Source organism: Diplocloster hominis, assembly GCF_032380655.1.
GTDB lineage: Bacteria > Bacillota > Clostridia > Lachnospirales > Lachnospiraceae > Diplocloster > Diplocloster hominis.
The window spans coordinates 1-52,210 of the sequence record NZ_JAWDIY010000032.1 but is presented as its reverse complement, the minus strand read 5'-3'; the positions used below and the strand labels follow the sequence as shown (position 1 = coordinate 52,210).

Sequence of the window (52,210 nt, the reverse complement as noted above, 5' to 3'; positions counted from 1 at the left end):
TAAAAATAATTTCGAAATAAGAATACCATACAACATTTCATAATCAAAAAAAGAGAAGAATCCCCAGTGTTTATGCGGGTTTTCTTCTCTTTTCTCTTTTTCAAGTGTCGAAAACGGGACTATAATAAGAAAAATAAGGAAAACTGTCAATAATCTGAGAATAATATCTTTTTATTTGCTATTTTTCCCGGAACATACTACGGGCACAGCGGCTTATGGTAAATTGTGGGAGGGCCGGTATATGAAAATGCCTGTCACCGGTAGTTGACTCAAACAAGCCGACATCCGGGGACAGGCACCTTTCTCCCTTAGTATCTTACCGTTTTGCTATTCTGCCGAAAGGAGCCAGTCCCCTCGCAGTTACTGAGGCATATGTACTTTCTGCCCGAAAGAATTCTTCACGATAGCCCGGCCTTCTTCCAGTGATGAAATATAGCCCAGAGCCTTTAACTGCATAACCACGTTGCCCAAAACGGAACCTTCCGTAGGTCCGGCCACGACTTTTTTGCCGGTCTGCTTCGCAGTCAGTTCACACAGCAGCTGATCCTGGATACCGCCGCCCACCATATTGATGCAGGAGATGGTTTTTCCGGTTAAGAGCTCCAGATCTTCGATGGTCTTCTTATATTCATAGGTCAGGCCGTTATAGATAGCCATAGCGATCTCCCCTAAGCCCTCGGGTGTTCCCTGTCCATGGTCTTCACAGTATCCGATTACTTCCTTCATCATATTGTAAGGAGCGTTGAATCTGGGATCATTGGGGTTGATATGGAAATCCTGGCGTTTGGCAGCTTTGGCGGCCGCGATGATGTCGGGGAAAGATACCTCTCCTTCGAACTCGCACCAGTTCCTGCGCAGGTTCTGCATTACCCACAAACCGTTGATGTTTTTCAGGTAACGGATCTTGCCTTCCACACCGCCTTCGTTGGTGTAGTTATATTCGTAGGATTCTTTTGTCAGAATAGGCTCATCCAGCTCCATCCCCAGCAAAGACCAGGTCCCGCAGCTTAAGAATGCGGCGTTTCTGTCCTCAAAAGGCGTTCCGGCTACCGCGGACGCTGTATCATGACTGCCGACCGCTATCATTTTCACACCGGATATACCGGTTTCATCTACCACCTGTTCGCTCAGGTCTCCGATGATGGTACCAGGAGCTACCATCTCACAGAATAATTCCGGCCGGATTCCCACTTTTTTCAGCAGATCCACGTCCAGTGTTCTGTTCTTGGCATCCAGCACCTGGCCGGTGCTGAGCTCTGTATATTCGTTATATTTCTTTCCGGTAAGGAAATAGCCGAACATATCCGGCATCAGCAGGATTTTGTCCGCTTTTTCGTATATGTCGGGTCTCATCTGCATATCCGCATACAGCTGGAATATCGTGTTGAAATTCATGAACTGAATTCCCGTAGTGCCATATAATTCTTCCAGGGGAACGATCTTGCCCACCTCTTCTATGGCGTGTTCCGTGCGGTCGTCCCTGTAGTGGATCGGATTACCGATCACATTTCCTTCCTTGTCCAACAGGCAATAGTCTACGCCCCAGGTATCGATTCCCATACTCTTTATCGGAATTTTTCTGGCTGCGGCTTTTTTCAGTCCTGTCTTCAGTTCGTGGTACATACGGAAGGTATCCCAATAGAAAACATTTCCTACCCATACCGGCTCATTGTAGAAACGGTGTAATTCCTCCAGTTCAATTTTTCCATCCTGGAATTTGCTTAAAATCATTCTCCCGCTGGAAGCTCCAAAATCAAATGCCAAATTGTAAATAGGTTCGCTCATTGTACATATCTCTCCTTTTCTTTATTTCAGCCGTGCGTTTGTTTCTACAGTAAGTAGGTAGTGATAGCTGCACAGCTAATGGCCTGTATGGTTTTATTCCTCTCCACAAGTGACCAGCCGGATACCTTTGTCAGTCAGGATACGTCTCCATTCCTCATCCAGCTTGTCGGTGACCAGTGTGTCACCGGATTTTAAGTCTGTCGTACGGACAAAGGATGCCCGGTTGAACTTACTGCTGTCCATTGCCAAAAAGGTCTGTGTGGCGCAGCGGCGCATGGCCCGTTTGATCTCCGCCTCTTCTTCGTTGGACTCTGTCACACCCCGTTTCAGATCCAATCCTTTACAGGAAATGATGGCGATATCGGCATTGTAATTTTCCAATGTGCGTTCCGCGCTTTTTCCCACCAAAGACAGGGACGCGTCCCTTAAGACCCCTCCCGTAGAAATTACTTTGATTCCTTCCTGACCGGATAATTCAATCAGGACTTCGACTGCGTTGGTGATAACCGTCAGCTTTTTTAATTTTTTTAACTTCTTGGCAATCATCAGGGAGGTGGAAGAGGCATCTAACATCAGGCTGTCCCCTTCTTCGATCATATCGGCCACTCTCGATGCGATCTTTTCCTTTTCTTCCTGATTATTCTTTTCCCGGATGCGAAGCGGCAAATCCAGATTCGTGTTAGAGTTCAACACCGCACCACCATACGTCTTTTTTACAAACCCTTCCTTTTCCAGTTTCTCCAGATCCCGGCGGATGGTCTCTTCTGTAACGTTATAGCGCTGGCTTAATTCAGTCACCAGAACCCTTTGCTCTTTTTGCAGGGTTGCCAATATTTCGTTTTTCCGTTCGATGGCAAGCATTTGCGGCCCTCCCCTTTTTTGTTCTTGTTGTATTTTATGGTATTATAACATATTTCCACTGATATTTATAGTGCTTTTTTGTTATTTTCTTTATTTTTTCCTGTTTCTTTCTGACTGTTTTCTGTTGAAAATATGGGCCGGCCCGATTAACAGCAGTAAGAAAACGCATCCTTGATCAGCTTCATCTGTTCCCCGCAGATGCAAACCACATCAAACCGGCATGGCAGATCCTCCGGCACTTTTCTGACCATCCGGTAATAATCCGCGGTCCTGCAGATGCGGTATATCTTCCGCTGGTCCACGGCCTCCTCCGGTAATCCCCGGCTCTCGTCCAACCGGTATTTTACCTCTATAAAGACCAAATACCTTCCGTCCCGGCCGATTATATCGATCTCTCCCGCCCGGCAGCGAAAATTCCGGCAGAGAATCCGATAGCCGGTACTTTTCAGATACGCTTCGGCCTGGTCTTCATAATCGCTCCCCTTTTGTCGAAGATTCATTGTGGATTCCCCTCCTAATCCGGCAATAATTCCAGAAAAGCTGCCAGGTTCCCGCGTTTTCCATTTGTCGCCCGGTGTGAGAACAGCCACTCCTTCTGGCAGCAGGTACAGATCCTGGCTGTGAACAGATGGCCGCTTAGGATTCCCGCTTCCCTTATGATGATCTGGTTCGCCTTCCACAGATCCAACAGATATTTTCCATTCTCCTTTTGCACCGCAAGTGCAGACATCTGTGCCTCCGTGAATTCTTCACGAAAGGCATCCACCACATCTTTACTCACCTCATAGCATTCCTGTCCGATCGAAGGACCGATCGCAGCCAGGATGTCTGACGGATCGCTCCCGAAATGTTCCCGCATCATACGAACTGCCCCGGCTCCGATTTTTCCAACCGTTCCCCGCCATCCGGAATGTACCAGGGCGATCACACGTTTTACAGGATCTGTGAAAAAAAGAGGGACACAGTCTGCGTAAAACGTAGTCAGTACCAGATTCGGTATATTCGTGATCAGGCCATCCACATCTGTATAAGGGATGGGCCTGGAATAACCGGCGCCTCTGTCTTCCTCTGTGACTATACGGATATTGGCCGTATGTGTCTGTTTGGAAAATACCAGATTCTCCACCGAAAAGCCAATGGAAGAGGCGATCCGGCGGTAATTCTCCCGCACAGCCTCCGGGTCGTCCCCGCGCTCAAAACTCAGATTCATCGAAGCACAGACCCCCTGGCTGACCCCTCCCAGCTTCGTGGAGAATCCGTGCCGGATGATTCCTGTGTCCGAGAGCGCCGGAAATTTCAGATAGGGCGCCGGCCCTTCCGTACATAACTCCATACCGCCGCATTGCTTTTTCGTATCTGAATCTTTCTTAACTATATCTTTCTTAACTATATCTTTCTTATCTGCAACTTTCATTTCTGCATAGCCTGTATCCTGCTCCGCCATATTATATTCTGTCATAGTCCACTCCTTCATTTCTTTCGAAACCTATCGTCCTTGCATCTTACTGTATGATACTTATTTATACTATCTTCTTTTTATTAATTTATAATTTAGGTTAAAATTAATTATACTATAATTCTAATCCCTAATCCACCTTACAGCTATTTTAAATTTATGTTTAAGTTTATGATATGAATGAGAGTTTCGCTTGCGAAACTTTTGCCTGCGGCGGGAAGCGTAAACGGCATCTTCCTGTCCGCCGCAGTGCGATCCCGCGGAACGTTTTTTATTTCATAGGAGCACTTTCATATGAAAAAAACTGTTACCACTGCGGTTTTGTCCGTAATCTTTCCACGGAAAAACCCACAGGGCAACAGTTTTTTTAAAAATTTAATTACTTGATGCATTTATTTATAGAGAGCAAAAATTTTTTCAGCCTTCAATCATCTTCAAAAATTCCCGGGCCTTCTCTTCCACTTTTGACAAGTCGCTGTCTGAGGGCTTGAACACACAGGTAACGGCTTCCTCAAACACTTTATATTTCAAAACGGTCAGAAGTTCCGTCAATTGTTTTGCCGCCTCTCCGCTCCATCCATAGGAGCCGAACACCAGCACCGGTTTATTGATGTTGTTTACCACGTCACTGCTGGAGATCAGATCCATAATGGGTTTGAGAGCCTGCTTGTTAATCGTGGGGGAACCGAAGAGAACCGCGCCAGCCTCATTCATCACTGCCGCCAGCTCTGCCTGCGGATGCTCTATGGCATTATAAAGTTCTGTCTTGATTCCTGCCGCCTCGAAAACTTCCGCAAATTTCTTAGCCATGATTTCGGTATAACCATAAGCAGTTACATAGAAGATGGCTATCTTCTTCTCAAGCGGCTGTTCCGTAGACCAGGCGCGGTACAGCTCCATGGTTTCTTTTAATCTTTCCTGAAGGACCGGGCCATGACTGGTGCAGGCTGTCTCGATCTCAAGTCCTTTTAATTTATCCATTCCCGCGATTACAAACTTCTTGAACGGGGAGAAAATACAGGTGTAATAATTCAGCCGCTCACTGGCATAAGCCGCAGGATACTTGATATACCGGTCCAATACCGAGGGCTCGCAGAAATGGGAGCCAAAGACATCACAGCTGAACAGAACCTTGTCCGCCTTCAGATACGTAAACATCGAATCCGGCCAATGCAGCATAGGAGCCACGATGAAATCCAGTACGACACCGCCGCCCAGATCCAGCTGTTCTCCTGTCACCTGCTTGACCGCCCGGCTCTTGAACTCCATGTTGGTGATATTCGCCAGATTACGGATCGCCGCGGTTGTTCCGATGACTTCCACCTGAGGATTCGCCGCCACGATCTTGCACAGGCTGCCGGAGTGATCAGGTTCTGTATGATTTAAAATGACATAGTCTATGGCGGCCACATCAATATAATTTTCGATGTTATGGAAAAACTCTTCTGAGAATGCATCATGTACGGTTTCAATCAGGGCACATTTTTCACCCTGCACGAGATAGCTGTTGTAGCTGGTACCATAGTTGGTAGTCATAATTATGTCAAATACACGCATAGAAGGATTCTGCACACCAACATAAGAAACATGTTCCGTAATTTTCATTATTTACCTCCAGTGGCGCGTTTACCGCGCCTTGATTTCTACAGAAAAAGGTACACTGTACCTTTTTTCGCATGCTACGCGAAGGGATGGGCGAATGTATTTCGTTCGGCCTTACCTTACATTTTCATTCTAAACATTTTCATTCTGTTAAAAAGAAACAGGCGGGGAAGTTGAAACTTATTCCCCGCCCCTTATATACTATTCTGCCAATTTTACCAGATGAGCATACTTCTCTTTTGCAGATTTTTCTGCTTTTGCGAAAAGATCTTTGGCTCTTTCCGGATTCTGGCGCATCAGTGCGCTGTAACGTACCTCGCTCTGAATGAATTCCTGATAGTCAGCCTTCGGCTCTTTGCTATCTAACTGGAACGGATTCTTGCCTTCTTCTGTACGTCTCGGATCGAAGCGGAAGTTATGCCAGTAACCTGCTTCCACTGCTCTCTTCTCTTCTGCCTGAGCGTTCTTTAAGCCGCCCTTGACACCGTGATTGATACAAGGTGCGTAAGCAATGATCAGGGAAGGTCCGTTGTAGCTTTCTGCTTCTACGAATGCCTTGATACACTGATTCATATCGGAACCCATGGCGATCTGCGCTACATATACATAGCCGTAGCTCATAGCGATAGCTGCCAGGTCTTTCTTCTTCACATCTTTACCGCCTGCCGCGAACTGAGCGGTCGCGCCGGTAGGTGTGGATTTGGAGGACTGTCCGCCGGTGTTGGAGTAAACTTCGGTATCGAATACCAGTACATTTACATCCTGTCCGCAAGCCAGTACATGATCCAGTCCGCCGAAGCCGATGTCATATGCCCATCCGTCTCCGCCGAGAATCCACTGGGATTTCTTGGAGAGATACTGTTTTCCTTTCAGGATCTCTTTGGCTGCGTCACATCCGCAGGCTTCCAGAGCGCCAACCAGATCTGTGGTAGCTTTGCCGTTGGCAGCGCCGCTGTTGTAGGTCTCCACATAGTTTGCAACTGCTTCTTTCACTTCTGCCTTGTCCGTGCTCTCAGCCAGAGCTTCCAGTTTACCTTTTAAGCGGTCACGTAAGGTTTTCTGTCCTAAGAACATACCATAACCAAACTCGGCGTTATCTTCGAACAGGGAGTTCGCCCATGCGGGTCCGTGTCCTTTTTTGTTTACCGTGTAAGGCGTGGAAGGTTCGGAACCACCCCAGATCGAGGAACAACCGGTCGCATTGGAGATATACATTCTGTCACCGAACAGCTGGGTAGCCAGTTTTGCGTAAGGTGTCTCACCACAGCCTGCGCAGGCTCCGGAGAACTCAAGCAGCGGCTGTTTGAACTGGCTTCCTTTTACCGTGTGCTCTTTGAACTTCTCTGCAACTGCGGGCTTGGTATCCAGTTCCCTTGCATAATCGTAAACTTCCTGCTCTTTGAGCTGGCTGTCCAAAGGCTTCATCACTAATGCTTTCTCGCCCTTCTTGCCAGGACATACATTCGCGCAGGCGCCGCATCCGGTACAGTCCAGTACGGTAACAGTCATAGCAAACTTCATATCCGCCACGCCGGTCATCGCAAGGGTCTTGGTTCCTTCCGGTGCATTCGCAGCTTCTTCTTCGGTCATGGCTACCGGACGGATGACTGCGTGCGGGCAGACATAAGAACAGAAGTTACACTGGATACAATTTTCCGGATTCCATTCCGGAACATCTACCGCGATACCACGTTTTTCGTAAGCAGCGGTTCCCTGAGGGAAGGTACCGTCAGCCATATCCACGAATGCGGATACAGGCAGATTGTTTCCTTCCTGAGCATTTACGGGGATCTGGATATTATTTACAAAATCAACAACATCTTTTAAGCCCTTGGTAGCCTTCATGCCCAGATATTCGTCTTCGCAGTCTTTCCACTCCGGTTTTACCGGAACTTCCACCACGTCCATAATACCTCTGTCGATGGCGTCATGGTTCATCTTAACGATGGCCTCGCCTTTTCTTCCATAGGTAGCGGTAGCGGCATCTTTCATATATTTTACAGCGTCGTCAACCGGGATAATGTTCGCCAGTTTGAAGAATGCTGCCTGAAGTACGGTATTGATTCTTCCGCCGAGGCCGATCTCTTTACCAATCTTGATACCGTCGATGGTATACATTTTGATATTGTGCTCTGCCATATAGCGTTTTGCCTGTCCGGGCAGGTGCTGCTCGATCTCTTCCGGAGTCCAGCTGCAGTTTAACAGGAAGCTTCCGCCGTCCTTTAACTCCTGAACCATGTTGTATTTTCTTACATAGGAAGGGTTGTGGCAGGCTACAAAGTCTGCCTGATGGATTAAGTAGGTGGACTTAATCGGTTTCTTACCGAAACGCAGGTGGGACATGGTTACGCCGCCGGATTTCTTGGAGTCATAGTCAAAGTATGCCTGCGCATACATATCCGTGTGGTCACCGATGATCTTGATGGAGTTCTTGTTCGCTCCAACCGTACCGTCCGCTCCCAGACCCCAGAACTTACAGTTCACAGTTCCTTCCGGAGTGGTAACCGGGTTCTCGGTGCGCTCTAAGGACAGATGTGTTACATCATCGTTGATACCAACGGTAAATCTGTCTTTGTCTTTGTTGTTAAATACTGCGATGATATCGCCAGGGGTCGTATCTTTGGAACCAAGTCCGTAACGTCCGCCTACTACCTTAACACCGTCAAACTTCGTGCCTTTTAATGCGGCTACAACGTCCAGGTACAGAGGCTCGCCAAGTGCTCCGGGCTCTTTGGTTCTGTCTAATACGCTGATGAATTTAACGGTTTCAGGAAGAGCATCGATGAAATGGCTTACGCTGAAAGGTCTGTACAGACGTACCTTTAACACACCAACTTTTTCACCCTTGCTTACCAGGTAATCAATCGTCTCTTCAATGGTATCATTGACAGATCCCATGGAAATAATCACATGCTCTGCATCGGCAGCTCCATGGTAGTTGAACAGTTTGTAATCTGTTCCGATCTTTTCGTTTACCTTATCCATGTATTTCTCTACGATGGCAGGCATCTTGTCATAATATTCATTGCAGGCTTCTCTTGCCTGGAAGAAGATGTCAGGGTTCTGAGCGGAACCACGCAGTACCGGATGTTCCGGATTCAGCGCGCGCGCACGGTATGCGTCAACGGCATCCATGTCCACCATTTCCTTCAGATCTTCATAATCCCACATCTCGATCTTCTGGATCTCATGAGAAGTTCTGAAACCGTCGAAGAAATGGATAAAAGGAACCCGTCCTTCGATGGAAGCCAGATGAGCAACCGCGCCCAGGTCCATAACTTCCTGAACGGAGCTGGAGCAAAGCATCGCGAAACCGGTCTGGCGGCATGCGTATACGTCAGAATGGTCACCGAAGATGGATAATGCATGGCTTGCCAATGCTCTGGCGGATACATGGAAGACACAGGGCAGTAATTCACCGGCGATCTTGTACATGTTCGGGATCATTAAAAGCAAACCTTGAGAAGCTGTATATGTAGTCGTCAATGCGCCTGCCTGAAGAGATCCGTGTACGGCACCTGCAGCGCCTCCTTCAGACTGCATCTCTGCAACTTTTACTTCTTGTCCGAAGATGTTCTTTCTTCCCTGTACTGCCCATTCATCCGTATGTTCTGCCATGGGCGAGGACGGGGTGATGGGGTAGATGGCTGCAACGTCGGTAAACGCATAAGAGACATGTGCTGCGGCAGTGTTGCCATCCATGGTTTTCATTTTTCTTCCCATTGTTGTAAATCCTCCTTATGGTTTTTCTTTCTATTGTACATATAATTTGTCTCCGTTCCTATTTTAAATCAGAAGTACCGCAATGTAAAGGGTTAACGGGGGGATTCCCATTGTTTTTTTTGTTGTACAATCTTTGATACAGGACTGTTTTTACTCCTGCTATTTGTTTCTTTCCTCCGCTAACCGTCCATCTTCAATAACTAACGTTTTATCTTTGAACCCTATGATCCATCTGCATGGGTCATCCTCTGTACCTAACTTTTCCTCCCACTCCATTTTATTTGCTTTATCTCCAAAGATTTTTGCAACCGATAAAACCTTCAAGTGAGTTTCACCATTCAGAGAGGTTATATACTTATCTAAATACTCACATCCAATTATAATTACGCTATATACTCTGTCTAATTTCCGCATTCAATGCTGATCTCATTAAACAGCTTAAGTATCTCATCGACCTGCGTATAACCTTTTTCCGTACCGCTTTTATCCAGCACGCACTCCCCCTGATGCATCATCAGCAGCCGGTTGCCGTAGTCCACGGCAAATCTTAAGTTATGGGTCACCATAATGGTAGTCAGTTTCTTTTCCTTGACGATCTTGTCGGTCAGCTCCATAATCGTGTCGGCGGTCTTAGGATCCAGGGCGGCCGTGTGTTCGTCGAGGATCAGAAACTCGATGGGCGTCATGGTGGACATCAGCAGGGCCATGGCCTGACGCTGTCCGCCGGAGAGGGAACCGACTTTTATGTCCATTTTGTCTTCCAGGCCCAGATTCAGCAGGCTTAACTGATCCCGGTAGTAATCCTTGCGTTTTTTGTCCGTGCCTTTTCCCAGGAGATATAACTTACCCTTGTTATCGGCCAGGGACATGTTCTCCAGGATGGTCATGGTCGGACAGGTCCCCATGGCGGGATTCTGATAGACACGGCCGATGTGGCTCATGCGCTTGTACTCTTTTTCTCTGGTGATATCACGGCCGTTCATGAGGATCTGACCGCGCTCGATCCGGATACTTCCGCAGATGATATTGAGCAGAGAAGTCTTGCCGGAACCGTTGCTTCCCACCACAGATACAAACTCGCCGTCCCTGACCGTCAGATCAAAATTGTCAAACAGGCACATTTCATTGATCGTTCCGGGATTGTAATATTTATGAATCTGTTTTAATTCAATCATTGGTCTTCACCTTCTTTTTGAGCTGCATGCTGATCACCAGAATGATCAGGAAAAGGACGGCGGTGATCAGTTTCATATAGGTCGGCGGAAATTTCGCCAGCGCGGTGGCCACACAGGCTTTATACAGGATGGAACCGATCAGGACCGTGGTGGTGGATCGCAGGAAAGTCAGTCCCCGAAGCAGGCTGATTCCAATAATCACGCTGGCCAGGCCGATGACGATGGTTCCGGTTCCCATGGAAATATCAAAGTAGCGCTGCTGCTGTGCCATAACGCTTCCGCCCAGAGCCACCAGGCCGTTGGCAATCGCCAGCCCGACGATTTTGACCAGGCCCTTATCTTTGGCCAGGGAAGTGACCAGAACATCATTGTCTCCGGCCGCCCTTAGAAGGAAACCGGACTTCGTTTTCAGATAGGCATCCAGCAAAAACTTGCAGATTAAGGCCAGGACCAGGACTATAATCAGTGTTTTAAAGTTCGCCATTTCTCCGGTAAAGATGTTGTTTATGAAAGTATTATCAAAGATCGTTTCCCGGCTGAACAAGGGCACATTGGCTTTGCCTGCGACTACCATATTAATGGTATATAGGGCGGTCATCATGATAATTCCGGACAGCAGGTCACGGACCTTTAATTTTACATGAATCAGTCCGGTACAGATGCCGGCCAGGACTCCTGCCGCAAAGGAGATCAACAGGGTCAGATAGGGATTCACCCCATGTGTGATCAGCAGGGCGCTCATCGCCGCTCCCAGCGGAAAGCTTCCGTCAACCGTCAGATCCGGAAAATCCAGAATTTTATATGTGATATATACGCCAAGGGCCATAATTCCAAAGATCAGCCCTTGTTCCAAAACACCTAAGATGATGCCCATACCCTTTCCCTCCATGAAAGAAACTTATAAGAGAGCATCTGCTCCCTTATAAGTGTGACTGTGACTCAATTGTCCGGTTATTTACCGTCATTATTCCGCCGTTATAATTTCCGTGAAAGTTTCGGAAGCCCGGGTCTTTACGCTATCCGGAAGGGAGATACCCAGATCATCCGCCACCTTGGTGTTCAGATACAGTTCACTTCCCGTGATGGTCTCCATCTTGATCTCGCTGGCTTTCTTTTCTCCCTTTAATACCTGGGCCGCCATCTTGCCGGTTTTAATTCCAAGCTCGTAATAGTCAATGCCTTCAGAAGCCAGGCAGCCTATTTTCACCTGTTCGATTTCGCTGCCGAACACCGGAATTTTCTGGGTATTGGCTTTATCCAGAATCGTGGGCAGAGCCGTTACTACCGTATTATCGGTCAGGTTATTCAGGCAGTCCACCTTGGATAACAGATTATCGGCAGCCAGCGGCGCGTCCGCCGTAGTGTTAATCCCGGAGGTTACCAGCTCGAATCCATATTGTCCCACCGCCGCTTCATATTCCGCGATAGTGGATTCACTGTTTACTTCGCTGGTTGTATACATGATACCGATCTTTTTCGCATCGGGCAGCAGTTCCCGTATCATTTTAAGCTGTGCGTCCACCGGCAGCTTATCGCTGGTTCCTGTTACTTCTCCTACCGGCATACCGTCTTCTTTGGCCAGTTCCGCGCCCACCGGGTCATTTACTGCGGTATAGATTACCGGAATCCCGGAATTCATCGCCGCGTTGTAGGCGCTCTGGGCCGCCGGCGTAGCGATCGCGCAGATCAGATCTACTTTATTGGAAACAAAGCCCTGCGGTATTTGATTCGTAATACCCATATCTGCTTCCGCATTTTGATATTCCACGGTCAGGTTCTCACCCTCGATGAACCCTTCCTCAGCCAGACCGGTGAGAAAACCTTCCCGGCAGTTGTCAAGGGAACCGTGCTGCGCGAATTGGGAAATACCGATCGTAAATTCTCCTTCCACCAATCCGCTGGCTGGCTTATTTTCTTCGGAAGCTGCACTGTCTTTGGCTTCTTCCGGTTCCTTTGCCGCCTGGGGATCATCTGTCTGCGGCGCCGGCTGCCCGGACGCCGCCGGCTCCTGTCCCGCGGATGATTCTTTTTGTTCACTGCCGCAGCCCGCTAATAGGGCCGCTGCCATTGTCACACCCAGAATAACTGCTAAGATTTTCTTTTTCATAATAACTTCCTCCTCTTATACCTGTTTTACATTTTTACATGTTCCGTGCCTGGAGCGTCCGCGAGGCGAAACGAAAGCGGTATCTTCCTTTCCGCCGCAGCGCGATCCCGCGGAGCGTTTTATTTCATAAGAACACTTTTCTATAAAATAGAAAAACCGCCCCAAGCAAATGCTTGAGACGGTAATTAACGGATTAATTATCGCGGTACCACTCAAATTGACTGTACAGTCCACTTTGTTCATGTACTTATGATACATGCCGGAGTGGATAACGGGCCCGGTTCCCGTCAGAGCCTACTCTTAACAACTGCTAATTTCGGTCTGCCCTCGAAAGTCCATTCAGTCTGATACGCCATACCGCAATCCCACCGCCTGCGGCTCTCTGTAATCTTGTCATTAGACCTACTACTCTTTCTCAACGGTTTCAATTATTTATCTTGTTTCATAGATTAATACAAATATATGCAAATGTCAAGACTTTGTTCCTGAATTCTTTTCCCTTCTTTTCACTCAAGCATGGCCTTTTCTTTTCTACGGCTGCACAGCCAGGGATTTTTCAAATAACTCCCGCATCTGTTCTACAGTAACCGGATATGGAAAGTTGGCAAGCTTCGCCGTATTGGCCATCATACCGGCCGCATAAGACGTGATCTGCTCTTTGGTCACTTTGATGATTCCTAAAATCTGCTGCATGTACCCCCGGAATGGATCGGCTCCGTCAAAGCCCAGATATTCCAGAACCTGGCGCACCTCTGCTGGTTCTTTCGTCCCATACAGTTCCAGAAATGCAGGCAGGAAGATTCCAACGGCTTTTCCGTGGGGTACGCCCATGTGGTAGGTCAGATAATAGCTCATCCCATGCGGAAATGAAGTTCCGGTATGGCTGATGGACATTCCGCCCAGGGTGGATGTACGCATGAGTTTTTCATACTGTCCGCTGCTCAGCTCCCCCGCTGACAGCGCTTCCTTTAGTTCTCCCCAGAGCTTTAACCCCTGGGCACTGAATAGCCGGCTGTATTCCGTGGTATTTTTGTTCAGATGGCTCTCGATTAAGTGAGCCAGCGTATCTACCGCCGTATTGATCAGCAGCTCCCTGCCTGCGAAAGTCAGGTACTTGGCATCAGCCAGAGAAAGGACAGGGAATACATGGTGGCTCATGCTCTTCTTGGTCTGCAGTTCATGCAGGGTCAAGATCGCATAAGGCGTCACTTCGGAACCGGTGCCCGCCGTGGTGGGTACAGCTGCCACCGGCAGCGCCTCTAATTCTTTCTTCTCATAGAGTACAGAAGGCTCTTCTTCCGGATGGTTCATCAGCAATGCGATCGCTTTTGCCGCATCCATAGGGGAACCGCCTCCGATTCCGACCACAAAGTCCGCCTTCTGTTCCCGGCCAAAGGAAGCCGCCCGGGCAACGGTCTCCACCGACGGATTCTCTTCGATCTCATCGAACAGGCTGTAGCTTACCCCCTTGTCTTCCAGACTCTTTACCACATCCTCATAAGCACCGTTTATCCTGGCAGAATGCCGGCCGGTGACCAGAAGCGCGTGGCTGCCTAACGCTGCCAATTCCTCCCTGTGCTGATAAACACAGTCCTTTTCCAGATACAGCTTAGTTGGCATGTAGAATTTCATATTTTTACCTCCTCTGTTTTTATTGCAGGACTTGTTTCAATCCACGCTCGGTAATTTCACAGAATACGCCTTAAATTTATATGGATTATTTCTATGTGGCTTGTTTCTATATGGCTTATTGCTATATGGATTATTGCTGTATGGCTCTTATTTATGTATCATGCCGCTATCCGCAATGGATTTGACCGCTTCTCTTAACTCCTCCGGCGGCAGCACCAGCGCCAGCCTTACATATCCCTCTCCCAGTGAGCCGAAGCTGCTTCCCGGCGTACAGAGCACACCTGTCTTTTCCATTAACTCCATAACAAAATCATTGGCATTCGTATAGCCTGCAGGCAGCGGAGCCCATACAAACATGGAACCCCGGCTGTCGGGAACCTCCCAGCCGATGTTCCGCAGGCCGCTGCACAGAGCGTCCCTGCGTGCTTCATACTCTCTGCACTGCTCTCTCACCGCATCCTGGGGACCGTTCAAAGCGGCGATGGCCGCATACTGGACCGGATAAAAAATGCCATAGTCAAACTGGGAACGAATCGTCTTAAATGCCTGTACAACCGCGGCATTACCCACTACAAATGATATGCGGGCTCCCGTCAGATTATAGGATTTCGACAGGGAGTAGAATTCCACCCCTACGTCTTTTGCTCCTGGAAAGGAGAGAAAAGATCTGCCCTCGTTTTGATCATAGATGATGTCGGAATATGCATTGTCATGCAGGATCACCACCTGATATTTTCTGGCAAATGCGATCAGTTTTTCGTAGAATTCCTCCGGCGCCACCGCACAGATCGGGTTTGCCGGGTAGGAAACGATCATGAAACGGGCGGCCCGGGCCGTCTCCTCCGGAATCGCATCCAGATCCGGCAGGAAATCATGCTCCGCGCTCAATGGATATTCCACCGTTTTACATCCCGCCAGGGACGGACCGATTTTAAAGATAGGATAGCCGGGATTCGGTACCAGCACCACATCCCCCGGATTGCACAGCGCCAGGCCGATATGGGTGATTCCCTCCTGGGAGCCATAGACGGACATAATCTCGTCGGTTTCAATCTCTACGCCGAATCTTTTCTTATAATGGGCTTTTACCGCCTCCAGAAGCTCCGGCAGATCAGTCAGCGAATATTTGTAGCTGTCAGGCTTTAACGCGGCTTCGGCCACGGCCTGCATTACATGGGGCGCCGGCTGAAAATCCGGTGTTCCCACGGACAGATTATATACTTTTTTACCTGCCCGGATCAGCTTTTCTTTTTCTACATTTAAAATACTGAATATCCCTTCACCAAAATCAGTCAGTCGGGATGCGAACTGTATATCCATTCCTTATATCCTCCTGCGTATTTCCGATTGGCAGCATCCTTCACAGCGCAATGGCTGAAGGGACACCGGATATAGTATACTCCTAAATTTTAACAGAAACAATACTGAAATCCCTGTTGCCTGCTTCAGAATTCATTGATGCCGGCTTCAAAATATCAATGATTTTCCTGATTCAGCTTAACGTCTGGAAAAGCAAAGCAGTCTGAACACCATTTCCCGCTTCAGATGTAATCACCATCCGGGCCTTATGGATGTCCATAATCTGCCGTACCAGATGCAGTCCTATCCCATGCCGTAGATCCAGGCGTTCATCGGTGCTGCTAAGATAGTGGGGCCGCTTTCTCAGATCATTTAACTCCTGTTCCGACAGTCCGGTTCCGTCATCTTGGATCACCACCTTACAGTGTCTGTCTTCCGTTTCCAGCCGGATCGTTATCTGGCACCCCTGCGGGTTGTGGTTGATGCTGTTGGATACCAGATTCCGTACTGCTCGTTTTAGCAGGCGTTTGTCGCCCTGGACTTCTATGAGTACGGTGTCGGCGGGAAGTTCCGGACATAGCCTGTATTTTTCTTCCAGCCCTTCATTCAGATATTCCGCCGCCACCTCCCGGAGCAGGGATGCTATTTTAACCGGCTGCAGCATGACCGGCTGCATTTCATATTCCAGCTGGGATACCAGATTCAGGTCTTTGATGAGTTCGCGTATCCGAACACTCTGGGAACGGATAATCCGTGCTTTTTTCTTCTGATCCTCCGGAACGCGGATTTCGGTGCTGATCTGATCTGCATAGCCCATGATCATAGAAAGAGGCGTCCGGATGTCATGGGAGATTCCCTGAATCCAGTTGGCTCTGGCCTGGTTTTTATTCTTCAGGATTTCGGAGGTCCGGTTCAGGCGTTCGCCGATAGGCTTCAATTCTCCGGGAATCTTAACGCTGACCGGCTTTCCCCGGGACAGCTCATCCACCGCCTGAAGAATCGGATCTGTATGTTTCAGGATTCTGCGTTTGGAGATAAAGTAGGCCAGAAACAGCAGGATGAGATCCAGACCCAGGACGGTCATCAGGTAACCGGGTATGTCAGACAGACCTGCCATCGGAAGGTAATTGCTCAATATCTTCATATAACTGCCGACCGGATATCCGAGCATCAGCAGATTCTCTCCCGTATTCCACAGAAATACCGGATAATCCCTTAAATATCCATGCGAGATAGCAGCGATATCCTGCAGGGAATAACTCTGCGGAAGATCCGGCGGAAGATCCTGACTCCATATGGCATCTCCCTCTTCATTGAGCAGCATCGCCCAGACATCCAGGCTTTGTAACCGGGATGCTTCCTTTTTTTCCAAATACCAGCTTCCATCCTTTTCCTGCCGGAACCCGGCGGATGTTTGTTCCAGGACGATTCCGGGGGTACTCTCTTTTTGCCCTTCAAAGAGCACGCTGCGGAACAGAAACGCAAAGATCAGCAGATTCAGAATCAGAATGCCGGTGACCGCGGCCAGAAAAGCAAATAGGTGGCGCCCGATGTATTTTCCAAGATTCATAACCTTTCACCTGCCCTCCAAAATCATCTTATAGCCCAGCCCTTTTACCGTAATCAGGGATTCCGGCTTCGACGGATTCTCTTCGATCTTTTCCCGGATTCTGCGGATATGGGCCATCAGGGAATTCTCATACCCAAAGGGGTTATCTCCCCACACCGCCTCACAGAGCGCGTCGATGGTCACGATCCGGTTGGCATTGCGGATCAGCACCTCCAACAGCGCATACTCCTTCGCTGTCAATGGGATACGGGTTTGTTCCCGGACCACCTCGGCCCGCCCGAAGTCGACCAGGCAGGAATGCAGCCGCACAGCCGCCTGTTCTTCTTTATAGCATCTGCGCAATACCGCGCTTGTCCGCAGCAGCAGTTCTTTGGGCAGAAACGGTTTCACCAGATAGTCGTCCGCGCCCAGTCCCAGGCCGGAATATTTATCCTCCGCTTCGTCTTTGGCGGTCAGATAAATCACCGGGATATCCGTAAAGGCCCGGATGCTTTGCAGCAGGCCAAAGCCGTCCCCGTCCGGAAGCATGACATCCAGCACCGCCAGATCCGGCTTTTCTTCCCTGGCTATTCTGAAAGCCTCCCGGCAAGTTGCGGCGGTCAGCAGGTTCTGAAAACCAGCCTGGCGGAATATATCCTCCACCATCTGCAGCAGTTCGCTTTCGTCGTCTACCAGCAGAATCTTTTTACTTTTAATATAGTCATATTCCATATTTTCCTCCCTGCGCGCACTTGTTCTTACACGGCAGTATGCTCAATGTTTCTTTGAACAGCGCTGCCTTTTCTTATTATAGCATTTGATCTTAGTCATTCCCAGAACCGGGAACCATTTGTAAGGTAAATGTAAGGCAGCCGGAAGGTTTCTGTAAGGTCGGCAGGTTATAGTATATTTCAGCAGAAGAAAGGAGTTGTTTGATATGGATCACATGATAACCGCATCCCATTTGACCAAACAATACAAAAAATTTACAGCGGTTCAGGATGTATCTCTTCATATTCCCAGGGGAAGGATCTACGGATTTCTGGGTCCCAACGGAGCTGGTAAATCCACAACCATGAAAATGCTGCTGGGTCTAACCTCCCCGACTTCCGGTTCTTTTCAGATTAACGGCCTGCAGTTTCCAAAAGACCGTATGAGAATTCTGCAGATGACCGGTTCTTTTATCGAGGCTCCGGCTTTTTATCCTAACCTTACCGGTATGGAAAATATGGAAATCATCTGCCGGGCTCTAGGCCTCAGTAAACAAGCCGGCAGAGACGTACTGGACTTCGTAGGGCTTACGGAATTCCGGAACCGGGTGGCCAGAAAATACTCCCTCGGTATGAAACAGCGGCTGGGCTTGGCCTCTGCGTTAATCGGACATCCCCCTCTTCTGATTCTGGACGAACCGACCAACGGTCTGGACCCTGCCGGAATTCATGAGATCCGGGAGTTGATCCGCTCCCTTCCCGGTCTCTACCAGTGTACGGTTCTAATCTCCTCCCATATGCTTACGGAGATCGAGCTGATCGCGGACGATATCGGGATATTGAATCATGGCCGGCTTCTATATGAAGGGAGTCTGACAGAGCTCCGGCAGATGGCGGTTTCTTCCGGTTATCCCGCGGAAAACCTGGAAGAATTATTTCTGTCTATGATCGAGCAGGATAATACAGCCAGAAAGCTGAGGGCCCGGTTATGAGATATCTGACCTTAGAATTAAGAAAAAGCAGGCGTACCGGAGTTTATGTTATTCTTCCTCTCGTCGGTATCCTGGGCGCTCTCTATGCCTTCCTCAATTTTGCTTTGCGAAGAGACGCCCTGCTGGCGCTCCCTCTTCCTCCTATGACGATCCTGTTAACACAACTGTACGGAATGATCATGGTATTGAATCTGTTTGCAGTTACAGCCGCCGCTTGTCTGTCCTATCACCATGAATTCCTGGGAAATGGGCTAAAAAAGATGGCTGGGCTGCCGGTATCGCTCACCGGGATTTTTCTCACAAAATTCATTTTCCTGGCCGTTGGGCTGGCACTTTGTATCTTGATTGAAAACGCGGCTCTGGCGCTGATCGGAACGCATGTACTCCCGCCTGGCACCTTTAAGCTTGAAGTGCTGATCCGTTTTAGTGTCACGTCCTATCTCACCACACTTCCGCTTCTGGCGTTTATGCTGACAGTGAGCTCCCGGTTCGAAACCGTCTGGATGCCCCTGGGGATCGGTGTCGTAGGTTTTTTAAGCGGAATGACCATGGCCATGGCCAAATCGGCCCTGTTGACGCTGAATCCTTTCGTGCTCATCATGAGACCTGCGATGGGTACCGATCTCCTCCAGGATCCTTTGCTGATCACCACAGCTGCTGCGGAGACAATTATATTCTTCGGAGCTGGCTGGCTGCTAACCCGGTATCTTTCATATGAATAGGAGGAAATAAGGATGAGTCTGATTCAGATCTGTAAAATAGAATTTCTGAAAGTAAAAAGAGCGCGGATTTTTCCGCTGCTGTTTGTGGCTCCTGTGCTGGTCGTTATATCAGGAGTAGGCAGCTTAAGCCGGTATTTTACACCCGATTATACAAATCCCTGGCAGGCCATGTTCATTCAAAGCGCTCTGGTATTTGCTTACTATCTGCTGCCGTTCACCATGACGGTCGTTTGCGTAATGCTCACCGGCCGTGAGAAACAGAACAACGGCCTGCAGCGGATGCTGACCCTTCCGATCTCCCGCTATTAGCTGGCATTCGGCAAATATCTGGTTCTGTTATGCTTTTTCGTCTGTGAACTGGCTGTTTTCTTCCTGTTCTTCATCGCTGCCGGATTTGCTGCTGTCCGGCTGGGGAACCTGACACAGGCGGTTCCATTTGGTTATCTCCTCCACTGGGGGATCGGGCTGTTCCTTACGTTTCTTCCATGCCTTTCTGTCATTTGGACTTTTACAGTGCTGTTCGACAAGCCGTTATTTTCCATAGGTATGAATCTGCTGCTTACGATTCCTGCCATACTGGTCGCCGCAACCCCGGCCCGGTTCCTGTATCCATACTGTTACAGCGGTTATCTGGTCTCCTGCGCCTTACACTCGGCAGAAGCAGGCGGATTCCAACTGGCCTTCCCGCTGCTTGCCTTTCTGCCGTGGGCAATCATCATCGGTTCAGGCAGCCTTAGCCTCTCCCTAATCCGCTACGGAAAGTAACCTCCAAAAGAGCCAAAAGGGGACATGTCCATTTCAGTTTGGGACATGTCCATTCCAGACTGGACATGCCCCAAACCGGAATGGACATGTCCCAAATTGAAATGGACATGTCCCCTTTTGTTATTTTTGTTCTATGGCACGGATCATTGTGAATTTGATATAATCTGTGTTAAAATAGGTTTTGCTCAAAAATACCGGCGTATTGTTGTTATCATAGTAGATCGAATCCAAAATAAGCAGAGAATCGCATTGCAGCAGATCTTCCCCCATGGTATAGGCCATCACTTCATTGCCTCCTGCAGTTGTGATTTCTGTCGAGTCCCTCACGCAGCGGATACCGGCGTATTCCTGTATTAGCTCAAAGGGGAACGCCTCCAGGACCTCATCGCTTAGCGTGTCCCAGTCGTACAAAGTCTGGGGAAAATAGTTGATGCACAGCAGGCAGGGTTTCCCATCCGCATAATAGATTTTATTCAAGGCCAGAATCTGATCGTCTTCCTTAAGACCCAGATCTGAGCACTGAAGCGGGGATGCCTCCTGCACGATTCTGGACAGTACCTTCACACCAGGTTCAAATCCACTTTTCCGGATCAGCTGGTAGTAATCATGTCCGGTATAGAGATCCAGCTTCATCTGGTTCAGGTTGGGATTAATGAAGGTACCCTTGCCATGGATCCTCATGATCGTCCCCTTGCCTTCCAGATCCGTCAGCGCCCTGCGGATGGTGGTCCTGCTCACAGAGAGGATTCTGGCCAGTTCCACTTCGGACGGCAGCTTGGTCTGGCCTGCATTTAACATCTGTCCGATATATCTGCTTAAGGATTCTCTTGCGATATCGCTTAAAGTTTTCTTCGTTAATGGGGCTAAAGGTGACTGTCGCATAAGTATCTGATACCTCCGGCTTACTTCTTTTCTGGTATTCTACCACTTTTTTCGCGCCGCCACAAGTACGCCTTCCGCCATTCAAATCTTCGCCTGTATCCTTTCGCACGAACCCCGCAGGCACTCCGCCGTCAGCGTTTTCGCGCTTTGCACCATCTCCAACGGTGTTCCGGCAAATACCACCTCGCCGCCTTTGTTGCCGCCATCCGGGCCGATGTCAATAATCCAGTCTGCCTGTTTCATGATATCTAGGTTATGCTCGATCACCACCAAAGTATTTCCCCGCGATACAATCAGATCAAACAGCTTTAGCAGATTTTGAATATCAGACATGTGCAGGCCGGTGGTGGGCTCATCCATCACAATAATACCGCCCTTCTTCCCCAGTTTCTTCGCCAGCTTGATCCTCTGGCGTTCGCCGCCGGACAGGGTGCTGAGCGGCTGTCCCAACGTCAGATAGGACAGCCCCACCTGCTGCATCACCTTCAGTTGTTTCCTGATCTTGGATTCCTGGAATACCTCCAGCGCCTGTGAAGCGGTCAGCCCCAGCAGTTCGATGATATTTTTCCCTCTGCAGGTACAGGCAAGCGCCTCCTGATTATATCTCAGACCGCCGCAGGCTTCGCATTCTGTGACAATCGGGTCCATATAAGCGAGCTCAGTCACGATGACGCCTTTCCCGCCGCATACCGGACAAGCTCCTGACGAATTGAAGCTGAACAGGCTTTCCGCCTTGTCATTTTCCCGTGCCAGCAGCTTCCGAATCTCATCAAAAAAACCGAGATAAGAAGCCGGGGTGGATCGGCTGGTTGCTGTGATGGGTCCTTGATCCACCATTACAATGTCTTTTTCGTACTGCCCGGCAAAGACTTGCGCAATCAGGGTGCTCTTACCCGAACCGGCCACGCCGGTTACCACGGTCATGATTCCCAGCGGTATATCCACATCCACGTGCTTCAAATTATGCAGACAGGCATCCCTGACCGGCAGGCTGCCCCTGGGCCTGCGGGGCGTCTGATTCACCGGCAGAGACTGGACCATGGCTCTCCCCGTCAAGGTACCGGCCTTTAGCAAATCCGGATAGCTGCCCGCAAACACGATCTCCCCGCCATCTTGTCCTGCCTGCGGCCCCACGTCAATCACATAGTCCGCAATTGAAATCACGTCCCTGTCATGCTCCACCACCAGGACTGTATTACCCTTGTCCCGGAGCTGTCTAAGCAGGTTGTTCATGCGGTAGACATCCCTCGGATGCATCCCGGCACTGGGCTCGTCAAAAATATAGGTCATACCGGTCAGGCTGCTTCCCATATACCGGACCAGCTTCAGCCGCTGGGCCTCCCCGCCGGAGAGGGACGGCGTATCCCGGTTCAGATGCAGATACGGTAAGCCGATTTCGATCATCCTGTCCAGCCCGGCAATTATCGTCTGCACCAGCACTCCCACCGTTTGGTCTGTGATCTGCGACAGTACGTCACGAAGCCCCGTCAGTTCCATGCCACACAGATCCGCGATAGAATAGCCGCCTATTCTGCAGCTCAGAGCCGTTTCATTCAGCCTCTGTCCATGGCAGTCGGTACACTCCATCTCTGAAATTAAATTCTGTGACTTTTCCTGTGTATGCTTACTTTTACTGCTGATGTCCCGATTTAACAGCGTTTTCGTATATTTGTGAAACAGCCCGCTCACTTTCCGGTTCTCCGGTTCGCCCCTGCCGTCTCGTGATCCATATAGGAGGAGGTTATATTCCTCTCTGGAGTATTCCTTAACCGGTTTATCCAGGTCGAACAGACCGGACTGCGCATATTGCTTCCAATACCAGGAGCCGGGATGATATAAAGAATCCTTCACGCATCCCTCATTCCAGGACTTATCCGGATCCAAGATGGCCTCCACGTCAACTTTTGTGATTTTTCCGAGTCCGGAGCAACTCTTACACATTCCGTTTGGGTCATTAAAAGAGAAGAAGGACGCCGGTCCCACATAGGGCCGCCCGATTCTGGAATACAGCACCCGCAGGCTGGAATACAGCCCGCTGATAGTTCCCACCGTAGAACGGGCGTTCCCGCCCAGAGGGGACTGATCCACCACGACAGCCGGCGTAAGATTATCGATCCGCTCCACCGCCGGTTTTGGATATTTCGGCAGCCTCGACCGCACGAACGGCGGATAAGTCGCGTTCATCTGCCGCTGTGCTTCGGCGGCTATGGTATCAAAAACGATACTGGATTTCCCGGAACCAGACACACCGGTAAACACTGTAATCTTCTCTTTTGGTATGTTAAATGAGACATTCTTCAAATTGTTCTGTGTAAGCCCCTGCACATAAATATCTCTCATCCGTCTACCCCTCTCTTCCTCTTCCCAGCACACCGCACAAACATGGACATATCTTTCTTCTCCTTTACTTTTCATACAAGAAAACCTGCACGTACCATCATATCAAAGAATCCCCTCCCCTGCATGATACTTTTTGCGCAATATTTGCCTATCGGCCTCCCATCCCCCTATGGTATAATAGTACGGCAGAAATGGAACAACAAGCAAAGAGAGGTGCCGGTGTGCAGCAAATATCCCCATTAGAAAACGCAATCGAATATATCGAAAAGCATTTAAACGAAAATATCAGCCTAAGCGATGTAGCAAAGGAAACCGGCTACTCCTACTATCACATGACACGTCTTTTTTCTTCCATAATAGGAGAATCAGCCGGCCATTACATCAACCGGCGCAGGCTGTACAACGCATCAGAAAAGCTCGTTTATTCCAACCAGCGTATCATTGACATAGCTCTTGAATGTGGATTTGAATCCTCCGAAGCGTTCAGCAGAGCGTTCAAATCTGTATTTGGCAGCAGCCCGGCCGATTACCGAAGGGCAGGTCTTAATCTGGTAATAAAAGCCAAAACAGGACTCACACCCGAAGATGTTAGTCATATTGCGAATAACATTACTCATACACCGGATATCCTCATACTGCAAGAGACGAAGGTCGCTGGTCTACGGGGAACCACCTCTCTTTCCGACAACCGTATCCCCAAACTATGGGAACAGTACCAGCTTCTCCATAAAAAACTATCTGTTACAGCAGATGCTGGCTACATCATCTGCGAAACACAACAGACCGCTTACGCCAAAGACGGAGACGTAACATTTTCAGTCATGGCAGGCAGTCCGATAAATAACCATGACACCTTACCGCCGCCGCTGTCTGAAAAAACACTAAGCGCAGGTCGGTACGCCGTATTCACACACCGCGGCCCCTTAACAAACCTCTTCAAAACCTATCAATACATCTACGGTACATGGCTGCCAACCTCCAAAGAGAAGCTGGACAACCGGGATGATTTCGAAGTGTACAATCGAGAAATCTTATCCTATAACGCCCCAGACAATGAAGTCAGAATTCATATCCCAATAAAATAACCCCCAAAAAAATCGCCCTGCCAATAAGAGATTCTCCCGTCCCCACTCTCCATACAAAAAAGTAAAAAAGCCATCCCAGTAACAATTGACACACATTTCTACTCATGCTATACTCAAGGTATTATTATAATACCTATTTTAATACCTTTACTTTTTATGAGGAGGCGATGACATGTCTGGCTATGGAATTTTATTGGTAGTGTTAAGCATCATTGTAGGAGTTGCGATCGCACTGCTATCCACCAAGTACAGCAAAATGAAAATGAAAAAAGACGAGCACTTCTTCACTGCGGGCCGCAATGTATCCACCGCGCTTATGGTGGCCACCTTTGTCGCATATGCGGTCGGCACCGGGCTACTTTTCTCCCCTGCGGAAGCCGCCTACACCACCGGTTTTACCGCAATGATCGGCTACGCGTTAGCGATCTCACTGGCATACATAATCTTTATACCGGTCTCCAAGCGTATCCGGGAACGGATTCCGGAAGGCCATACCATCGGCGAGTATACCAAAGTCCGATATGGCAATTTCATGTATGTAGTAACCCTGGTCACCACTACGGTATACATGTTTATCCTGTTTGTATCGAACCTGACCGGTGCTGCCCTGGCTTTTAAATATGTGGGCGGCGTGCCCATGCTGCTCAGTGTGCTGGTAGTAGGCGTTCCAACCATTTACTTTGCCACCCGCGGCGGGGTCAGCGCGGCGATCTTCTCCAACGGCCTCCAGTCCATACTGATCACCCCGTTTCTGATCCTGCCTGCTATCTTCGCGCTGATTCATTTTGGCGGGGCCGCGCCGGTCTTTGACACCATCATGCAGAAGCAGCCGGAATTTCTCGAGATCTTCTCCCCCTCCGGCGTACAGTTTGCTATCATGATCATTATCGCTGTCTGTGCGGCGGAGCTGTTAAATCAGACCTTATGGCAGCGGATCTATTCCGCCAAAAGCCATAAAGTGATCCGCAATTCACTGTTAGCAGCCGCCATTATGGTATTTCCCATGACGATCATCGCAGCGTTCTTTGGACTGGCCGCGGTGGCGATGCAGATCGATGTTCCCCATACTTCAGTCGTAGGCGCGTTAGTCATCAACGCCAGCGTACCGCAGTGGGTGTGCACCCTGTTCGTGCTTGTCATTATGCTGGGTGCTTCCTCGACAGGGGGCGACGCCCTGAGCGGTTTCTCTTCCATTTTCTCTCTGGATATTGTAAAATCGATCCGACCAAACATGGATCCGAAAAAATCAGTGCTCACCGCCAGAATTGGTGCGATTATCCTGGGAATCCTGGGGATGGCAATTGCCTATTTTGCGCCGTCGATTCTCTTCCTGCTATTGATGGCAGACCTGCTGGCTTCTGCGGCGGTCGTGCCTGTAATCGTCGGCCTGTATTCTCCGCGGATCTCCGGCGGAATCGCAGCCGTCGCCACGATACTGGGCATCCTCGCGGGCCTGCCTATGTTCATCATGGGAAACAGCCTGGTCAGCTTCTTCTCCGCTCTGGCTGTCTCCTCCGTTACAGTCCTGATCGGTCATTTCGTGGGCAAAAAGAATTTTGATTATGAGCTTCTGAAAACCAAGATCACCAATATGAAGGAATAAGGAGGAAAACCTTATGCACTATTCCAGTATATTTTTCGACATTATGATCTATCTGTCACTCGTTTCCCTATTTGGCGTATTTCTATTTCAGATCTGGGCCTTTCTGAAAGACCTGAAAAACAAAGACATTTAAATCATTATTTAAAATCAGATGTCATCGGATATCAGCAGATAATAACGTCATCACAAATAAACGTCATCAGTAAAAATATAAATTCAGATCTAAAAGGAGGAAAACAAATGTCTAAAATGGATGCAAAACAAGCCCGCATTATGATCTGGGAAGAATTAAGAAAGGTCGCGCGTCCGGATTCGCGTTTCAGCTGGAATTTCGCTGAATTCATTACCGACTACGAGGGCAGCGACAAGTGTGCCGATCTGCTCTGTCAGCAGGATTTTTACAAAAATGCAAAAGTAATCTTCATCACTCCAGACAACAATCTGGAATGCTTCCGTGAGCGGGCGATCCGTGACAAAAAGATCATTCTCATGACCAACTACGGAATTACCAGGGGTGTCTTTTTGATCCGTCCCGAATGGATTCCCGAAGGAAAAGAGGACTTCGCATCTACCCTGGATGGCGTGCAAAGATACTGGAAGCACATGACCCTGAAAAAAATCAAAGAAGAAATCGGTAAGATAGATCTGATGGTTACCGGCGCTTCCGCTATCACTCCCAGCGGAATCCGATTCGGCAAAGGCCACGGCTACTTCGATCTGGAATGGGCCATGTTCTACACCATCGGAGTCGTCGACATCCATACCCCGGTCACGGTAGTGGGCCATGACTGCCAGGTAGTGGATGTAGACGTGGAGGTTCAGCCCTACGACACTGCCATCGACTACATCATCACCCCCACCCGTGTCATCAAAACCAGAAGCGAATTTCCGAAACCCACACGCGGCGTCATCTGGAGTATGCTGGCTCCCCACATGCTGGAACAGATCCCCCCGCTTCAGGAGATATGGTGCGATAATTTCTGTAAATAAGCGGCTGATTCCGCCGCCATTACAGTAGTCATTACATTTCATAGGAAAAAGGACCTGCAAATATCATTCCCGTACCCCCATTTCCCCCTGTATAATACAATGGGTCGTACAAAACCAGGTTCTTTTTTCTATTTATGTTATTTTTTCTATTTTTGTTATTACTCCATACTGCTTCATACCGCTTCCCTATTTAGCCCTGCCATCATCCCTGGCTACCGCAAATATATCTAAGGTTAATCTTCATTCTCCGTAAGGCTCCAACATGAAACAACACAATTCATGTAAAAAGCAACATATATTTGTGAAAAAGCTGTTGTATTTTATTGGAAATCCCTTTATAATAAAAAAAAGAAAGTTGAACCCGAAGAGTGTTCACCCATACCTAAAAAATTTCCAGGAGGAAATCATGGCTGAAAATACAAATTATGAAGGCCAGGCCATCGGAATCTTTGAACTGGACAATCAGTGTGCCTGTTATGTAGCACTGGATGCCGCTTCCAAGGCCGCCAATGTCAGAATTCAAAGCGTAGAGAGAAATCGTTTAAAATGGGGAGCCTGCGTGAAAATGAGGGGCAGTATATCGGATGTCAATGCCGCTATGGAAGCCGCTTTAAGAGCAGCGGAGCCCATTTCCAAGATCGTACACCATTCCATTATCGCCGCGCCTGCTGCAGATACGGAAATTTCCATGGCCATGACGATTAACAAATAAAGGAAGAGAAAGGGTATCGCGATGAAATACGGAGCATTTGGATTAGTAGAAGTTCTGGGCAATGCAAGCGCCGTCCGGGTGGTAGATCAGATGTTAAAAACATCGGATGTGGAATTCAGGACCTGGAATACACGCTGTGGCGGTCATACACTCATATTCATGAGCGGCGAAGTGGCTGCGGTAACCGCGGCGGTAGAAAGTGTACGGACCAATCCCCCCTGTGAGGTATTAAACACTGCCGTCATTTCCAATCCTTCCGCAGAAACGCAGCGTCTGGTGGCGGAAAACGAATCGAAACAGAAATTCCGGAAATAAAAGCTGTATAAAAATTTTATTAGCTGATGCGAAATTTAAACGAAATCAGATACGGTTACAAATACAGTTGCAAAATGATTGTTTTTGGCATTATCCTTAGTGGTAATGCCATTCTTTATACGCAAACCAAAAGCAAACCATAGAAGGAGAACGACGATACTATGAGAAAAAACTTTGGAGCGAAACCTTACACTTATCCAAAAGAGACCATACAGTTTGCCAATGCAACGATTTAATGCCGGCATTCTGTATGGCTCCTTTTTATTCTATAGGAAAAAGTATTTCTATAGCGGAGAATTCCTCAAATGAGACTATTTCGTAGTATAGCTTAAGCAGGCTATAATCACTGATTATACATCTCTACGGCTATATCCGGCTGCTCCAGCAGCCCCTGAGGTTCCAGTATATAGCCGTCCGACCAGTCATTGCCTTCGGTCATAAAACTAGCCGGTTCACAGTAGGGCGGATGCCGCTGTCTCTGATGAAGCGGCCCAAATGTATTCTTCCGGTTTACTATCACTTCCACTTCTGATAACCCATCCGTCTCTGCGGTGTACGGTGCCCATGGGATCAGAACCGCAGCATCCCCCACTGCTTTCAGGCAACTCCCTTTCCAATCATGAATCCAAATTCTTACCCGCTTCCCCGCCGGTATGGGGTCCGGCAGCAAATAAGACACTCCCCCTGAATAAAAAGGGAATCCCTGGCTGGTCAAATCACCGGCTGTGATTTTTTCGGGCATCTCATCCAGCACCGGTTTGTATCCTTCCGCCAGGTATACTCCAAAGTCTCCCAGCAGATAAACTGCTTCCAAACCACTTCCCTTATGATAATCATATTCCATTATCAAACTGTTCTGTCCGGTCTTTAGATCCCTTTTTGGCAGCAGAATCCTGGAAAAGCAGGGATCCGTCCATCCCCCGCTGCGGCTCCATTTCACCGGTTTTCCATTTAAACACAGCTGTCTGACATGATCAAGCTCTTCCAAAACCAGCTCCACATTATCTGGTAATTCCCTTGTCTCCCATTCATATAGCAATCTCACCCTGCCAAGGGGTTGATCCTTTTGCTTATGCCTGGCTTCAAACCACGGCTGGAGCATATTGGGCCCTCTCACCGGAATTCCGAAATAAGTTCTAAGCTTCTGATCGGCCCGCAATACATCCTCAGGTCCTGTCCGATATACCGCTTTGCCATTTTCAATCACTTCCGCCTGAACCCGGTCTAACACACAGATATTTTGTTCCGACAAACGATAATCGTATTGGTCAGGCATCGGGACCCGCATGAAATCCGTATTTTTCCGGGGTGCTGTTTTTGAAGTGATATGGTTTTCCTCCGCTTGTGTGATCAGCATTAACTTCATCTCACATGGCGCAAAATCTGCCGTTATACTCTCTATCTGTCCGTCCCTTTGAACCTCAACAATTTCTGTATGTCCATCGGCTGCATCCCAGTATTCAACCATGGTAACCATATTGCTCTTACATTCCATCGCGTTCCACTGGATTCTGACGTTCTTAAAGCTCTGCTCTTTGCTGGTATTCAAGACCACTACCGCCCTTTCCCAGGAATTCTGGGCACGGGAATTATCGGAACTCTGGAAATTCTGCCGGGATATCCGGGTAGTCTGCGCACTCCGGGGACTCTTAAAACTTCGAACCAGAATCTCACTTACATCCATATCCTCCGCACGTACCTTTACTTCGCCGCCGTCAGCGCCGGCGGCAGCGATCTGCTCCATATCCCAGGGAACCCATTCACTATGAGCAGCCAGCTGCGCGCAACGTCCGCTTTTTCCTACATCCACATAGTCCGGCACATGCCCTGCGAAGATCACCTGCCCGCCGTTTCGCTGAAAGTCCTCCAGCAAAAAAAGCGTAGAGGATCGGATCGTATCCATTCCCGCGACCAGAATCTTCCGATACCGGCACGCTCCCACGATCAGCTCCTGCTGTTCCACACGTCCGTGAGCCGCCAATAATCCCTCGTCCCCATAATCGAACTCGATCCCATGGCTGACCAGGCCATAGAATAATTCCTGGAATTCCATCTCCAGTCTGTTGATATCAGGATCGGCGGCCGCCATCCCGTCAAATGCTCCCGCATAAATTCTGGCCCAAACACTCTCGATGGGATATACTACCAGAAGGCTGCATTCCGGTTCCCATTCATCCAGGAACACATGAATCCGCGAAAAATAGTCCTCCACCGCCCGGTATTCCCGGTACCAGGATGCCTGAAAGAAAATACTGGCCGGATAATCCCGTTTAGCCTCACCCTTCATCGTATACCAGCACAGATGAGGGCAGCGGAAATTAATACCAAAAAAGGCCTGCCAGTTCCCCATAGCCTTATATCCCTCCAGACTGACATTCCAGCCGCTACATCCGTATAATTCGGACAGCACCTGCGGCTTACCCATCTGTCTGGCGGCGGAAGCCGCCTGCTTTACGATCCACCAGCAGCGGTTATCCTCAAAAAGTACATCTACCCCGGGTATATCCATATATTCATAGAATCTCATAAGGGAGCCCTGCATCATGCTCTGGGCCGTCAGCGAGTCCTCATGGAGCACATGGCCGGTAAACAGCAGCTGATGATCCCCGCACCATTTCCGTATAGGTTCTGCGTAATTCTCCAGAAAAAGCTGCTGGCACAGCTCCATATAATCCCATTTTACCTTTGACAGCTTCTGCCCTTCTTTTAACAAAAACAATTCCGGCAGGAATTCTAACAGGGAATAACCAAAGCGTGTTTTAAACTCTGTAAAGAGTGCAGGTGTATAAGGCAGTGCGTGTTTGCTGCCCCCGGAGAATTCGGAAAATACGGCTCCGCGATGGGGTTCGTCGGTAAAGATTCCCTGTATCCCGCGCCCGATCCTGCCGCCGCAGCGCCCTGCATATGCCTCATGGGTCAACTGTATAAAATGTTCGACCGCCTCCCTGTTCATCGTATCCAGATATGTATATCCGTTATATACCTCACTGCACTGTGCCGGTATGACAGAAAACGTAAGAACTGTTTCCCCGGCCCTGGGAAGCTCCCCTTCCTTCAGTCTCCTGGCCTTCTGATAACAGCAGCCGTTGACCATGCATGCGAATACAGCGATCGGATTCTCCTTCCAGATCTTTGTTGTAAACTGTTCCGCCCCGATGGATGTCATTTTCAAAAAAGAGGCGCGGTAAGCTTCCTCAATCGTGGCCAGACCGCCGGCTGTTCCCGATGGCCATCGGTCCTCGTCATAGAGCCAGGCCTGCATGCCCTTCCCTTCCCCGTAATCCGCGCATTCATTTGTCAGGGCGAACCATTCCTCACCCAGATATTCCGTTTCCAATCCCACTCTGGAATGCATGAAAAAGCCGCCGAATCCCATTTCCTCCAGAATATCGATCTGCCGGAACAGTTCCTCCCGTTGAAGTTTCCCGTTCCAGGCCCAGAAAGGTTTCCCCCGGTAAGAAACTCCGGGATTTTGGAATTCTTCCCTCTTTCCCTCACGCTTGTGACTATCCTCACAGACAGACATGTGGGAACATCTTTTTAGTTCAGAATTCATCTCATATCTCCTCTGGAATTAATTCAATGCGGTGACGGCCGCTGGAAAGCCTGATTGTCTTATGTACATCCGCCATTTCCGCATCCTGCATATCTTGCATGTCGCTGTCCGGTATTATTCTATTTCCATCCACTATGATCTCAGCAATCTGAAACCCTGGTTCCGGAATCTTTAAGTTCACACAAGTATTCCAGGGCACTTCCGCCTGAATGACCACCCGGTCATCCATCCGTTCCCACCGGCAGGCCAGAGTTCCATTCATAAATGTATGGGAGGCCTCTGCAAAGGAAAGTTCCCTGATCACCGCAGGCTCCAATTCGTATTCCTGCTTCCGGGGATCATCACCCGGGCGGATGCCCCCCAGCCCTTTCAGGAACCAGGTGCTGAACGCGCCCAGCATCGGATGGCTGTGTGAATTCATATGGCCGCCCGTCATGTTTTCCCATCGCTCCCATATGGTAGTGGCGCCTTCCTCCAGCATAAATCCGATACTGGGATAGGTTTTCTGTATCGTTAACTGATATGCCACCTCATCCAGCTTCTCCTGGTTTAACAGATCATAGAGATACTTGGTCATCTGATTTCCCGTCGACACATGATAACCGCGTTTAACGATCAGATCATCCAGCAGATGACGCAGCACCTTTTCTCTGCAGCAGGCCGGCGTTATCCCCAGAAGCAGAGGAAACAGGTTGGCTCCCTGGGAATTTTTGTCATAATATCCCTCTTCCTCGTGCAGAAACGCCCGGTTCACCGCCTCTTTCACTGATTCCGCCTGCCCGTAACAATAATTCCCATACTCAGAATCGCCAAGTACTTGAGAGGCCTTTCGCATAATTTCACAATCGTAATACAGGTACGACGTGGTCACCAGCTGCGGCGCGATATTCTTCGGCACGGCGTTCTCTCCCCAGCCCAACTGCGCTTCGGTCATAGGAGGCGCCCACTCGCCCATATATTTTTCGTCCAACAGGCCGTCGGCTCTGCGCTGGCTTAGTTTGAACTCCAGATATCTTTTCATACCGGGATAATGTCTGCGAAGGATCTGCTCATCCCCGTAGAACAGATAGAGATACCAGGGCAAAAGCAGATACACGCTGGATACATGGGACGCAGGACTGTCCCCAAAATAATATGGTATCGTATCCGGTATGCATCCATTTTCCTTCTGGGCATCCGCGATATCCCAAAGCCATTTCTCATAAAACAGGATCGTATCAAAATTATAGAGGCCCTCCTCAAAACGTACGGTCATATCGTTCAGCCAGCCCAGCCTCTCATTTCGCTGAGGACAATCTGTGGGGATACTGTGCATATTATTTTCTTCTGTTCGGATCACCGCGTCATAGATCCGGTTGAGCATATCATCTGAGCAGCAGAACGCGCCGTTTCTCCTGACATCCGAACAGACTTTTACCGCCTGGACCGAATCCATCCGGACTTCACGGTCCATCTCGATCTGCAGGTATCGGAATCCATGATAGGTAAAATGCGGATGATAAGTTTCCAGCCCGCTGCTTCCTATGACATAGGTATCTGCCGCCAGAGCCCCACGCAGATTTTTCTGATTCACTGTACCGTCCGGCTTAAGAGTCTCCGCAAACCGCAGCACTACTTTCTGTCCGGGCTTTCCCTTGACCTTAATTTCCGCCCAGCCGGACAGGTTGACACCGAAGTCGGCGACCATATGATAATGGTCAGGATCGTCCAGGAGCCGGATATACTCAGGTTCCAGCCGTCCTATTTCCCGGATGGGAGGCATCAGCTGGCAGCAGAGGCGACCTCCCGGAGGCGGAACCGGAACCGCGAAGCTCCATTCGCCGTCCTTTTCCTGATAACCGCGCTCAATCCATCCATTCTTTCTGAGTCCGGCGTCATAAAATTCTCCATTATAGATATTGTTCTGTCGGATCGGCCCGTCACTGACCCGGAAATCCTGTCCGTTCGATGCCAGCACGCATCGTCCGTCGATCCACAGATCACACAACAGCTTCGGTGTACCGAGCCAGTCCGGCAGCCGGCCGATCAGATCTTTAAAGCTCTCATGGGCATTACCAAGCCACCCTTCCCCCAGCACCACCGCCAGCACATTTTCTCCTGGTACCAGCAAAGCGGAGATATCAACTGCGCGATAGAGTACCGTCTTCCGGTAATCCGTCCAGCCGGGGTCCAGCATGCTGTCTGTAATTTTTGACCCATTTATGTATGCTTCAAAGTATCCTATTCCACTGATATAAAGCCTGCCCTGCCCAAATGGCTCCCTGACCTGGAAACTGCTCCTGAACATAGGAGCCCTCCCATTCACCGGCGCCGGCTCTCCGATCCAGATTCCCTTCCAGTCCTCTTTCGTGAGCTGCCCCATCTCGAACCGGCTGGTTCCGGTTATCTCATATTCGGTTTTGTCCGCTTGCTCCAGTCCTACGGTTACTTCCCATATATACTGTCCGCGGCTCTTTAATGGCTCCCCGTTATATTCGATCGCGGCACATCGTCCGGACATGTGTTCTTTACTGTCCCAGACCTCCTCTTTCTTAGCTCCTGATATCAGGAAAACCCGGATCCGGTAAGATGTCTGACAGGTGTTCCGCAGCTCCCCCTCTATCCTCCAGGAAAATCTGGGGCTCGGGTTCATGATCCCCACAGGCGTTTCCAAGTATTCACAGGTCATCATAAGCCTGCTGTTTAAATTCTGCATTTGCCTTTCTTGTCTCCTTTCTGTCTTCATGCGGGTTTTGTTATTTGTCTATCCCTTGACCGCCCCTACCATCATTCCCTGCACATAGTACTTCAGGCAGCTGGAAGTGGCCACCAGCAGCGGTATCGTCCCGATCAGGAACGCCGCCGCGATCAGACCCATGTCCGTCGCCCCTTTCCCCGCCGCGTTATTAAATACGATCTGACAGAATGTCTTCATCTCATCTCCGCCGGTTATGGCAACCGTGGGCCAGATATAATCGTTGTACATGGCGACTACCGCCGTGATTCCCACGGTAATCAGAATCGGCTTCGAAAGCGGAACCGCGATTTTCACAAAGGCATAGGTCTCACTGGCACCGTCGATTCTGGCTGCCTCGAACATATCACCCGGCAGGCTTCGGTAAAAAGCCTCCGCCAGGATAATTCCAAATATCTGCTGCCCGGACACATATGGGATAATCAGTGCCCAGAAAGTATTTAACAGGTGCATCCCATTTACAATGTTATAGCTGGGGATGATTAAAAGTGTATAGGGGATCATCATAACAGCCAGCACCAGGGTATATAAAAGTTTTCTTCCTTTGAATTCCATGCGGCCAAACGTATAGCCCGACAGCGCCACCACGATCAGAATCAGGATCAGGGAAATCAGGCATACAAACATGGAATTGAAGATCGGCCGTATCACAAAGTGAAATGCTTTCTGAAAATTAATCCAGTATATCTTCTCCGGTAACCCCAGAAAATCATTTACGATCATAACATTCGGTTTCAGTGACATATTGATCATCATGAGAACCGGGAAAAAAGTAGCGGCCAGCAGAAGAATCAGTAACAATCTGCTTAAAAGATATCCAACGCCTATTTTTCTGTGACTGCGCATATTATTCCTCCTCTCCCAGCAGTTTTCTGGATGCCAGGGTCAGAAGGATGATCACGATAAATAAAACCACCCCCAGAGCCGACGCGTATCCAAACTTCCCATCCCCGAAAGCGATCTTATACATCTGCAGGGCCGGTATCATGGTAGAATATCCGGGCCCTCCTCCCGTCGTGGCGGCAATCAGTCCGAATCCGGACAGGCTGCCGATCAGGGACAGGGTGACCACCACTTTGATATAAGATTTCATATTGGGAAAATGTATATAGCGCACGACTTCCATCGAAGTAGCTCCGTCCACGATAGCCGCCTCATATAATTCATCTCCGATCGCATTCAGCCCCGTATGCATAATCAGAAAATACATACTGGAAATAAACGGAAATCCGATCAGAATGATACAGATCAAAGCCGTAGATTTTTCGTTCAGCCAGTTATGTGTCAGTCCGCCCATTCCGAGCGCCCGTAATATAGAATTGAAGCCAAAATTCGGATTATATAAATATTTCCATATCAGAATCGTCACGATCTGTGGAATCAGCATAGGGATGACAAAAGCGGTTTTGATAAAGCCGGCCACTTTCTTATGTTTGATAAAGAACAGGATTTCCGATGCGAAAAGCGGGAAAAAGACACTGTTCAATACGGCCATCACCGTTATAATCGCCTGATTTTTAAAGGAAGTCAAAAACATTTCATCTTTGAATGCCGCGATATAATTCGTAAATCCCACCATCGTAGAAGACACTCCGAAGGTGGAGTCCGTAAATGACGTATATACCGCGTTTCCGATGGCATAATAAGAAAACACTGCCATCAAAATCAAGGTAGGCGTCAGAAACAGGTACGGCAGCAATTTTGCAAGTATTGATTTTTTCACAACCATCCTCCTCGTCTTTTTAACTCAGGGGTGCCGCGGCTCAGAGCCGGCACCCCTGATTCCTTAAATGGTTATTCTTTCGGCGTATCATCGGTAGCGGGATTAAGGTCATAGCCGCCCGCTGTCTTCGCATCCTGGTTATAATTCGAATAGATGGGATCAAGCTCTTTTAACAGACCATCCACATCCAGCTCCTTATTGGTATAGCGGATAACAGCATCATTGAATTTTGGTATGTCAGCCTGATTGGACCGCTCCAGCCCGGTAATTGAATTCCACTCTTTTGAAGGAGCTACCGGCTCGAATCCTGCCAGAATTCCTTCCAGTTCTTCACTTAATGTTACTCCTTTGATGACACAGGGACCCTGCACGTAATTACCGTTGGTCAGCGTCTCCTCATAGCAGAGCTGTGCACCCTCCGGCGAATACCAGAATTTGTAGAAATCCTTCACTCTGGCCATATGGTCGCTGTCCTCTTTATCGATGATACTCATGATATTTCCAAAATCCCAGTAGCTTCTCAGATCTTTCTGGAAACCTTCCGGCGGATTCTCAAAGGAATTGATCTGGAATGTTGCCCAGTCAAATGCCATGTCTCCTGACAGCTGGTTGATATCACTTAAGATCAGTCCCGCATTAAAACTGGCCTGATATAGCATCGGGGAAATCTGGGATTCAAAGTCGGCGATACACTGGGTACTCTCCGCTGCGATCCAGTTTTTCGGGAAATACTGGCCCAGCTTCTGGAACTCGGTCCACATTGCCTTATTTTCCGGCGTGTCCGCTCCATTTTCAATTCCGTATTTCAGCATCCTCTCAGGGCTTAACACACAGAACTGATCACAGTTCGGCCGGGCTTCGTCGAATTTGAAACCTTTATTGGAAGCCATCGTATTTTCATCCCAGAGCGCGTCTTCCGGCTGAATCAAAAACTCCTCTTCTTTTGCGCGGTAGATAGCGTCAGCCAATGTATTCCCCAGCCGGAAGCTCTCATATCCGGCCGACAGCGGTACGTCGTATCCGGCGTCTTTTAACTTTTGGCATACTTCCACTACTTCCTCATAAGTTTCCGGTACCTGGATGTTATTTGCTTCAAAGATGTCTTTGTTGTAGAAAAAAGCAAATCCGATCTTATCAAACGGCAGATAAGGCCGGTATTTGCCGCCGCTGTTGCTTAATACCCGGGTGAGGTCATCCTCCTCAAACACATCCCTGACCTTGGCATTCCCATTATAGGGATTTTCTTCATCCAGCATTTCGGTCATATCATACAGATACCCTTTGTCCACGGCCAGATCCATGCTATTGTTCGTCAGAGCCATACCCACAAAATTACCGTGCACGATATCCGGGGCGTTCTCCTTCTTGTCATCACTCAAAGAGGTTACCATCTTCGTCAGATAGGCGTCGTTATCGGAAATCACATCCACAACCACCTTTGTCTCCGGATGAAGCTTCATGTATTCTTCCGCCAGCTTTTTTTCTCCGGCTGTATAGAAGTTATTTATGACGGATAATATGATCGTATCTTCTTTGCCGGTATCCCAGGCTGCTTCTGTTCCGTCTGCCGGAGCCGGTGCCGCCGCTGAAGCTGCGGCATCCGGCTGCGCAGCCTGTCCGCCTGCATTCTGTTTGCTGTCCGTATCAGAATTACCGCATCCGCTTAATATCATTGAGAAAGTCATTACAGTTGTCAATAACAGGGAAATTGCTTGATTTCTCCTTTTCATGATTGTTCTCCTTTTCTATGAATCCATGATTTATGTCTCCAAGTATTCGTGAAAACGTTTTAATAAATTTGAAAATCAGTTTAAAAATTCCTTTAAAAATGACGTAAAAATGAGGTTAAAAATGAATCTGTTTTTGTATTCTTGTTTTATCCATTTTCATATGATATAATATTTGTGCTGTTTTCCACGGATTATCGTTCCACCGAGGCCGTATTGGGAAACAGTTATTTTTTGTTTCTCAGGAAAGCCACCTCCCTTTTCTTTTCATTTTCCTTTTTATTTACCTCTTTATTTCCCTTTGCAATAACCTGCCTCCTCCTTTTTCTTCTTTTCTAATATATCATCTGCAGCATTTTGCAGTTGATTTCCGAATAGTCAGTTCCAGCGTATTCCGATAATAGCTGATCGTGTCTTCCATCATGTCCGCATACAGAAGTTCAAAGGCTTTACGACCAAATCTGTTCTGATCCACTGCCATAGTGGTAAGCGAAGGTTCCCAGTACTTTCCGAAGGAAATACCGTCAATCCCCATAACCGATACGTCTTCCGGAATCAGAAACCCCTTTTCCCGGAATGCTTTCATGGCGCCTAACGCCATCAGGTCATTACCGCAGATAACCGCCGTAAATTTATGTCCCAGATTCATCAGCCGGTTCGCGGCGTCGTAGCCTTCCGTCATGCTGGTCGCATAAGGATATTTTCCGTCGATCAGCAGGGTATCCCGGCAGGGCAGTTCCAGTTTATTTACCATGTTCTTATAACTGATACATCTTAAATCGTAAGGCAGGTTCCTTCCCAGACCACTCAGATAAGCAATCTCCCTGTGACCCATTCCATACAGGTATTCTATCGCTTCCTTCATAGCGGTGATATAATCGTTTTCAATCGAAGCGATTCTGCGGTAATCCACCTCCACATTGCCGCTGGTTACGATCTTAATTCCACGGTCTACCAGATCATACAGCTTATTTACTTTGAATTTATAGGGTATCGCCGTCACAAAAACCCCGTCCAGCCTGCGTGTGATAAAATTATCGAAATAGTCATCCAGTTTATTAAAACCTGTACAGATATTTACAAAATAATTTTTTTCATTTGCCGCGCTTTCGAATCCCCTGGCGATCTCCCCGAAAAAGGGATTTGAAATATCCTCCAGCACGATTCCCACCTGCATGGTGCGATTGGTGGACATACTTCTGGCTATCATATCCGGGCGGTAATCCAGCACTTTCACAGCTTCCATTACTTTATGTACCGTTTCCTCTTTCACTTTACCTGACTGATTCAGTACGTTCGATACTGTCGCGGTCGATACGCCCGCCAGCTTTGCCACATCTGATCTGGTTGCTTTCATTCTTTCATCTCCTATTTTACCCGGGTAAATTATAATTCAAAAAAAATTTCTGTTATATTTTGTTTATTTAGTCTTATTTATAAGTTTAATCTTAGCATTCATAGTATATTTTGTCAACAACTTTCTGCCACATTATTTACCCGGGTAACATATGTTTTCTGTTGATTCCCAGTATGGAAAATATAACCGTATCATTCGTAAAACAAATCAAACGGAAAGGCTACTTCCGCCAGAATGTAGTGCATTCCGCTTTGTCATGCTTATTATAGGTTATCATCCGTTTAAGCAAAGAAAAATCCACCGGTTTGTTCCACGGGATACGTACTAACTGCTGGCTGTGCTCATATCCCGCTTTTACTATCTCATCCGAAAAATGCTCAATTCCGGCCCTTTCCGGTGAGACTGCCATATGCTGCTTTGACACGCTAAAACCGATGATAAAGGTCCCATGCTCGGTAAACATGGGCTGGTTCCACGCAACTTTAGGTGCTAATTCCGGGAATTTATCCATCACCCATTTTAAAACTTCCGCTACTCTCGCCTGCTGGGTCAAATCCTCTATCTTCTCCAAATACTCTTCAAAAACATGAATTCCGCTCATATTAGTTTCCTCTGCTTTCTCAATAGTCCATTTACCATTGAATCTTGCTTGTTTACTGCCGGACATCGTTTCACACAGCTTTATAATGTATAACACTTCCAATCCATTGTACCGCTGAAATTATTATATGGATTAGTATGGACATTATTCACTCTGCGTTCTTTGCTTCAGCGGATGGAATAAAAAGAGTTTTGCTTGCGAAACTCTCCGCCTACGGCGGGCCGCGTAAGCGGCATCTTCCTTTCCGCCGTAGTGCGATCCCCGCGGAGCTTTTTATTTCATAGGAGTACTTTCCTATGAAATAAATAAAGACTCCCGGCCATATATCATGCGTCTCTTCCTCCTCTTTGGATAGAACCGCATTTTATATAGCCGGGAGCCGCTCACCGAATCAGTTAAATACTGATTCTTCCTCCCATTTCAGCACCGAACCGTCAGTGGTATCTATTTCGAATTCATATTCCATGTCATTGTAAATAATTTTCCCTTCATAGACGAGTCTGCCGTCTTCCTTATCCAGTTTCATCCGGATATCCGAATCAGAAGCTCCCGGCACTTTCTGAAGCGCGATCTGCCTTGCATCACTCTCACTGATCTGCGAAGCGGAAGCGCCGGCGCCGGCTGTTTTATTTTTCAATTCGGAGCTTTTGCTTAGGATTTCTCCGCTGGAGGCATCGATATCATACTCATACTTTTGGTTATCCGCATAGAATTCTACCTCATATCGGTATACTCCATCATCGAAATCCAGTTCCGTTTTCAGATAGGAAAGATCGCTTTCCCCGACACCTGCGTCGCCAAGAGCAGCCTTCCCGGCCTCCTCTTCACTGATCAAACCGGCCGGCATATCTGCTCCGGCAAACTCCCTGGACTCAATATCGTAATCGATGCTTAAAATGGTTCCCGATACGGCATCAATATCATAATCATATTCTTTATTCCCGGAATAGAACTCGACTTCATATTCGCTCTTTCCGTCATCGGTGTCCAGTTTGACCTTCATATAAGAAATATCCGCATCGCTGACTCCGGCGTGGGACAGGGCAATCTGCTTCGCCTTTTCCTCACCGATGAAACCTGAGGCCGTTGCGCCGCTTGATGGCTGGCCTTCCTGTGACTGGATCGGCACCCCTTCCCCCTTGGCCGGCTGGGCGCTGTTGTTTAATTCATTCTGGGTTACATCTACGGACGCTGCGCTTTTCTCAGGCTGGGCCGTCTCCTTGGAAGCGGCGATCTGCTGTGTAACAGGCGGGACTTCCTCCCTGGAACCACACCCGATCAGCAGAATGGCAGATAAGCCGAGTATTGGAAACAGTGTATAGAATGCTCTCTTTTTCATATTTTTTGAACTCCTTTCAATACATGAAATATTATTTAATCCGTCTTGCTAATTAAAGTATAAGTATCATATATTAAAAGAACATTAAAATTATAAATAAACTTTATTTCCTTTCTCCATTCCTTAGCAATATTCATCAAAAGGTACTTCCCCGTTTTCTCTATATGGCATAAATCCTGTCCGGTTCCCACCGTTCCTTTCATCGGCATCTGCCGAAATCACAATGCCGTTCCCTTCTTTGGAACAAAGAATGAGGACATATCCACTTTCTCCATTGTAAGCAGCTGCACTTTCTTATCAACACCGCCTGCGTAGCCTGTGAGGCTGCCGTTTGTACCCACAACACGGTGGCAGGGGATAATCAGTGAAATAGAATTGTGTCCCACTGCGCCGCCGACAGCCTGCGCGGACATTTTAAGCAGACCTTTTTGTTTTGCAATTTTGTCTGCTATTTCCCCGTATGTCATGGTCTGTCCAAACGGAATAGTCAGCATAATTTCCCACACCTTTTTACGGAATGGTGTTGTTTCCATAGACAGGGGCGGAGTGAAGCCGGGGTCCTTACCGCTGAAGTAAATATCGAGCCAGCGGGCCGTCTGCTCAAATACCGGCAAGGTCTTTTCCTCATATTCGTTTGGAAGAGTATCCCCAAAGTATTTTTGTCCGTCAAACCAAAGACCTGTAAGCTCTTTCCCATTGCCCGAAAGCGTGATACCACCCAAAGGTGACTTATAATGATATGTATAGGTCATACGATTACACCTCCAAATATTCCTTTGAATCCGCGATTTTCCATTTTACCGTTTTTTACAGCCGCTTTAAATAATACCCTAGCAATGCTCATTTAGAGTCCTCCTGTGACTGATCAGATTTCCTTTCTCATTCATTAGCCGGAATAGTAAATGAAAAGATACTCCCCTCATGCAATACGCTTTTCACCGTGATTTCACCGCCGTGGGCCTGGACGATCCATTTTACCATAGGCAGTCCCAGCCCGGCGCCCTTCCCCTCTTCGGCGCTGCGGGAGGTGTCCACCTGATAGAACCGGTTCCAAATCTTATCCAGCTGATCCTGCGGAATGCCGATCCCGTCATCCTCGACAGATCCTTGAATCTGTCCCTCTTCTTCTGATAAAGTGACCAGTATTTGACCGTTCTCTTTCCCATATGAGATACTGTTAGAGATCAGATTCATCCACAGGCGCATCATCATCGTCTGGTCAGCCACCACCATAATCCCGGGCTGAATCCTGGTCTTGACTGTGATGTTCCTGGCAGCCGCCTGATTGATCAGTTCTTCTGCGGTCATCTGTGTCAGTTCGCTGAGGTTCAAAACCTCCTTATGCACCTTCTGTCTTCCGCTATCCGCCCTTGCCAGCGTCAAAAGCTGCGAAATCAGCGCGGACATTTTCAGAGCCTGCTGGCGTATAACCTGCAGACTATATTTCATCTCCTCCGGTTCTTCCTGTACATGAAGTGCGTATTCACTCTGTGTGAGTATCACTGAAACCGGAGTGCGCAGTTCATGGGAAACATCCGAGGTAAACTGCTTCTCATTTTCAAAAGATTCCTGCAGCCGGTCCATCATACGGTCAAACGTATGAGCCAGCCCATGAACCTCATCCCCACCGTCACCCAGGCAGATCCTCTGTGACAGATCCTTACCGCTGCTGATTCTCTGCGCCGTACCGGTGATGTCTGACAGCGGTGCCAGGGCCCTTCTGATAATCAGGTAGCCTCCCGCCGCGATACACAGCACCAGAAACGGAAGCAGTACCAGGGCCAGCCGGACTACCGTGCTCAAAGCGCTGTCCGTCTGTTCCTGAGAGGTAATCCCGCGAATCCACACATTGCCATACCCTTCGATCGGATTGCAGTAATCATAATAATACCAATGGGCCTGGCTGGAATCCGCCTGTCTGAGTTCATCCATAACCAGCACAGAATCCCCCTGGAACTGGGAAGGAGTCCTCCCATACAGGAACCTCCCTTCCGAATCATAGACAGAAAGATAGATTCCCTGTCCCAGATAATCCAGCAGATCATGATCGAACTCCAACCTGCCCTCCTCATAATCAATCTCCCGGAAACTCTCCGTGACAGCACCCTTCAGGCGCTGTTTCGCATCCGAAAGGACCCTGTTTCCGCTGATAAAAAACAAAAACCACAGCACCAGGATCACCAGAAGCGTCATAAAGATCGTATACCAGATCGTTATTTTAGATTTTATCGATATATTCTTCATAGGCACATTCTTTCCTTCGTCAGTCACACTCAACCCTGCCGAATCATCCGAATCATACTTTCAGCACATAGCCTGCTCCACGCACCGTGTGTATCAGCTTCGGCTCGAAACCGTCATCAATTTTTTTCCGCAGATACCGGATATAAACATCCACCACATTGGACCCCCCTTCGTAGTCATAATTCCAGATATGCTGTTCGATCCTGTCCCTGCTCAAAACGATCCCCTGATTATGAACCAGATATTCCAGAATAGAAAATTCCCTGGAGGACAGAGCGATCTCCTGCTGATCCCTATACACCGTTCGCGCGTCACAATCCACCGTAAGATTCGCCACCCGGTAACAGTGATCCGTACGTCCCCCCTCCCTGCGCAGCATAACCCTTATCCTGGCCAGCAGCTCATCAAAAGCAAAGGGTTTCACCAGATAATCATCCGCCCCCGCATCCAGCCCGTTCACCCGATCCTCCACCCGATCCAGCGCAGTCAGCAAAAGGACCGGAATCCTGCTGCCAGACGCCCGCAGCTTTTTCAAAACTTCCAGCCCGCTGACCTTCGGCATCATAATATCCAGGATACAAGCGTCATATTCCGCCCCTCTGAGGCAATCCAGTGCTTCCTCCCCATCACGGCAGGAATCCACCGTATAGTGGTTCTTGATCAGAATTTTTGTTATCACATCGTTCAAATGTTTTTCATCCTCCGCTACCAGCAAACGCATGAATCCGCTCTCCTTCCACTGCCAACCTGTCTATTTTTTAAGCTACTAATATAATATAACAAAAACATGAAAGAAACATTAAAAATAAAAAAACTGCCCCAACTCCAAAAGCCGGCAGATAAACAAACCCCTATCTAAATAAAAAACAATCTCACCCCTCCCCCCAGCCCTCTCATCAAACGCTGTGTACCAATCATCCGGGAGCGCCTCCTGCCAAGCACAAGACAACACATCTCATCTAACTCCGCATACAAAAGCAACCCAGCCTGCTATAAAGCAGGGAGGAGAGGGAAGGTACGCGGCCATGCGGAGCCGGGCGTCCAATCTCGTGGGGCCGAATCGCTTGAGACCGGGCCTTAGAACAGGTTACGCAGATGCAGGGAGAACCTCGCAGGGCCTGGAACACTGTCCGAGCCGTATTGTGGCGAGTTTGTTCCAGGCCCTGCCAATAAGAGGTTCTCCCTGCATCGGAGTTACCTGTTCTTAGGTCCGGCCGAAGCGATTCGGCCCCACGAGATTGGACGCCCGGCTTTGCATGGCCGCGTACCTTCCCTCTCCTCCCGGCCCCTTATCAGGCCCCCCCTATCCCCGGCTCACCTCCCCAATAGCCTCAGAAAAAGTCGGATGCGGATAAATCACATTCCCCAGGTTCTCAAGCGTCAGCCCCATCTCAATCGCCTGCACAAACTGGCTGATCATATCCGTAGCCCGGGCGCACATCATCTGTGCTCCCAGAACCCTTCCACTGTCCGGGTCCGCCAGCACTTTCACAAATCCCCGCTCCTGCAGGGAAAGCACAGATTTTCCATTCGCGGACATGGGATATTTGCATATCTTCACAGGAATCCCCTGCTCCTTTGCCTCATCCGCGGTCAGCCCCGCAGTGGCGATCTCCGGATCTGTATATACGCATCCCGGTACAGTTCCCAGGCAGATGGTTGCCGGTTCGCTGAACATAGCCGCCACCGCGGTCAGCGCCTCGGCCGTAGCCGCATGGGCCAGCTGTACACCTCCAGTCACATCGCCGGCCGCATAGATACCCGGTATACTGGTTTCAAAATGCTGGTCCACCAGGATACAGCCCCGATCCATCTCCGGTGACATTTCATCCTCAAACAGCCCTTCCGTATTCGCCCAGCGGCCTGTAGCGATAAGTACCGCATCCGCTGACACCTCACACTCCTTACCCTTTTCCGTATAGGTACACGTAAGCCCCCCGGTTGTTTTCACGATTTCCTTTACCAGAGCACCCGTGTAAATGTCCGCTCCCCGTTTCTTCATAATCATCTTCAGGTTTTGTGAAATTTCCCGGTCCATGCCCGGGAGAATTCTCTCCATGCTCTCCAATACCGTCACCTGACATCCCATTGCCTGGTATGCGGTGGCAAATTCCATACCGATGACGCCCCCGCCGATAATCACAAGCCTCTTAAAGAGATCTCCTTTCATTTCCAGAAGCTCATCACTGTTCATGACTCCCTTAAGTCCGGCACCGGGAATCGGCGGGCTGGCCGGCCGGGAACCTGTAGCGATCAGGATTTTATCTCCGGTCAGCTCTTCCGCCTCTTCGCCCATACCTGTGATTTTAACCGTTTTCTGTGACGTGATCCGTGCGCTTCCCTGATACAGGGTGACTTTATTCTTTTGAAATAACTTCATTATTCCGTCCTGCAAGGTCCGGACTACCTCTTCTTTTCGCTCCCTTAATTTCTGATAATGGATAGCCGGTCCGGCGCCTGTGAGACCGATCCGCTCTCCCTGCTTCAGCTCCTGAACGAGCAGCGCCGTATGCAGAATCGTCTTAGTCGGTATACAGCCCCGGTTCAGACAGGTGCCGCCCACTCCGCCGGCATCCACCACCGCGACTTTTTTTCCCATACCGGCAGCTTTTAACGCCGCGGGATAGCCCGCCGGCCCGGCACCGATCACGATAAGATCATATTGTTCAGCCATTCTTGCCTCCCTGCTTTTATCTCTTGATTAGCCATGTTTTGCGGTTATTTTCTGCTGTTATTCGTTCTTTTTCCGGTATTTTTAAACTCTGTTCCAGACGGCATCCGGGGACAGTCTCCTCTCCTCCGGCTATAATTTCTAACCCGCTATTCGAACAGGACCGGCAGTATACCGGTGATGTTCTGTCTCATCATCTCCTGCATGGAGTTCATAGCAGAGACTTTTTGTGCCGCAGCTTTCAGGGACTCCGGTTCATATAGCACTCCATCTAACGCTGCCGCCAGTTTCGGTATATATTCCGTATCCAGGGCGTCCGAATATATCTGAGCGTGTTGTATTTTCCCTTCGTTTACCGCCAGATGCAGCTGTACCTCTCCCCAGGAGAAGCGATGGGATATCTCATGCTGGAACGGAAGCCTTTGTCCATAATTCCATTCCCAGGAGGAAAATTTATTCTCCAGCGCTTCCAGTTTTTCGACGCGGATACGGGAAGGGTCCATCGGCCGGACAGGCCCTTCATACACCTTCGCAAAAGCCAGCTCCAATTTTTCTTTCATCCCCGCCACCGTAACCTGCGGGTTCAGATCGGCCAGATTCACCACTCTCGAGCGGACGGAGTCCACACTTTTCGCCTTCAGCTTCTGTGAAGATACGTTCAGATATCGGGCCAGCTGCTGCTGATCCACCCGGATCAGCAGCGTACCGTGGTGGCATCCCACACCGGCCGCCTGGTAAAACGCATTGCCGGAAAACTTTCTGCCCTCCGCTTCCAGATCATTTCTGCCGGACTTTTCCGCACGGATCTCACACATGCGCACAGCCTCCAGGATCACGGCCAGCTGACGGTCCACATCATAATACGGCTGCCTTGCTATAAACGTAAAATTCAGGTTTCCCAGATCATGGAAAACCGCGCCGCCGCCGGACAAGCGTCTGGCCAAAAACCCTCCATCCTCAGAAAGGCTCCTGGTCCGGCACTCTTTCCATGCGTTCTGGTTTCTTCCGATAACCACAGTCCTGCGGTTCTGCCAGAGATAAAGGATACACTCGTGTTCCTCCACCAGGTCCATCAGATAGTTTTCCAGCGCCAGATTCCGGTAGGGATTCGTCCCATTATGAACCAGTATCGTCCTTTTATTCATCATAGCTGTATTTCAGATGGGGTTTCCTGGCTGCCTGTACTTCGTCCAGCCGGCCCACAGGCGTCACATGAGGCGCTGCTTTAACCACTTCAGGATTCGTTCCGGCCTGCTCGTATATTTCATCAAACGCCCGGACGATCTCATCCAGATTCTCCTTTGACTCCGTTTCCGTAGGTTCCACCATCAGAGCTTCCGCAACGATCAGAGGAAAATACATGGTCGGCGGATGGATTCCATAATCCAGCAATGCTTTCGCGATATCCATGGCCGACACATCGATCTGTTCATGCTCCTGTTCCAGGCTCATGACGAACTCGTGCATACAGGTCCGATGGTACGGCATCTTATATTTATCCGCCAGTTTTTCCATCAGATAGTTGGCATTTAAAACCGCATTCCGACTGGCTTCCAACAGGCCATCCTTTCCAAGCATAAGCGCGTAGGTCAGAGCCTTCACGACTACCAGGAAGTTCCCATAGAAGGCCTTTACCATACCGATGGAATCCGGCTGCCTGGTGAAGGTATAGGGTCCGTCCCCCTCCACCTGCGCCGACGGCAGAAACCGCGCCAGAAAATCCTTACAGCCTACCGGCCCGCTGCCCGGACCTCCCCCGCCGTGAGGAGTCGAGAACGTCTTGTGCAGATTCAGATGGATCACGTCAAAGCCCATGTCCCCCGGGCGGGTAACACCCATAATGGCATTTAAGTTTGCCCCGTCATAGTAGACCAGACCGCCGGCATCGTGGACAATCCTGGTGATTTCCAGAATATTTTTATCAAACAGGCCTACCGTGTTAGGATTCGTCAGCATAAGGCCTGCCGTATCCTCTCCCACCGCCTCCCGAAGCTTTTGAAGATCCACGCAGCCATCCGGATCGGAGGGGATATTGACCACGGTATAACCAGCCATCACCGCGCTGGCCGGATTCGTCCCATGCGCCGAGTCCGGAACAATGATCTTCGTACGCTTCTCATCGTTCCTGCTGTCATGGTAAGCCTTGATCAGCAGCAGGCCGGTGAATTCCCCATGGGCGCCGGCTGCCGGCTGGAAAGTCATCCGGTCCATGCCCGTGATCTCACAGAAAACCTGTTCCGCTGTTTTTAACACCTCCAGGCATCCCTGGACGGTATGCTCCGGCTGAAGCGGATGTACTCCGGTAAATCCGGCGAGAGCCGCCGTCCGCTCATTGATTTTCGGGTTATATTTCATCGTGCAGGAGCCCAGAGGATAAAAGCCGTCATTGACTCCGTGGGTCCGCTTCGCCAGCTCGGTATAATGCCGGCTGATATCATTTTCAGAAACCTCGGGAAGCCGCAGTTCCTTTTCCCTCCCATATTCCCGGAAGTCCCAGACCGGAACTTCGCATTCAGGAAGCACCGAACAGCCTCTCCCTCTCACGCTGCGCTCAAAGATCAGTTTCATCTGCTGCACACCTCCTTTACGATTCCTGCCAGGCGGTCAATCTCTTCTTTGGTATTCAATTCCGTGGCACACCACAGAAGTTCCCTGTCACTTAAGGGCAGCCCTCCCAGGATTCCTTCCTCTTCCAGCCGCGTCAGAAGCACCCCGGTATCCGCCGGGCACCGGGTTACAAATTCATGAAAGAACGGACGGCTGTATTTTACCGCACATCCCGCTTCCTGAAGCTTCTCTGCCAGATAATGGGCCATAGATGCGCTGTTTATGGCTGCCCGTCTCATTCCTTCCGGCCCCATAGCCGCCATATAGACAGAAGCCTTCATCGCGCACAGGGCCTCGTTGGAGCAGATATTGCTGCTGGCCTTCTCCCTGCGGATATGCTGTTCTCTGGCCTGAAGGGTCAGTACGAATCCTCTTTTCCCCTGGGTATCCACGGTCTGGCCGACGATCCGGCCGGGCAGTTTCCGCAGCATATCCTGTTTGGCCGCCATAAACCCCAGATACGGGCCGCCGAATCCCATCGGCATTCCAAGAGGCTGCCCCTCGCCCACTGCCACATCCGCATGATATTCTCCCGGAGTTTTTAATACGGCCAGGGAGATGGGATTGCACCCGACCACATATTTTGCTTTCCCCTCGTGGACCAGACTGCCGATTTCCTCCACATCCTCCAGGATGCCGTAGTAATTGGGCTGCTGTATGTAGACACAGGCAGTCTGCGCATCCAGCATTTCTTTCAGTGCCTGCGTATCGGTTGCGCCGTCTTTTTCCGGTATGATCTGAACCTCTATATTTCTGCCGTAACAATAAGTCTGTATCGTCTCCAGCACCTGAGGGTTCACAGCTGCCGAAACCAGAATCCCGGTTCTCTTCCGGTCCAGACACATCAGAACTCCCTCCGCCGCCGCAGTAGCTCCATCGTAAACGGAGGCATTGGAGGCATCCAGACCGGTCAGCTCACAGATCATCGTCTGGTATTCGAAGATCGACTGTAAATTTCCCTGACTGATCTCAGCCTGGTACGGCGTGTAGGCGGTGACAAAATCTTCTTTCTCCGTCACACTGTTTACGATGGCCGGAATGTAATGGTGATAGGCTCCCGCCCCCCGGAAGATATGGGGAAATACCGTGTTCTTCGCCGCCATCCCCTCAAGCTTCTTTAAAACTTCCAGCTCGGACATGCCGGCGGGAATCTTTAAATCCCCGTGAATCTGCATCTGCTCCGGCACATCACGGTACAAGTCGTCAAAACTGTCATAGCCGATCGCATGCAGCATCTCAAGCTGCTCCTCTTTTGTATTTGTTACATAACGCCCCATGAACGATCCTCCTTCATTTAATCGGTTACGCCATCCGCTATGCGCCTACAGTTCTTCCAGATAGGCTTCATATTCTGCCGCATCCATCAAAGTTTCCTGTCCGGTGATGTTCTTAACTTTGATAAACCAGGCGTCGTAAGGCTGTTCGTTAATCGATTCCGGACAGTCCAGCAGTTCTTCATGAATGGCAGCTACGGTTCCGCTGACAGGTGAATATACGTCGGAAACAGCCTTTACGGATTCCACATCGGCAAAACTTTCCCCGGCGGTTACTTCATCCCCTTCTTCCGGCAGGTTCACGAAGACCAGATCCCCTAATTCCTTCTGAGCATAATCCGTCAGACCGATCGTTACCGTGGTTTCATCCTCAAAAAGCAGCCACTCATGGGATTTTGAATACTTTAACTCCTTTGGAATATTCATGTTTATTTCCTCCTGTTTTCTATTAATTTTAATTATCATTTAATTTAAATATTATTTCTCTTGAACCGATTAGCTTGAGCATACTATTTCTTTTCTCTTTTATAAAACGGGATGGGGATTACTTCTGCCCCGACCATCCTGTTCCTGACTTCCACCTCTACTTTTGTGCCGATGTCCGTATACTCCACCGGCAGCAGCGCCATAGCCACCGGATATCCAAGATATGGACAGTGGGTTCCCGATGTGGTCAAACCAATCTCCTTTCCATCCGCGAACACCTTTTCCTGCTCTCTTATGATCCCTCTGCCGGTCACTTTCAGGCCGACCCGCTTTCTAACCGGTTCTCCCCTGTCCAGCAGGGCTTTTTTGCCAATAAAATCTTCCTTATTCATCTTCACTGCGAATCCAAGACCGGTCTCTAACGGGGTAATCTCATCGTCCATCTCATGTCCGTACAGAGGCATGGCGGCTTCCAGGCGCAGGGTATCCCTGGCTCCCAGCCCGCAGGGAATCAGTCCCTCTTCCCGGCCGGCATTAAGCAGAAGATCCCACATTCTGCCCGCATCTCCTGTACTCATATACAGCTCATAACCGTCTTCCCCCGTATAACCGGTTTTCGATATAATACAGGATATGTCGTCTACTCTGCCGTCCATGACCGCGCTGTAATATTTCTTCGGAAGCTTCTCCTCAGGCGTAAGCTTCGTCAGGATCTCATGGGCTCTGGGGCCCTGCAGAGCGATCTGCGCCACCTGATCGGACAGATCCTCAAAGTATGCGTCCTCCTGTTGATGAGCTTTCATCCAGGCGAAATCTTTCTCCCGGTTAGACGCGTTTACCACGATGAAATAGTGGTTTTCCCTGATCTTATAGACGATCAGATCGTCGATCACCCCTCCGTTCTCATTGCACATCGGACTGTATCTCGCCTGGCCGTCATACATATTCGTGAAATCATTGGTCAGCAGCATATTTAAGTTTGCCAGCGCGCCACTGCCCGTTAAGAGCACTTCCCCCATGTGGGATACGTCAAACAGGCCGCATGCCTTACGCACCGCCATGTGCTCCGCGATCACCCCCTGCTCGTACTGCACCGGGAGCAGATAACCTGCAAACGGCACTATTTTCCCGTGATTTTCCACGTGTTTGTCGTACAATGGTGTCTTTTTTTCCATGTACTCACTCCCTCCTGATAGATGAAACTACCTTGTTATAGATAAGCGGATGATGATAAAGGGAGCGGCATCTTCCTTTCCGCCGTAGTGCGATCCCCGCGGAGCGTTTTTATTTCATAGGAGCATTTTCTATGAAATAAATAAAGACATACGAAAAAAGCTTTCGTATGCCTCTGTCTGTTTACCTGAAAGATTACTCCCTAATAGGAGCATGCCTCTTCGGTGATCTTGCTTTTCCAGAGTCTCGTCCGGGTACGGTCCTTTTGCCTGAGAGTTTTTGCAATTCCCCTTCGGCGCTGCTTTACACAGTCTCTCCCATATCCATCATCCGACTTATCCATATTATAGGTATATTTTAACATATATAGATGGCTGGAGCAACCGCTTTGTAGGAAATGTATGTAATTGGCTTTTTCCTCTAAAATATTAATGTTGTATGATTTTTCCAATTACCGCATATAATAACTGCGT

42 protein-coding genes, 1 riboswitch and 1 other annotated feature are annotated in these 52,210 nt (G+C 49.1%); of the genes, 9 read left to right on the top strand and 33 right to left on the bottom strand.

What is annotated here, in order from left to right; translation table 11 throughout:
* Nucleotides 1-360: 360 nt before the first annotated feature.
* The 14 genes from ABC831_RS21455 to ABC831_RS21390 all read right to left on the bottom strand — a co-directional run bounded on the left by ABC831_RS21455 (nt 361) and on the right by ABC831_RS21390 (nt 17,921).
* Nucleotides 361-1,785, bottom strand: a complete 1,425-nt coding sequence (locus tag ABC831_RS21455; protein ID WP_343250118.1) for a rhamnulokinase — start codon at nt 1,783-1,785, stop codon at nt 361-363.
* A 93-nt stretch (nt 1,786-1,878) separates the two neighbouring features.
* The gene (locus ABC831_RS21450) at nt 1,879-2,646 is read right to left on the bottom strand and encodes a DeoR/GlpR family DNA-binding transcription regulator (RefSeq protein ID WP_343250117.1); all 768 of its coding nucleotides are present in this window, start codon (nt 2,644-2,646) and stop codon (nt 1,879-1,881) included.
* 146 nt (nt 2,647-2,792) lie between these two features.
* Nucleotides 2,793-3,146 (bottom strand): YraN family protein, encoded by a 354-nt coding sequence (locus ABC831_RS21445; protein WP_343250116.1) that lies wholly within the window; start codon nt 3,144-3,146, stop codon nt 2,793-2,795.
* Between the two features lie 14 nt (nt 3,147-3,160).
* On the bottom strand, nt 3,161-3,979 hold the full coding sequence (gene pgeF, locus ABC831_RS21440) for a peptidoglycan editing factor PgeF (RefSeq protein WP_425524613.1): 819 nt from the start codon (nt 3,977-3,979) through the stop codon (nt 3,161-3,163).
* Between the two features lie 540 nt (nt 3,980-4,519).
* Nucleotides 4,520-5,707, bottom strand: a complete 1,188-nt coding sequence (locus ABC831_RS21435) for an FprA family A-type flavoprotein (RefSeq protein ID WP_343250114.1) — start codon at nt 5,705-5,707, stop codon at nt 4,520-4,522.
* A gap of 198 nt (nt 5,708-5,905) precedes the next feature.
* Nucleotides 5,906-9,427: a pyruvate:ferredoxin (flavodoxin) oxidoreductase gene (gene nifJ, locus ABC831_RS21430; protein ID WP_343250113.1), complete on the bottom strand. Its 3,522-nt coding sequence runs from the start codon at nt 9,425-9,427 to the stop codon at nt 5,906-5,908.
* A gap of 159 nt (nt 9,428-9,586) precedes the next feature.
* A complete protein-coding gene (locus ABC831_RS21425) occupies nt 9,587-9,841 on the bottom strand; it encodes a hypothetical protein (protein ID WP_343250112.1) in 255 nt (84 codons plus the stop codon).
* Nucleotides 9,829-10,602, bottom strand: a complete 774-nt coding sequence (locus ABC831_RS21420; protein WP_343250111.1) for an ABC transporter ATP-binding protein — start codon at nt 10,600-10,602, stop codon at nt 9,829-9,831. Before ABC831_RS21420 ends, ABC831_RS21425 begins: the two co-directional genes overlap by 13 nt.
* Complete coding sequence (locus ABC831_RS21415) at nt 10,595-11,476, bottom strand: ABC transporter permease (protein WP_343250110.1); 882 nt, start codon at nt 11,474-11,476, stop codon at nt 10,595-10,597. Before ABC831_RS21415 ends, ABC831_RS21420 begins: the two co-directional genes overlap by 8 nt.
* A 90-nt stretch (nt 11,477-11,566) precedes the next feature.
* The gene (locus tag ABC831_RS21410) at nt 11,567-12,709 is read right to left on the bottom strand and encodes an ABC transporter substrate-binding protein (protein WP_343250109.1); all 1,143 of its coding nucleotides are present in this window, start codon (nt 12,707-12,709) and stop codon (nt 11,567-11,569) included.
* A 171-nt stretch (nt 12,710-12,880) separates the two neighbouring features.
* Nucleotides 12,881-13,137 (bottom strand) — a binding site (T-box leader).
* A 103-nt stretch (nt 13,138-13,240) separates the two neighbouring features.
* Nucleotides 13,241-14,341: an iron-containing alcohol dehydrogenase family protein gene (locus tag ABC831_RS21405; protein ID WP_343250108.1), complete on the bottom strand. Its 1,101-nt coding sequence runs from the start codon at nt 14,339-14,341 to the stop codon at nt 13,241-13,243.
* A gap of 147 nt (nt 14,342-14,488) precedes the next feature.
* Nucleotides 14,489-15,661 carry an aminotransferase class I/II-fold pyridoxal phosphate-dependent enzyme gene (locus ABC831_RS21400; protein WP_343250107.1) on the bottom strand — a complete coding sequence of 391 codons (1,173 nt, stop codon included), beginning with the start codon at nt 15,659-15,661 and terminating at the stop codon, nt 14,489-14,491.
* Nucleotides 15,662-15,833: 172 nt separating this feature from the next.
* Nucleotides 15,834-17,210 (bottom strand): sensor histidine kinase, encoded by a 1,377-nt coding sequence (locus tag ABC831_RS21395; RefSeq protein ID WP_343250106.1) that lies wholly within the window; start codon nt 17,208-17,210, stop codon nt 15,834-15,836.
* Between the two features lie 6 nt (nt 17,211-17,216).
* Nucleotides 17,217-17,921 (bottom strand): response regulator transcription factor, encoded by a 705-nt coding sequence (locus ABC831_RS21390; protein ID WP_343250105.1) that lies wholly within the window; start codon nt 17,919-17,921, stop codon nt 17,217-17,219.
* A gap of 205 nt (nt 17,922-18,126) precedes the next feature.
* On the opposite strand from ABC831_RS21390, the gene ABC831_RS21385 reads away from it, so the two are divergent.
* From ABC831_RS21385 to ABC831_RS21370, 4 genes are all read left to right on the top strand, one after another.
* The gene (locus ABC831_RS21385; protein ID WP_343250104.1) at nt 18,127-18,891 is read left to right on the top strand and encodes an ABC transporter ATP-binding protein; all 765 of its coding nucleotides are present in this window, start codon (nt 18,127-18,129) and stop codon (nt 18,889-18,891) included.
* Nucleotides 18,888-19,613, top strand: a complete 726-nt coding sequence (locus ABC831_RS21380) for an ABC transporter permease (protein ID WP_343250103.1) — start codon at nt 18,888-18,890, stop codon at nt 19,611-19,613. Before ABC831_RS21385 ends, ABC831_RS21380 begins: the two co-directional genes overlap by 4 nt.
* Before the next feature lie 12 nt (nt 19,614-19,625).
* Entirely contained in the window at nt 19,626-19,922 is a 297-nt protein-coding gene (locus ABC831_RS21375) for an ABC transporter permease (protein ID WP_343250102.1), read from the top strand.
* Between the two features lie 204 nt (nt 19,923-20,126).
* On the top strand, nt 20,127-20,378 hold the full coding sequence (locus tag ABC831_RS21370) for a hypothetical protein (protein WP_343250101.1): 252 nt from the start codon (nt 20,127-20,129) through the stop codon (nt 20,376-20,378).
* A 120-nt stretch (nt 20,379-20,498) separates the two neighbouring features.
* Here ABC831_RS21370 and ABC831_RS21365 read toward each other — a convergent pair whose 3' ends face one another.
* Both ABC831_RS21365 and ABC831_RS21360 read right to left on the bottom strand, forming a co-directional pair.
* A complete protein-coding gene (locus ABC831_RS21365) occupies nt 20,499-21,260 on the bottom strand; it encodes a GntR family transcriptional regulator (RefSeq protein ID WP_343250100.1) in 762 nt (253 codons plus the stop codon).
* Between the two features lie 81 nt (nt 21,261-21,341).
* Entirely contained in the window at nt 21,342-23,600 is a 2,259-nt protein-coding gene (locus tag ABC831_RS21360) for an ATP-binding cassette domain-containing protein (RefSeq protein WP_343250099.1), read from the bottom strand.
* Nucleotides 23,601-23,791: 191 nt separating this feature from the next.
* Here ABC831_RS21360 and ABC831_RS21355 point away from each other — a divergent pair, with 191 nt between their 5' ends.
* From ABC831_RS21355 to ABC831_RS21335, 5 genes are all read left to right on the top strand, one after another.
* The gene (locus ABC831_RS21355) at nt 23,792-24,685 is read left to right on the top strand and encodes an AraC family transcriptional regulator (RefSeq protein WP_343250098.1); all 894 of its coding nucleotides are present in this window, start codon (nt 23,792-23,794) and stop codon (nt 24,683-24,685) included.
* Between the two features lie 172 nt (nt 24,686-24,857).
* On the top strand, nt 24,858-26,288 hold the full coding sequence (locus tag ABC831_RS21350; protein ID WP_343250097.1) for a sodium:solute symporter family transporter: 1,431 nt from the start codon (nt 24,858-24,860) through the stop codon (nt 26,286-26,288).
* A gap of 240 nt (nt 26,289-26,528) precedes the next feature.
* Entirely contained in the window at nt 26,529-27,278 is a 750-nt protein-coding gene (locus tag ABC831_RS21345) for a 5-formyltetrahydrofolate cyclo-ligase (RefSeq protein ID WP_343250096.1), read from the top strand.
* 406 nt (nt 27,279-27,684) lie between these two features.
* Entirely contained in the window at nt 27,685-27,990 is a 306-nt protein-coding gene (locus ABC831_RS21340) for a BMC domain-containing protein (protein WP_343250095.1), read from the top strand.
* 21 nt (nt 27,991-28,011) lie between these two features.
* Nucleotides 28,012-28,305 (top strand): BMC domain-containing protein, encoded by a 294-nt coding sequence (locus tag ABC831_RS21335; RefSeq protein WP_343250094.1) that lies wholly within the window; start codon nt 28,012-28,014, stop codon nt 28,303-28,305.
* 343 nt (nt 28,306-28,648) lie between these two features.
* On the opposite strand, the gene ABC831_RS21330 is transcribed toward ABC831_RS21335, so the two are convergent.
* The 17 genes from ABC831_RS21330 to gcvT form a co-directional block, all read right to left on the bottom strand.
* Nucleotides 28,649-31,861 (bottom strand): hypothetical protein, encoded by a 3,213-nt coding sequence (locus ABC831_RS21330; RefSeq protein WP_343250093.1) that lies wholly within the window; start codon nt 31,859-31,861, stop codon nt 28,649-28,651.
* A 1-nt stretch (nt 31,862) separates the two neighbouring features.
* Nucleotides 31,863-34,556, bottom strand: a complete 2,694-nt coding sequence (locus tag ABC831_RS21325; protein ID WP_343250092.1) for a family 78 glycoside hydrolase catalytic domain — start codon at nt 34,554-34,556, stop codon at nt 31,863-31,865.
* 48 nt (nt 34,557-34,604) lie between these two features.
* A complete protein-coding gene (locus tag ABC831_RS21320) occupies nt 34,605-35,441 on the bottom strand; it encodes a carbohydrate ABC transporter permease (RefSeq protein WP_343250091.1) in 837 nt (278 codons plus the stop codon).
* A 1-nt stretch (nt 35,442) separates the two neighbouring features.
* On the bottom strand, nt 35,443-36,318 hold the full coding sequence (locus ABC831_RS21315; RefSeq protein WP_343250090.1) for a carbohydrate ABC transporter permease: 876 nt from the start codon (nt 36,316-36,318) through the stop codon (nt 35,443-35,445).
* Nucleotides 36,319-36,389: 71 nt separating this feature from the next.
* Nucleotides 36,390-38,048 (bottom strand): ABC transporter substrate-binding protein, encoded by a 1,659-nt coding sequence (locus ABC831_RS21310; protein ID WP_343250089.1) that lies wholly within the window; start codon nt 38,046-38,048, stop codon nt 36,390-36,392.
* A gap of 340 nt (nt 38,049-38,388) precedes the next feature.
* On the bottom strand, nt 38,389-39,402 hold the full coding sequence (locus ABC831_RS21305) for a LacI family DNA-binding transcriptional regulator (RefSeq protein ID WP_343250088.1): 1,014 nt from the start codon (nt 39,400-39,402) through the stop codon (nt 38,389-38,391).
* 220 nt (nt 39,403-39,622) lie between these two features.
* Nucleotides 39,623-40,003, bottom strand: a complete 381-nt coding sequence (locus ABC831_RS21300) for an iron chaperone (protein WP_343250087.1) — start codon at nt 40,001-40,003, stop codon at nt 39,623-39,625.
* 391 nt (nt 40,004-40,394) lie between these two features.
* Entirely contained in the window at nt 40,395-41,342 is a 948-nt protein-coding gene (locus tag ABC831_RS21295; protein WP_343250086.1) for a PepSY domain-containing protein, read from the bottom strand.
* A 218-nt stretch (nt 41,343-41,560) separates the two neighbouring features.
* Nucleotides 41,561-42,094 (bottom strand): methylated-DNA--[protein]-cysteine S-methyltransferase, encoded by a 534-nt coding sequence (locus tag ABC831_RS21290; RefSeq protein WP_343250085.1) that lies wholly within the window; start codon nt 42,092-42,094, stop codon nt 41,561-41,563.
* A gap of 127 nt (nt 42,095-42,221) precedes the next feature.
* Nucleotides 42,222-43,586: a HAMP domain-containing sensor histidine kinase gene (locus ABC831_RS21285; RefSeq protein ID WP_343250084.1), complete on the bottom strand. Its 1,365-nt coding sequence runs from the start codon at nt 43,584-43,586 to the stop codon at nt 42,222-42,224.
* A 52-nt stretch (nt 43,587-43,638) separates the two neighbouring features.
* Entirely contained in the window at nt 43,639-44,307 is a 669-nt protein-coding gene (locus tag ABC831_RS21280) for a response regulator transcription factor (RefSeq protein ID WP_343250083.1), read from the bottom strand.
* Between the two features lie 582 nt (nt 44,308-44,889).
* The gene (gene lpdA / locus ABC831_RS21275; RefSeq protein WP_343250082.1) at nt 44,890-46,260 is read right to left on the bottom strand and encodes a dihydrolipoyl dehydrogenase; all 1,371 of its coding nucleotides are present in this window, start codon (nt 46,258-46,260) and stop codon (nt 44,890-44,892) included.
* 146 nt (nt 46,261-46,406) lie between these two features.
* Entirely contained in the window at nt 46,407-47,405 is a 999-nt protein-coding gene (gene lplA, locus ABC831_RS21270) for a lipoate--protein ligase (protein ID WP_343250081.1), read from the bottom strand.
* The gene (gene gcvPB, locus ABC831_RS21265) at nt 47,395-48,825 is read right to left on the bottom strand and encodes an aminomethyl-transferring glycine dehydrogenase subunit GcvPB (RefSeq protein WP_343250080.1); all 1,431 of its coding nucleotides are present in this window, start codon (nt 48,823-48,825) and stop codon (nt 47,395-47,397) included. The genes lplA and gcvPB overlap by 11 nt, the downstream gene beginning before the upstream one ends.
* Nucleotides 48,822-50,141, bottom strand: coding sequence for an aminomethyl-transferring glycine dehydrogenase subunit GcvPA (gene gcvPA, locus ABC831_RS21260; protein WP_343250079.1), 1,320 nt, complete (start codon nt 50,139-50,141; stop codon nt 48,822-48,824). The genes gcvPB and gcvPA overlap by 4 nt, the downstream gene beginning before the upstream one ends.
* 45 nt (nt 50,142-50,186) lie before the next feature.
* Nucleotides 50,187-50,564, bottom strand: coding sequence for a glycine cleavage system protein GcvH (gene gcvH, locus ABC831_RS21255; protein WP_343250078.1), 378 nt, complete (start codon nt 50,562-50,564; stop codon nt 50,187-50,189).
* A gap of 83 nt (nt 50,565-50,647) precedes the next feature.
* Nucleotides 50,648-51,739, bottom strand: coding sequence for a glycine cleavage system aminomethyltransferase GcvT (gene gcvT, locus ABC831_RS21250; protein ID WP_343250077.1), 1,092 nt, complete (start codon nt 51,737-51,739; stop codon nt 50,648-50,650).
* A gap of 245 nt (nt 51,740-51,984) precedes the next feature.
* Nucleotides 51,985-52,067: riboswitch (glycine riboswitch) on the bottom strand.
* Nucleotides 52,068-52,210 lie beyond the last annotated feature (143 nt).

Coding starts and splice junctions, on each gene's coding strand:
- ABC831_RS21455 (WP_343250118.1), bottom strand. CDS start 1,785: ATGAGCGAACCTATTTACAATTTGGCATTTGATTTTGGAGCTTCCAGC.
- ABC831_RS21380 (WP_343250103.1), top strand. CDS start 18,888: ATGAGATATCTGACCTTAGAATTAAGAAAAAGCAGGCGTACCGGAGTT.
- ABC831_RS21450 (WP_343250117.1), bottom strand. CDS start 2,646: ATGCTTGCCATCGAACGGAAAAACGAAATATTGGCAACCCTGCAAAAA.
- ABC831_RS21385 (WP_343250104.1), top strand. CDS start 18,127: ATGGATCACATGATAACCGCATCCCATTTGACCAAACAATACAAAAAA.
- pgeF (WP_425524613.1), bottom strand. CDS start 3,979: ATGGAGTTATGTACGGAAGGGCCGGCGCCCTATCTGAAATTTCCGGCG.
- ABC831_RS21280 (WP_343250083.1), bottom strand. CDS start 44,307: ATGCGTTTGCTGGTAGCGGAGGATGAAAAACATTTGAACGATGTGATA.
- lpdA (WP_343250082.1), bottom strand. CDS start 46,260: ATGGCTGAACAATATGATCTTATCGTGATCGGTGCCGGGCCGGCGGGC.
- ABC831_RS21405 (WP_343250108.1), bottom strand. CDS start 14,341: ATGAAATTCTACATGCCAACTAAGCTGTATCTGGAAAAGGACTGTGTT.
- ABC831_RS21425 (WP_343250112.1), bottom strand. CDS start 9,841: ATGCGGAAATTAGACAGAGTATATAGCGTAATTATAATTGGATGTGAG.
- ABC831_RS21410 (WP_343250109.1), bottom strand. CDS start 12,709: ATGAAAAAGAAAATCTTAGCAGTTATTCTGGGTGTGACAATGGCAGCG.
- ABC831_RS21435 (WP_343250114.1), bottom strand. CDS start 5,707: ATGAAAATTACGGAACATGTTTCTTATGTTGGTGTGCAGAATCCTTCT.
- ABC831_RS21420 (WP_343250111.1), bottom strand. CDS start 10,602: ATGATTGAATTAAAACAGATTCATAAATATTACAATCCCGGAACGATC.
- gcvT (WP_343250077.1), bottom strand. CDS start 51,739: ATGGAAAAAAAGACACCATTGTACGACAAACACGTGGAAAATCACGGG.
- ABC831_RS21295 (WP_343250086.1), bottom strand. CDS start 41,342: ATGAAAAAGAGAGCATTCTATACACTGTTTCCAATACTCGGCTTATCT.
- gcvPB (WP_343250080.1), bottom strand. CDS start 48,825: ATGAAACTGATCTTTGAGCGCAGCGTGAGAGGGAGAGGCTGTTCGGTG.
- gcvPA (WP_343250079.1), bottom strand. CDS start 50,141: ATGGGGCGTTATGTAACAAATACAAAAGAGGAGCAGCTTGAGATGCTG.
- ABC831_RS21395 (WP_343250106.1), bottom strand. CDS start 17,210: ATGAATCTTGGAAAATACATCGGGCGCCACCTATTTGCTTTTCTGGCC.
- ABC831_RS21300 (WP_343250087.1), bottom strand. CDS start 40,003: ATGAGCGGAATTCATGTTTTTGAAGAGTATTTGGAGAAGATAGAGGAT.
- ABC831_RS21330 (WP_343250093.1), bottom strand. CDS start 31,861: ATGAATTCTGAACTAAAAAGATGTTCCCACATGTCTGTCTGTGAGGAT.
- ABC831_RS21400 (WP_343250107.1), bottom strand. CDS start 15,661: ATGGATATACAGTTCGCATCCCGACTGACTGATTTTGGTGAAGGGATA.
- ABC831_RS21360 (WP_343250099.1), bottom strand. CDS start 23,600: ATGAGAGATATTTATGTGCAGGGGCTTACACAGAACAATTTGAAGAAT.
- ABC831_RS21290 (WP_343250085.1), bottom strand. CDS start 42,094: ATGACCTATACATATCATTATAAGTCACCTTTGGGTGGTATCACGCTT.
- ABC831_RS21285 (WP_343250084.1), bottom strand. CDS start 43,586: ATGAAGAATATATCGATAAAATCTAAAATAACGATCTGGTATACGATC.
- ABC831_RS21310 (WP_343250089.1), bottom strand. CDS start 38,048: ATGAAAAGGAGAAATCAAGCAATTTCCCTGTTATTGACAACTGTAATG.
- ABC831_RS21345 (WP_343250096.1), top strand. CDS start 26,529: ATGTCTAAAATGGATGCAAAACAAGCCCGCATTATGATCTGGGAAGAA.
- nifJ (WP_343250113.1), bottom strand. CDS start 9,427: ATGGGAAGAAAAATGAAAACCATGGATGGCAACACTGCCGCAGCACAT.
- ABC831_RS21415 (WP_343250110.1), bottom strand. CDS start 11,476: ATGGGCATCATCTTAGGTGTTTTGGAACAAGGGCTGATCTTTGGAATT.
- ABC831_RS21325 (WP_343250092.1), bottom strand. CDS start 34,556: ATGCAGAATTTAAACAGCAGGCTTATGATGACCTGTGAATACTTGGAA.
- ABC831_RS21390 (WP_343250105.1), bottom strand. CDS start 17,921: ATGGAATATGACTATATTAAAAGTAAAAAGATTCTGCTGGTAGACGAC.
- ABC831_RS21355 (WP_343250098.1), top strand. CDS start 23,792: ATGGAACAACAAGCAAAGAGAGGTGCCGGTGTGCAGCAAATATCCCCA.
- gcvH (WP_343250078.1), bottom strand. CDS start 50,564: ATGAATATTCCAAAGGAGTTAAAGTATTCAAAATCCCATGAGTGGCTG.
- ABC831_RS21340 (WP_343250095.1), top strand. CDS start 27,685: ATGGCTGAAAATACAAATTATGAAGGCCAGGCCATCGGAATCTTTGAA.
- ABC831_RS21445 (WP_343250116.1), bottom strand. CDS start 3,146: ATGAATCTTCGACAAAAGGGGAGCGATTATGAAGACCAGGCCGAAGCG.
- ABC831_RS21320 (WP_343250091.1), bottom strand. CDS start 35,441: ATGCGCAGTCACAGAAAAATAGGCGTTGGATATCTTTTAAGCAGATTG.
- lplA (WP_343250081.1), bottom strand. CDS start 47,405: ATGATGAATAAAAGGACGATACTGGTTCATAATGGGACGAATCCCTAC.
- ABC831_RS21335 (WP_343250094.1), top strand. CDS start 28,012: ATGAAATACGGAGCATTTGGATTAGTAGAAGTTCTGGGCAATGCAAGC.
- ABC831_RS21305 (WP_343250088.1), bottom strand. CDS start 39,402: ATGAAAGCAACCAGATCAGATGTGGCAAAGCTGGCGGGCGTATCGACC.
- ABC831_RS21375 (WP_343250102.1), top strand. CDS start 19,626: ATGAGTCTGATTCAGATCTGTAAAATAGAATTTCTGAAAGTAAAAAGA.
- ABC831_RS21350 (WP_343250097.1), top strand. CDS start 24,858: ATGTCTGGCTATGGAATTTTATTGGTAGTGTTAAGCATCATTGTAGGA.
- ABC831_RS21365 (WP_343250100.1), bottom strand. CDS start 21,260: ATGCGACAGTCACCTTTAGCCCCATTAACGAAGAAAACTTTAAGCGAT.